The organism is Synechococcus sp. CCY 0621, assembly GCF_019038465.1.
GTDB lineage: Bacteria > Cyanobacteriota > Cyanobacteriia > PCC-6307 > Cyanobiaceae > Cyanobium.
In genome coordinates, this window is sequence record NZ_JAFKRH010000042.1 from 55,865 (window position 1) to 105,719 (window position 49,855).

The window sequence follows — 49,855 nt, forward strand, 5'->3', positions numbered from 1 at the left end:
TGCTCCAGGGGGAGCCGGGCCGCCACCCCCAGGGCGATCCCGCTGCGCTCGCCGGCGTCGAAGCGCTCGATCGCCGCCAGGCCCACCATGGCGGCGTTATCGGTGCAGTAGGCCAACGGCGCGACACGCCAGGAGAGACCGCGGGCGGCGGTGGCCTCCGCCATCAGGCGGCGCAGGCGCCGGTTGGCGGCCACCCCCCCCACCAGCACGATGGTCTGGAGGCCCGCTTCGACGGCGCAACGGCAGCTGCGCTCCACCAGCACCTCGGCCACCACCTGCTCGAAGCTTGCTGCCAGGTCGGCCACCGGCAGGCTGCCCCCCTCTTGGCTGAGGGTCTGCACCTGGCGCAACACGGCCGTCTTGAGGCCGCTGAAACTGAAGTCGTAGGGATGGAAGCCCCCCTGGGGCAGGGAGACCCTCCCCTTAGGAAAGCGGAAGCGGCCCGGATCGCCGTTCATCGCCGCCGCCTCGATCGCCGGCCCACCCGGGTAGCCCAGCCCAAGCAGGCGGGCCACCTTGTCGAAGCATTCCCCGGCGGCATCGTCACGGCTGCGCCCCAGGCGGACGTAGCTCCCCGGAGCCTCGACCCTCACCAGCTCGGTGTGGCCACCACTCACCAGCAGCACCAGGTAAGGCCCCTCCGGCAGCGGCTCACCCAGATGCACCGAGCAGAGGTGGCCCTCCAGGTGATGCACCCCCAGGAACGGCTTGTCATGCAGCCGCGCCAGGGTGCGCGCCGTCACCGACCCCACCAGCAGGGCCCCCGCCAGGCCCGGGGCGACCGTGGCGGCGATGGCATCGAGGTCGGCCATGGCCAGACCGCTCTGCTCCAGCACCTGGGCGATCAGGGCCGGCAGCGCCTCCACATGGCGACGGGAGGCGATCTCCGGCACCACCCCGCCCCAGCGGGCGTGCTCCTCCATCTGGGAGGCCACGGCCCCCGCCAGCACCCGCCGTCCGGACACGATCGCCGCCGCCGACTCGTCACAACTTGTTTCGAGGGCCAGAACCGTGCTCATGCTCCCTGGAGAGCTCCCCTACTGTCCGCACGAGCCATCCTGCCCCGCGGCAGTTCCACCGCGGCCCCTCTCCATGCGCCGTCTTCTCTCCAGTCGTTCCTTCGCCATCAGGGCCTTCGCCCTTGCGGCGTCCGTGTTCCTGCTCTTCGGCTTCGCCCCCTCGGCCCGGGCCGACATCGGCGGACTCACCCCCTGCAGCGAGACTCCCCGGTTCCAGCAGCGCGCCGCCGCAGCCAGCACGGACCAGGCCAAGGCCCGGTTCGCGTATTACGGCCAGTCCCTCTGCGGCACCGATGGCCTGCCCCACCTGATCACTGACGGCCGCTGGAGCCACGCCGGTGACTTCACCATCCCGGGCCTCCTCTTTCTCTACATCGCCGGCACGATCGGCTGGGCCGGCCGTGGCTACCTGATCGCCATCCGCGGCAGCAAAGACGCCACCATGCGTGAGATCCAGATCGATCTGCCCCTGGCGTTCAAAACCACCCTGGCCGCCGCTGTCTGGCCCCTGGCGGCCCTCAAGGAGTTCACCAGCGGAGCCATGGTGGAATCCGACTCCAAAGTGACCGTTTCCCCCCGTTGATTCCAAGAGCCATGAAAAAATTCCTCACCACCGCACCCGTCGTGGCCGCCGTCTGGTTCACCCTGACCGCAGGCATCACCATCGAGGTCTTCCGCTTCTTCCCCGATCTGATCATCCATCCCCTCTGAAGCGTGCAGCAGGGCTGATCAACGTTCCCCGGCGGCCCGTCCAAGGGCCGCTTTTTCATGGTTGCTTCTCCCTGGCTGGGGTGTCAGACGGCGTCGGGGCATCCCAGCAGCAACTCCAGCTCCTGCAAGGCCAGATCAAGGTTGCCGTTGACCAGCACAGCATCGAACTCGGCCTCCGCCTCCAGTTCCTCCCGGGCCCGGGCAAGGCGCCTCTGGATCGCCTCCTCGTCATCGGTGCCCCTACCCCGGATGCGGCGCTCCAGTTCCTCAAAGCTGGGCGGCTTGATCAGCAGCTGGAAGGCCGCCGGAAACGTGCGCCGCACCTGACGGGCCCCCTCCAGTTCGATCTCCAGCAGCACCGGCTGGCCTTGGGCGAGATGCTCTTCCACCGGCCCCCGGGGGGTGCCGTACAGGTGTCCGGCGAAGGCGGCCCATTCCAGAAAGCCGTCCGTGGACACCCTTTGCTCGAAGTCGGGCCGGGTCAGGAAGAAATAGTGCTGGCCATCGATCTCCCCGGCGCGGGGGGCCCGGGTGGTGGCTGACACCGACAGCCAGAGACCCGGATGGCGCTGCAGCAGCCTGGCCACCAGGGTGCCCTTGCCCACCCCGCTCGGGCCGGTGATCACCGTGAGTCGACCGGAGGCGGGGGGGGCAGGCATGGATCGCTGGCGCTGGGGCGCACAGTAGGGGTGGACCGCATTGGAGGCGATGGCCCCATCCCCGCCCATCCAGGCCATGGATGTGACCAGCCTGCGCGCCGTGCTGGTCGAGATGCGCCGCGGCCTGCTGCCCAGCCGCTTCGAGAAGGCCCAGCAGCCCGATGCCCATCGGTTGCAGCTGGGCCTGCGCAGCCTGCAGGGAACCCTGTGGCTGGAACTCAGCTGGCTGGCGGAGGCGCCACGCCTGCTGGCCGTCGAGCCGCCGCTGCGGCTGGGGGATGGCAGCACCCTGGCCCAGCAACTGCAACACGGCCTGCGGGGGCTGGCCCTGGTGAGCCTGGAGCAGCACGGCTGGGAGCGGGTGGTGGACCTGGGCTTCGCCCCCAGACCCGGAGAGCCGATCGCCAGGCAGCTGGTGCTGGAGGTGATGGGGCGCCACAGCAACCTGTTCCTGCTGGATGAGGACGGGCGGGTGATCACCCTGGCCCGCCAGGTCCGCCAGGACCGGTCGCGCCTGCGGCCGATCGGCACCGGCGATGCCTACGTGCCGCCGCCGCCCATGGCCGGCGAACCTCCGCGGCTCCAGGAGGATTTCGCCTCCTGGCAACGGCGCCTCAGCCTGTTGCCCCAGACGGTCGGCCAGGCGCTGATGGGCGCCTACCAGGGGGTCGGCCCAGCCCTGGCCCGCCAGTTGGCAGACGCCTGGCTGCCCTTGCCGGTGCAAACGCTCCAAGTCGCGCAGTGGCAACAGCTCTGGCAGCGGTGGCGCCTCTGGCTGGAGACGGTGGAGCAGGAACGGTTCGCCCTGAGCTGGGGCGGCCCGAGCGACTACCGCTGCTGGGATCCCGGAGCAGCGGCGACCGCGGCCACCCCCTGGGTGATCAACCGGGGACTGGCGGGCTACTACGACGATCGGCTGGGCCATCGGGAGCTGGAACAGCGGCGGGCAAGCCTGCGGCAGCGCCTCCAGACCGCCGCGGCACGGGAGCGCCGCAACGCCGACCAGCAGCAGGCCCTGCTGGCGGCGGTGCCCGGCAGCGAGGCGATGCAGCGCCGGGCCGATGGCCTGCTGAGCCTGCCGGCGCCCTCCAGGGATCAGATCGAGGAGGCCCAGCGCCTCTACCGAGCGGCCCGCAAGCTGCGTCGCTCCGTGGCCGCGATCACCCCCCGGCTGGAGCTGCATCAGCAGCGGCTGGCCGCCATCGACACCAGCCTCACCTTCCTGGAGCAGGCGGAGAACGGGGCCCAGCTCACCGCTGTCGAGGAGGACCTGCCCGCCCTGCTCCCCTGTCGGGACGGCCAGGGGCCCGGGCCCTCCCGGCGCCAGCGGCGGGGACCGGCCGGCAGCGCCCCTGCTCCCCTGGAACTGCGCAGCAGCGGTGGCCTGCGCCTGCAGGTGGGCCGCAACCATCGCCAGAACGAGTGGATCAGCCTGCAGCAGGCCCGGCGCGGCGATCTCTGGTTCCATGCCCAGGAGTGCCCGGGCAGCCATGTGGTGCTGAAGGGCTCAGAGGGCACCCCCAGCGACGAGGACCTGCGGGAGGCGGCCGACCTGGCGGCCCACTTCAGCCGGGGCCGGGCCAACGGCCGGGTGCCGGTGGTGATGGTGCCGACCAGCGACCTGCAGCGCATCGCCGGTGCCGGCCCCGGCACGGTGCGCCACCGCGGCGGCACGGTGCTGTGGGCGGTACCCGATCGGGCCGCTGGCCTGCTGGCGGAGCCCCCTAGGCTGCCGGGATCGGAACAGCCATGAGCGACTCCATCCCCGAGGACAATTTCCCCGGCGAGGTGCAGATGAGCCTGGTGGAGCACCTTGAGGAGCTCCGCCGTCGCGTCCTGCGCAGCCTGCTGGCGGTGGTGGTCGGTGCCGCCGTCTGCCTGGTGGTGGTGCGGCCGCTGGTGAAGCTGCTGGAGGTGCCGGCCGAAGGTATCCGCTTCCTGCAGCTGGCCCCGGGCGAATTCCTGTTTGTGTCCTTGAAGGTGGCTGGCTACGCAGGACTCACCCTGGCCCTGCCCTACGTGCTCTTCGAGACCCTGGCCTTTGTGCTGCCGGGGCTCAGCCGGCGGGAACGTCGGCTGGTGGCCCCCGCCGTCGCCGGCTCCACGGTGCTCTTCGCCGCCGGTCTGGCCTTCGCCTGGTGGGCCCTGGTGCCGGCCGCCCTGCGCTTCCTGGTGTCCTACGGCGCCGATGTGGTGGAGCCGATCTGGTCAATCGAGCGCTACCTCGACTTTGTGCTGCTGCTGATGGTGGCCACGGCCCTGGCCTTCCAGCTGCCGGTGCTGCAGCTGCTGCTGGGCGCACTGGGGCTGATCAACTGGCGCACCATGCTGGGCGCCTGGCGCTGGGTGGTGCTGGCGGCGGCCCTGGCTGGTGCGGTGCTGACGCCCTCCACCGATCCGATCACGATGCTGCTGCTCACCGGGGCGATCACGGCCCTGTACCTGCTGGGGGTGGCGCTGGTGGCCCTGGCCGAGGGGCTGCGGCCCACCCCGTCGCCCTCCACCTGAGGCTCCGGCTCAGAGCATGAACTCGCTGGCGCGCCCCGCCGGCAGCTCGAGGGGCAACGACAGGGCCTTGCCCAGACGGGGCTTGTCCGTGGTGGTCTGGAGCCAGTGGCGCACCTGGGCGGCAACGCCGAGGCCGTTGAGGGAGCCCACCAGCTCCTCAAGGTGCTCATCGAAGGCCTGGGGCGTGAGTGGGAAGGACTGCTGCTCGAGGTAGCCCCACATCACATGCAGATACAGGCGACCACGACGCTGAACCAGCTGCAGGTCGTAGGTGGCCTGCCAGCGCGTTCGCAGCAACTCCAGCAGTTCCTCCCGGCGAAGCGGCTCAGCTGAGGTCATGGCGGCAGGCGCACTCCACAACAGCATGTTGCAGCCGGCCTGCGGCGGGTGCGACTCGGACCCGGGCCGGGAAGGGCAAGGTTCATAATGGGCGCCACGTCAATCGGTCACACCGCGCCGTTCCCTATGACCCAGATTCCTGCGGCCTCCTCGAACGGCGGTGGTGCTGATGTGCCTGGAATGGGCCGCCGGCAGTTCATGAACCTGCTGACCTTCGGCTCCGTCACGGGGGTGGCCCTGGGTGCCCTCTACCCCGTGGTGAACTACTTCATCCCGCCGAAAGCCGCCGGCAGCGGAGGCGGCGTCACCGCCAAGGACGAGCTGGGCAACAGCGTCACCGCCACCGGCTGGCTGGCCACCCATAAGGAAGGTGACCGCAGCCTGGTGCAGGGTCTCAAGGGTGACCCCACCTACCTGCTGGTGGAGGGTGGCGAGGCCATCGGCGACTACGGCATCAACGCCATCTGCACCCACCTGGGCTGTGTGGTGCCCTGGAACAGCGGCGCCAACCGGTTCATCTGCCCCTGCCACGGCAGCCAGTACGACGCCACCGGCAAGGTGGTGCGCGGCCCTGCGCCCCTCTCCCTGGCCCTGGCGCACGTCAGCGTCGAGAACGACAACGTGTTCCTCAGCCCGTGGACCGAAACAGACTTCCGCACCGGCGAGAAGGCCTGGTGGGCGTGATCGGCGCCTGAATCTCCCTCCCCCGCTTCCCTCTCCGACGCCCGCCACCTCCACCCCCATGCGCCGCTTCCTCTCCCCCCTGTTCGGCACCCTCCTCACCCTCTGCCTTTCGGTGGGCGTGCTGCTCCTGGGGGCCAGCCCCAGCTGGGCCTATCCCTTCTGGGCCCAGCAGAACTACGCCTCCCCGCGTGAAGCCACCGGCAAGATCGTCTGCGCCAACTGCCATCTGGCCAAGAAGGCCACCCGGGTGGAAGTGCCCCAGGCGGTCTTCCCCGACACGGTCTTCAAGGCGGTGGTCGAAATCCCGTATGACACCTCGGTGCAGCAGGTGTCCGGCAACGGCAGCCCCGCCGGCCTCAACGTGGGCGCCGTGGTGATGCTCCCCGACGGCTTCACCCTGGCGCCCCAGGACCGGCTCAGCGATGAGCTCAAGGAGGAAACCGCTGGGGTCTACTTCACCCAGTACAGCGACGATCAGCCCAACATCCTTCTGGTGGGACCGATCCCCGGTGACCAGCACCAGGAGATCGTCTTCCCGATCCTGTCCCCCGATCCGGCCACCGATAGCGCCATCCACTTCGGCAAGTACCAGGTGCATGTGGGTGCCAACCGCGGACGCGGCCAGGTGACCCCCCAGGGTGAGAAGACCAACAACACCGTCTACACCGCTCCCGCGGCTGGCACCGTCAGCGCCATCACCACCGGTGACGACGGCAGCACCGTTGTGGAGATCACCGGGGCCAACGGCGCCGTCACCGAAACCGTCCCCGCCGGACCCAGCCTGACCGTGGCCGTCGGCGATGTGGTGGAGGCCGGTGCCCCCATCACCAACGACCCCAACGTCGGCGGCTTCGGCCAGATCGATGCCGAAGTGGTGCTTCAGAACCCGGTGCGCATCTACGGCCTGCTGGCCTTCTTCGCCGCCGTGGCCCTGGCCCAGATCATGCTGGTGCTCAAGAAGCGCCAAGTCGAGAAGGTCCAGGCGGCGGAGGGCTTCTGAGCGCCCTTCTCGGCCTCTTCACCTCCCCGGGACCCCTGCTCTTTCAGCTGGGTCCCGTCTCCGTTCGCTGGTACGGCCTGCTGATCGCCCTGGCGGTGCTGCTGGGGCTGCTGCTGGCCACCCGTCTTGGACGCAGCAGGGGCATCGATCCCGGCCTGATCGCCGATCTCCTGCCCCTGATGGTGCTGGGGGCCTTGGTCGGCGCTCGGACCTATTACGTGGCACTGGAGTGGCGCCAGTTCCACACCAACTGGCTCGATGCCTTGGCCATCTGGCGTGGGGGCATCGCCATCCACGGCGCCCTGATCGGGGGAACTGTGGTCACCCTGCTCTTCTGCCGCTGGCGCCGCCAGCCCTTCTGGCCGTTGCTTGATGTGCTCGTTCCCGCCGTGGCCCTGGGCCAGGCGATCGGTCGCTGGGGCAACTTCTTCAACTCCGAGGCCTTCGGGCTGCCCACCAATCTCCCCTGGGCCCTCACCATTCCGATGGCCAACCGGCCCTCTGAGTTCCTGGAGCAGGCCTCCTTCCACCCCACCTTTCTCTACGAATCCCTCTGGAATCTGGGGGTCTGCGGCCTGCTGCTGGTCCTGTTCCGCCTGGGCAGCCAGGGCCGTCTGCGGCTGCCCGCCGGAGCGCTCAGCTGCGTTTACCTGATGGCCTACAGCAGCGGCCGCTTCTGGATCGAGGGGCTGCGGCTCGATCCCCTCTGTCTGTTCTCCCAGCCGCCCTTCTGCGCCGGTGGTCTGCGCATGGCCCAGCTGATGAGCCTGCTGCTGATCGCCTTGGGGGGAGCGGGGCTGCTCTGGCTCTACCGCTTCCGACGTCCCCTCCCCGACCCCTCCGGCCTGACCGCATGACAGCCACCGTTCAGATCGTCGGAGCCGGCCCCGGCGCCCCGGACCTGCTCACCCTGCGGGCCGCGCGGGCCATCGAATCGGCCCAGGTGCTGGTCTGGACCGACTCCCTGGTGAGCCCCCAGATCGCCGCCCTGGCGCCGCCGGACTGCGAAAGCGTCCGCACCAGCACCCTCACCCTCGAGGAGGTGATGGCCGTGGTGGTCGAGCGGGCCAAGGCGGGACGGCGGGTGGTGCGCCTCCACGACGGCGATCCCTGCCTCTACGGCGCCCTGCAGGAGCAGATCTGCCGGCTGGCCGATGCCGGCCTGGCGGTGGAGGTGGTGCCGGGCCTGAGCGCCTACCAGGCCACTGCCGCCGCCCTGGGGGCAGAACTGACCATTCCCGGCCGGGTCCAGACGATCGTGCTCAGCCGGGCGGGTGGCCGCACCGGCGTGCCGGAGCGCGAATCCCTGGCCCGGCTCGCCGCCCTGCAGGCCTCCCTGTGCCTCTACCTCAGTGCCCGCCACGTGGAGGAGGTGCAGAGCGAGCTGCTGCAGCACTACCCGGCGGACACACCGGTGGCGATCGGTTACCGGGTCAGCTGGCCCGACCAGTGGCTAACGGTGGTACCCCTGGACGCCATGGCCCGCGTCAGCCGGGAGCGGAACCTCATCCGCACCACCCTCTACGTGGTGAGTCCGGCCCTGCGGGCCGCCGATGAGGCCCGATCCTTGCTCTATTCCGCCAGCCACAACCACCTGTTCCGCGGCGGCGCCGAGTGACGGCGACCACGCCCTGCCTGCGCCACTGGCGGGGCTGGGTGGGAGCCGCGGAAGCCGATGCCTGGCTGGAGCGGCTGCAGCAGGAGGTTCCCTGGAAACAGGAGTCCATCAGCGTGTATGGCCGCCGCCACGCCATGCCGCGGCTCACCTGCTGGATGGCGGATCCTGGCTGCGGCTATCGCTATTCCGGGTTGGAGAACACCATCGAACCCTGGACACCCCTGGCCGCCGCCATCCGCCGGCGCATCGGGGCGGCTGCGGCCCAGGAGTTCAATTCCCTGCTGCTGAACTACTACCGCGACGGCCGAGATGCCATGGGCTGGCATGCCGATGACGAGCCTGAGCTCGATCCGGACGCTCCCATCGCCTCCCTCAGCCTGGGGGCCAGCCGCACCCTGCGCTTCCGTCCCCGCCAGCGGGACACGGCTCCAACCCTGGCGGTGGAACTGGGCCATGGCGATCTGCTGTTGATGGACCCACCCACCCAGCGGCACTGGCAGCACGGGCTGCCGCGGCGCCTGAAGGTGGCCTCCCCGCGGCTCAACCTGACCTTCCGGAGGGTGCGGCTGCCGGCCTGATCACTAGCCTGAAGGGACCGCCACGGGGGGCGTCCGCCTCAGGCCTCCTGGCAGCGGCAAGATGGCAACAATGGTTGCACTGTTCGTCTGAGCGGAGTTCCGAGGGCGATGGCCAGTCCCTGTCGTAGCCGACACCGGCGGCTCTTCCCGGTGCTGCTGAGCGTGACCCTGGTGGGAGGCGGCTGTCAGTTCACGGGGGTGAGTGAGGCCGGCCGGGAGCGCTGCCGCAGGCTGGGTGCCGACGCTGGCCATCCCCTGGCGGCAGCCCTGAGCTACGTCCGCTGCCTGCCCAACGCTGATGCCACCCTGGCGGCCGAGAAGGCGGCCGAGAAGGCCGCCACGGCCCGACGGGCGGCCCTGGAGGCCTGCCGCAGGCGGCAGGGGACGATCACCAACTTGATGGCGTCGCTGCGTCAGGCCGAGCAGGAACTGGCCGCGGCGCGCAGCAGCCCGTTCAGCCCCTCGGTGGCTCCACCCCAGCCCCTGGATGCCGGCAAGGAATCCCGCTATCGCCCCGAAGACCAGCGGCTCGACCGGGACCGGTACGAGGCCGCCCTCGCGGCCTGGGAACAGCAGGTGGCCTCCCAGCGGTTCCAGTGGCGCCAGCAGCGCGCCGAGCGCATCGAGGCTGCCCAGGGACGTCTTGACCGGGACGCCCAGGCCCTCAGGCAGCTCAAGCCCGATCTTTTCAACGGTCCCGCCAGCATCGAGTTCGACCCAACGGCACTCAAAAAGGTGAGCGCCGGCTGCGACGGGGCCAGCTGAGGGGATTTGACAGTGTGATCGGCGACCGTGTAGGAGGGTTCAGGCCGTTGGGCCTGGTCGAAACCTCTGCCGTGGAAAGACCTTCTTTCAGGCGATGCCGAGGTGCCGACAGCAACGATGGGCGATTAGCACAGCGGTAGCGCACTTCCTTCACACGGAAGGGGTCACTGGTTCGAATCCAGTATCGCCCATGTCTTCTTTCCAGCCTTTCGGCTTGTAGCGTCCTCCTACGCGAATGGCTGGTCGTCCCCTGGACCGCTCGTCATACTGCTGGCGACGCAGCGCTTCAGGAGTCCCTGCCCTTGTTCGAATCTCCTGCCGCGACCATGGCCGCAGACGACTGGAGCGCACCGATCCCGCAGCTCGTCCAACTGGGCGAAAAGCTCGGCCAGGCCCGCCGCAACCAGGGCCTCAGTCTGGAGGAACTGGCCGACCGGCTACGGCTGGGCAGCGAACAGCTGACGGCCCTTGAGGCCGGGGACCACACCCACCTGCCGGAAGCGGTGTTCGTGGTGGCCCAGGCGAAGCGGGTGGCCGGCGCCCTGGGGATCGACGTAAGCCAGCAGATCAGTGATCTGCAGGGGAGCCGCCTGATGCGTGCCAAGGGCCACCCGGCCCCCGTCGCGCCCCTGCAGCGACGCCCCTCCATCGCCCCCGCCCGCCAGGGCCGCTCCCTCGGCTGGCTGGGGGGGGCCCTGCTGCTGCTGGGCGGCGGCGGCCTTGCGGTGGCCGCGCTGCAGGGCAAGGTCTTTGCCCCGCAGACAGCTCGACCCCCATCACCACCGGCCGCAACCACCAGCCCGGGTGAGGCTTCTGGCCAGGCCGTGGTCGCTGGGGCGCCGTCCCGGCCGGCGGCGGAGGTGCTGGTGCTGCAGAGCAGCCAGCCCAGCTGGCTGGAGGTCCGCAATGCGGCCGGGGTGACCCTGTTCCGCGGCACCTTCACCGGCGAGAAGCGTTTCCCCATGGGACAGGGCCTCAGGGTTCTGGCCGGTCGGCCCGACCTGGTGACGGCCACGGCCGGCAGCCAGGCCCCCCGCTCCCTGGGACGGATCGATCAGGTGGTGTGGCGCAGCTTCATGGCGACGCCTGCCGCACCGTGAGCCTCAGGCCCGTGGCCTCCAGCACCAGATCGGCGCAGGAGCGGAGACTCCATTCCTCCAGGCTCAGATCCTGGGGGGTGTCACCGGGCTGCGGCGCATGCGGCTGCAGGCTGATTGTGAAGCCCCGGGTCTGAGCGGTCCGCTCGGCGTCCGCCGAGACGCTGATCGCCTCGATACCGGGGGCGGGTCTGCGGTCAAGGGCGGCCGCCAGCCGCAGCAACAGGGCCATCGTGAACACGATGTGGCGGTGCTGCCCGGCCTCGATCAGCTGCCACGACTCGTGGCGCTTCTTGGGCAGGCTGCGCCGGTGGTAGCGGGCGATCGCCGCCACCATCAGGTGCTCGGCCTCGGAGTAACCGAGCAGCTCCCCGTGGCGGATCAGATACCAGGTGTGCTTGTGGTAAGCGGCGATGTTGACGTGCTTGCCACAGGCATGGAGCTGGGCCGCTGCCCACAGCAGGGCCCGGCCTTCGCCGTCGTCATCGTGCAGCAGGCCCCGGGTCTGGTCGTAGAGGCTGAGGGCATGGCTGGCCACCCGGTCGGCCCGGCCCGTGTCCACCCCGTAGGTGCGGGCCAGATGCAGGACCGTGCGGCGACGGATCGTGCTCTGGAAGCTGAAGCGATCGACGAGCAGGCCGTTGCGCAGCATCCAGTCGACGATCAGACCTTCCCGCAGGGCCCGCTCACAGACCACCAGCTCCCGGACCTGGAGGATCTCCATGGTGGTCTGGAGGATCAGGGCGCCGGGAACGATGATCTCGGCCCGGCGCTCGTTGATGGCGGTGAGGGCGCGGCGCTGCTCCGGCGTCATCGCCATCAGCCGCTCGACGATCTCATCGAGGCGGGCCCGGCCGAGGCGGTAGCCGTCGAGCTTCAGGGGCGGGTTGGGATCCTGGGCGGAGGCCAGGGCCGCCATCGCCATGGCGGTGCCGCTGGTGGCCACCAGCACGGGCTTCTCCCCCGGCCGCAATTCCCGTTTCACCTCGGCGACGGCCGGATCCATCGCCCCCTGGATGTAGGCCTCGAGAAAGCCGCGGCGGGCCGGCGTCAGGGGGTCCTCCCGGCAGAACTCCCGCTGCAGCCGCACCGCACCGATGCGGGTGCTGGTGAGGGCGCGGGCATCGCGGCCATCGGCAAGCACCAGCTCGGTGGAACCGCCGCCGATATCGAGGATGTAATAGGGCTGGTCGCCGAAGGAAAGACCCGAAAGCACCCCCAGGTAGATGAGTCGGGCCTCCTCCGGCCCGCTGACCAGATCCACCACCAGCCCCAGCTGGTCCTGGAGTCCCTGCAGGAACGAGCGGCCGTTCGGAGCTTCCCGCACGGCACTGGTGGCGGCGGTGACGATCTGCTCCACCCCGTGGCTGGTGGCCAGATCGCGGCAATGGCGCAGGGTCAGGAAGGCACGCTCGATCGCCTCGGGCGTGAGGTCGCCGGAATCCGGATCCCTCTCCCCCAGCCGGGTGGTGGATTTCTCCGCCAGCACCACCGAGAAGCTGCGCAGGACCGGGTCGATCGCCGCGACCAGCAGGTGAATGGAATTGGTGCCGATGTCGATGGCCGCCACCCGCCGTTCCGCGGTACCGGCGGTGTCGGGGATCGGGGGCATGGGGGTCGGCCCGGGCAGCGGCGGCGCCACTTTGCCACCGGCCGCCCCATCGCCAGCGGGCAGGAACGCCGTCGTCAGGAGTTGGATAGGGTGCCGGGAACCAACCGTTACGAGCGGTGAACGTCCCGATGGCCCCAGGCCGTGTCCAGGCCTGGCTGGAGCTGCTGCGCTGGCACAAGCCCAGTGGCAGGCTGATCCTCCTGATTCCCGCCGGCTGGGCCCTGTGGCTGGGTCCCGCCGTGCCACCTCCGGCCCTGCTGGTGGCCTGGATCGTGCTTGGGGGTCTGGCGGTGAGCGGCGCCGGCTGCGTGGCCAACGACCTCTGGGACCGGCGCATCGATCCCCTGGTGGAGCGCACCCGCCACCGGCCCCTGGCCGATGGCCGCCTCGGGGTCGGCACCGCGACCGTCCTGCTGCTCCTCTGCCTGGTGCTGGCCCTGGCGGCCCTGCTGGCCCTGCCCGCCGCCAGCCGGGTGCTGTGCGTGGGGCTGGCCCTGGCCACGTTGCCCCTGGTGCTGCTCTATCCCTCCGCCAAGCGCTGGTTCGCCTATCCCCAGCTGGTGCTGGCCCTGTGCTGGGGTTTCGCCGTGCTGATTCCCTGGGCGGCCGCCCAGGGGGGCCTGCGAGGTGCCCTGGGGGGCTGGCCCCTGCTGCTCACCTGGCTGGCGGCGGTGAGCTGGACCTTCGGCTTCGACACCGTCTACGCCATGAGCGACCGGGACGACGATCGGCGCCTCGGGGTGCGCAGCAGTGCCCTGAGCCTGGGGGCCCAGGCGCCCCTGGCGGTGGCCCTCTGCTACGGGCTCACCTGCGCGGCCCTGGCTCTGGCCGTGCTGCTGCAGGGCCGGGCCGGGCTGCCGTTCTGGCTGCCCTGGGCCGTCGCCAGCCTGGCGATGCAGCAGCAGGCGGCCCGGCTGCGTCGCCCCGACCTGCCCCGCAGCGCCTACGGCCGGCACTTCGCCGCCCAGGTGTGGCTCGGGGGTCTGCTGCTGCTGGCCGTGATCCTCTCCACCAGCACCTGATCCGCCATGAACGCCGGACTGCCGCACCTCCAACCCCCTGCCCTGCAGGCGGGCGACCGGGTACGACTGGTGGCCGCCAGCTCCGCCCTGGGTGATCTCGAGCGGCTGCAGGCGGGCCTGGCGGTGCTGACCAGCTGGGGCCTGGAGCTGGATGACGATCCCACCCGGCTGCCGGCGCGCCGCTGGGGCTACCTGGCGGGCCGGGACGCCGAGCGGGCCGGCGATCTGCGGCCCAGCGGCGACCCGGAGAGCGCACCGGCCCTGCTGGCCTGCGTGCGGGGGGGCTGGGGGTCGGCCCGGCTGCTGGAGCGCCCGCTGGAGACGGCAGGTGGCTGGCTGCTGGGGTTCTCCGATGTGACCTCCCTGCTGTGGCACCGGCTGGCAATGGGCCGCGGGGGCGCCATCCATGGCCCCCTGCTCACCACCCTGGCGGCCGAACCGGCCTGGAGCCAGGAGCGGCTGCGGGCCCTGCTGTTCGGTGAGCCGCTGGGCGACCTGGACGGGGAGAGCTGGGTTGGCGGCCAGGCCGAGGGCCCGCTGCTGGCCGCCAACCTCACGGTGGCGACCCACCTGCTGGGCACGCCGCACCTGCCGGATCTGGACGGGGCGATCCTGGTTCTCGAAGACGTGGGGGAAGCGCCCTACCGCCTCGAGCGGATGCTCACCCACTGGCGCCTCTGCGGTGCCCTGCAACGGCTGGGGGGCATCGGCTTCGGCAGCTTCGAGGGCTGCGACGACCCCGGGGAGGCCGACGGCGACTCGCCCCGGTTCAGCCTGGAGCAGGTGCTGCGGGAGCGGACCGCCGATCTGGGCATCCCGGTGCTGGCCGGCCTGCCGGTGGGCCACGGCCATGTCAATGCCGCCCTGCCCCTGGGGGTGCGCGCCCGGCTCGACGGCGACCATGGCCGGCTGAGCGTTGTCGCTGCCGGGCCTGGGTCCGTCAAGTGCCGGTGAGCTTCTCCTCGTCGATGATGGTGCGACCCACCAGCTGACCATCCTTCAGCAGCTGGCTCAACCGCCAGCGGCGGCGGCCGTCGGGGCTGCAGCTGATGATCTCGTGGATGTCGGGATCACCTGAATCCCGGGCGTGCATCACCAGCAGGCTGCCGGCGGCCGGCTGCTCGCCCGGCAGGTCCATCGCCCAGCCCTGGTAGCGGTCGCTGGCGAACCACACCCGGCCGGAATGGATCTCGCCATGGGCCTCGAAGCGGCGCAGCGGGGCGTCCTCCGGACCATGGAGGTTGCTCTGGTGGTAACGCCAGCGGCCTCCCTCCTGGAACACCCGGATGGTGATCGTGCTTGGGAAGCTCTCGAGCAGCCCTCCCGCGGCGTCGTAACGCCGGAAGCGGCCCCGCCAGACGCCCTGTTGCTCCACCAGGGCGGGCAGATCGTCCCCGATGGGACCCTCCACCCGATCGAACAGCAGCCAGCTGAAGCCGTCGACCTCGCCCCGCACCGAGCCATCGGCCAACCGCAGGCTGCGGTCCCGGTACCAGAGCTGGTCGGGATGGAGGAGCATTTCGAACTCGGCGCAGACCTCGCCGTCCTCAGGATGGCGGTAGCGGCAGGCCCCGGGATCCATGCGGGCGCGGAAGCGGTCGAAGGCCGGCTCCGCCTCGAAGAACAGGTCGCAACCCGGATGGCGGTCGAAGGCCTCCGGTCCCAGGGTCTGGACCTGGGCTGCCGCCAGCACCGGGCGGTCGTAGGTGGGCCCGCCCCGGAAGAACAGCTGCTCGGCCCGGACGCTGCCGCGCTGCGGATCCAGCCCGAGCACCACCACCCGCTGGCGGTGGGCCAGCTGCGGGGCGCTGGCGCGGAACTCCTGCAAGTAGAGCACCAGCGCGCCGAGTTGGGGGGCCTGCAGCCGCTCCACCTCCATGGTGCGCAGCTCGCGGGTGAGCTCGGGCGCCTCCGGACCGCCCCTGGCCACCGTGGCGGCCACCTGGCGCCGGTTGTGGAACGACCCCTGCCAGCGGCAGGCGATCGTCTCGAGCTGGGCAGCGGCGTCCATGGCTGGTCTCAGGTGCCGCGGGACGCCAGCACCGCGCTGGCGATCGTGAGATCGAAGCGGGTGGTGAGCTTGATGTTGGACGGCGGCGCCTCCAGCACCCGCACCGGCAGCCCCAGCCGCTCGTAGAGGGCCGCATCGTCGGTGACGCTCCAGCCCTCACGTTCGGCCCGCCCATGGGCCTGGCGCAACTGGGCCACCCCGAACCCCTGGGGCGTCTGGGCCGCCCAGAGGCCGCTGCGTTCGGGGGTGGCGGTGATCAGGCCCCGGCCATCCACCTGCTTGATGGTGTCGGTGACGGGGGTGGCGGCGATGATGCCGGCCCCTTCGCCCATGGCCTCTGTCAGGGCCGTGGCGCAGCGCTCCAGCAGCTCCGGTTCCGCCAGACAGCGGGCGCCGTCATGGATCAGCACCGCCTCGGCATCGGCCGGCAGGGCCTCCAGGCCACGGCGCACCGAGTCCTGGCGGGTGTCCCCGCCGACGATCCAGGCCACCGGTTCAGCCAGGGAGCGGCCCGGCGCGGCCGCGGCCAGGATCGCTGCGATCGCCGCTTCGTCCTCGGGCCGGCCCATCACCCCGATCCAGCGGATCGCGCCGCAGGCCAGGGCGGCATCGAGGGTCCAGGCCAGGACGGGGCGGCCGGCCAGGGGCAGCAGCAGCTTGTTGGTGGCGGCGCCCATGCGGCGCCCGCTGCCGGCGGCGGCGATCAGCAAATGCACAAGCGATGGGCCGCCCGGGCGGAACACTGGAATCCCCTCCATACAATCAGGCCGCCAGGCCCGCCCGACCCAACGCCCGATGCGCGCACTGTTTCTGATCCCGGGCGATGGCGCCAACCAGTTGCAGGCCCTTCCCGCCGTGGCGGCCACCGCCGAGCAACTCCAGTTCCAGATTCAGGTGGCCTGCCATCCGTCGCTGATGGCGCTCTGGAAACTGTTGCCGGCCGTGGAGAAGGTCATCCCCTTCAACTTCGGCGACGCCACCCTGGCAGACTGGGCCAACCTGCTCGGATGCGTGCGGGAGCCCGATTTTCAGGCCTGCATCAACCTGGCCAGCGGCCGCCAGGTGGATCTGATGCTCTCGATGAGCCACATCCCCAACCGCATGGCCGCCGGGGGCTTCTCCGCCACCGAGACCGTGCAGGTGCCCCAGGGTCTCTGGCCCGCCCAGGCCCTGGAGGCCTACCTGCGGCCGATCGGGGTGAGTCTCGATGCCGCCGCCTTCCGCCTCAGCCTGCCGAAGGCCGCCCTCGATGAAGCGGTCGCCACGCTGCCCGCCGGCGACGGGCCGATGCTGCTCCTGGCCCCCTCCGCCAGCCCGGACGACTGGCCGCCTGCGGCCTGGCAGGAGCTGCCCGGACGCATCACCGCCACCCTCCCTGGCCTGCGCTCCCTGCAGGTGCCGCCGGCCGCTTCGGCCCACCTGCCCGACCGGGCCGCCCTGGTGGCCGCCAGCGACGTGGTGCTGGCCAGCGATGCGGTGACCATCGAGCTGGCCCTGCTCAGCGGCACCCCGGTGGTGGCCCTGGGTCGCAGCTGTGACAGCCTGCCGGCCCGCAGCGGAGTACAAGGGCTGGGTTCCCCCGGCCACCTGCGTGACCTCCCCTCCAGCGACGTGCTCAAGGCCCTTGGCCTTGGCTGAGCGGCGCCCATGAGTCGCCTGTGGTTCGCCCGCAGGAAGCGTCCCCCCACAGCCCGGGCACGCCGTCCCTGGGTCACCCCCCTGATCGCCCTGATCGTGGTGGTCAACGCCAGCGCCATCGGCTATCGGATCACCGAAGGCTGGGACTGGGGCGATTGCTACTGGATGGTGGCCATCACCATCGCCACGATCGGCTATGGCGAGGTTCATCCCCTTTCCAGCGCCGGACGAATCATCACCGTGTTCTCCCTCGCTGGAGGCCTCGTGGTGGTCCAGCTCACCATCCAGAACCTGGTGGGCCTCTCCGAAACCGGCTATTTCCGGCGCCTGCGGGAGCGCCGATTCCGCACCTGGGTCCAAAGCATGAACAACCACGTGATTCTCTGCGGCTACGGCCGCATCGGCCAGGAGATCGCCGACCAGCTGATCCGGGAGAAGGTCCCCCTGCTGGTGGTGGAGATGGACGCGGGCTGCCGCGATGAGGCGGAGGAGCGGGGGCTGCCGGTTCTGTTCGCCGACGCCACCCTCGATGAAACCCTGCTCGAGGCGGGCATCCACCACTGCCGCAGCCTGGTGGCGGCCCTGCCGAGCAACGCGGCCAACCTCTATGTGGTGCTGAGCGCCCGGGGACTGGCCCCCCGCTGCCGCCTGATCGCCCGCTCCGACAGCGCCGAAGCGGGACGCAAGCTGCGCCTCGCCGGAGCCGACCAGGTGGTGAGCCCCTACGTGGCAGGGGGCCGGGTGATGGCCGCCACCGCCCTGAGGCCGCTGGCCGTTGACTTCATGGAGCTGCTGGCTGGCTCCGATTGCGAAGTGGAGGAATTCCAGCTCAGCGACGACAGCTCCAGGCTGGGGGAGCTGCTGGGCCGCAGTCTGGCGGAGATCCAGTTCGGCCGCCGCAGCGGCGCCCAGGTGCTGGCCATCCGCACCCCGGCACCGGCGGTGGTCAATCCCTACTCCTACCGGGGCACCACCTACGGCACGCCGGAGGCCACCCTGGTCACCAACCCCGGCGGCGACATCCGGCTGGAGGCCGGCCAGCTGCTGGTGGTGATGGGCAGCAAGGAACAGCTGCAGCGCTTCGCCGAGGTGCTTGGCCCAGCCCTGGAGAGTTCCGACCAGATGGCCGAGTGAGGCGACAGGCATACGATCGCCTCACCCTGCCTCCGCCGCCATGTCCAGCGCCGCTCCCCTCTCCGGTCAGGTCGCCCTGGTGACCGGTGCCAGCCGGGGGATCGGCCGGGCCATCGCCGAGTCCCTGGCGCTGGCGGGAGCCACGGTGGTGGTGAACTACGCCCGCTCGCCCGAAGCCGCCGAGGAGGTGGTGGCCACGATCAAGGCGGACGGCGGCCAGGCCTGGAGCCACCAGGCGGATGTAGCCGACGAGCAGGCCGTGGAGGCGATGGTGAAGGCGGTGCTGGAGAAGGAAGGGCGTCTGGATGTGCTGGTCAACAACGCCGGCATCACCCGTGACGGCCTGCTGATGCGGATGAAGACCGCCGACTGGCAGAGCGTGATCGACCTCAACCTGACCGGCGTCTTCCTCTGCACCCGCGCCGTCAGCCGCAGCATGCTCAAGGCCCGCAGCGGCCGGATCATCAACATCACCTCGGTGGTGGCCCTGATGGGCAACCCGGGCCAGGCCAACTACAGCGCCGCCAAGGCCGGAGTCATCGGCCTCACCCGCAGCACCGCCGCCGAGTTCGCCAGCCGCGGCCTCACGGTGAACGCGGTGGCCCCCGGCTTCATCGACAGCGACATGACCAAAGATCTCGACAAGGAACCGATCCTGGCGGCCATCCCCCTCGGCCGCATGGGCCAACCGGAGGAGGTCGCCGGTGCGGTGCGTTTCCTGGCGGCCGATCCGGCGGCGGCCTACATCACCGGCCAGGTGCTGCAGGTGGACGGCGGCATGGTGATGCGCTAGCGACGGGTCACCGTGCCGCAACAGGACTTCGCCAGGCCTTGGCCAAGCCTGAACCTGGAGCAGCGCTGACAAGCTTTGCCCGGGCAGACCATCCACTGGTTAAAACATCAATTCGCGCAGTTGCCAAAAACCTTCTCCAGAACCCCTGCAGAGATTCATTGTGGCGGCAACCCCATTGGTGCTGGCAGCTCCAGTGGGAACTGCAGCCATCCGTGAAGGAAGGGGAAATCTAATCCTGGAGTCACCCCTGAATCAGTTTCGGGCTACAGACGGGATGGCTCTGCGCTGAAAACGATGGCTTGTCAGCAACATCATCAGAGCTCCAGCGTAGAATGGAATAAACAAGAACTCTATCGCAAGCTCGCTGAATGCGCTGATTGCCGCATAGTTGTTGAGACCATTATAATGCAAATGTGGGAATAGGATCGAGATCATTGACGCTGCGACAAGAATCCATACAAGAGCGTATTGGCGTGGATTCAAGGTAGCGCGGCGATCCACCATGCTGAGCAGGAGGAACAAACCAGGAAGCATATAGATATGCTTGTAATCATAGGAGATTGTCAATATGTAGCATCCCAGCCACGTCCAGCTGGTGATCAGGAAGAAGGTCTGCGAAAATCGATCGAAAAAGCCATCACCGAGTTCCTGAAAGTGATGCTGTAGAACCAAATGCAATCTCAGCCTAACTGCGAGAACTGCACCGACCACAAGCGCGAGCAGCTTCGAAATGGTCAATCCTCGTATCACCCAGCGCGCAGAACCAACACCAATCTGCTGTATAAGAGAGACGTTAATATAGCCGATCGCTTTCAGCCCGAAGCTATTCATGCCCCCCCTCACCATTCGGCATAGGCGAGGCAAACATCCAAGGCAGTGACAGGGCAAGTCCGACCACGCAACCCAAAAGAACCGCCGCCTTCACCGCTCGACTTACCCTCCAGCCGTGGCTCTTGGCAACCTGCCCAAACGCGAGCCAACCAACAAAGCCGGCCGCTGGATAAAGCTTGAGAGAAACGACAAGCAAGGACAACAAAGCGGAAGGAAGCCATGAGGCATGGTTCTTCATGCAGATGCAGGCCGTTGTGGCAGTGAGCAACAGGAATATTAGACTATCGATATTACCTCGTTCGAGCACAAGTTGCACAGGGAAGCTCACCAGAATTATGGATAACCAAAGCGGCCATGCCCTGGCTGACCGGAGAAAGATTTTGGAGACACCCAGGAGAACGATGACAAACGCAACTCCGCTGAAAACCGCCAACGCTGCGCTCTGTCGAGAAGGAAACTGCAGCCAGCGGAGCAACCAAGTCGCCATTGGCGGATAGCCACTGTCTGGGTAACCACCACCATGCGTGCCGTACCCATAGGTTGCACAGCTTGCAGCAGCAGACTGATAAATAGTCTGAAGTTTAGTTCCACATTCTCCAATCACCGTAATCCATTTCAAGTCTGCGAAAGCAGGTTGCATCCGCATCTCTCTAAGAATCAAAAACGATTCTTTTGGATGATCACCATCTATCGCGTATCCGATCAAGGATGATCCCAGATACCACAGACACCCAACCAAGAGACCATAGGCAGCAATCGAGGGCAGCTTGCTGCAAAGTCTGCTCTGTGGGCTCACTCGGCGTAGCGGCATTGCCGATGTTTGATGAGTTTCTACGATAGCCTTGTGGACCTATTGTGCAAACCGACCGAAATGGTCCATATTTCTTCGTGGTGCCCTGTCTTTCAGTCTGACTGTTCCTGTGAGGGGAGAGAGGCACTAGGTGTGCTTTGCCACCAGATTGAATGGCTCAGTCAGCTCACTGATCACCGGAACCAATCAACATCTGCCCACAAGTGTCAGAGGATACCGGAAGTGGTGCTTCCAGACCAAGCTTCCGCGTCAATCAGCCGCCTACCCACCAGGCACACGAGCCCTGGAAGGCAGCCGCTAAGGCGGTCGCCTGCTGGCGGCTCAAGAAGCATGCGAACGGATGAAGGGGACTGCCAGAGTTGCCGCGTGCAATGAACGGCTAAGCTCAATGGCAAAATGCCCAAACAGCCTGTATAAAGCCAAGACAAACACGGATGTCAACATGCTGCCCCTGCCCGAGAGCCTGCCCGGCTCAAGCGTCCGGAATCATACGGTGGTCTTGACCTACGTGATTACTTCTTCCCAGGTTAACATTATACGCAATAAGCTCGCAGGTCCACAACAGTTGGCTTCGTAAATATACACTCCTCTTCATGACATCGTCTTCGGTAAGTGCTCCAGTTTACTCAAAGTCTTCGGATCAGGTTGCTGAGTTGACTTCAACCGATGAACTCTGGTCCAGCAAGCGCATCCTCATCACCGGTGGCGCTGGATTCATCGGATCCACTCTCGCACTTCGTCTTGCAGACCTCGGGGCTCAGGTAACGGTGATCGACAGCCTGGTTCCTGAATATGGCGGGAACCTCTTCAACCTGAGGGACTGCGAAGATCGCATCCGCATCAACTACTCCGATATTCGCGATACCTTCTCCCTAAAGCCATTACTGACGGACGTCGACATTCTCTTCAATCTTGCAGGGCAGACCAGTCATATGGACTCGATGAGCGAACCACATACCGATCTCAACATCAACTGTGGCGCCCAACTGAATCTTCTCGAAACCTGTCGACGCCTCAACCCCACCATCCGCATCGTGTTTGCCAGCACGCGGCAAATCTATGGCAAGCCCCACTACCTGCCAGTAGACGAAGACCATCCGATTTCCCCAGTCGACATCAATGGCATACACAAATATGCTGCTGAGCAGTATTATGGCCTCTATCACAGTCTTTACGGAATTCGATCCTGCATCCTCCGGCTCACCAATACCATCGGGCCTCGGATGCGCATCAAGGATGCTCGACAGACCTTCGTAGGAATCTGGATCCGCCGCCTCCTGGAGGACGATCCGATTGAGGTCTGGGGCGGCGAACAGCTCAGGGACTTCAATGATGTCGAAGATGTGGTCGACGCCCTGCTCACCGCAGCCTGGAACGAGAGCAGCTACGGGCAGGTCTTCAACCTGGGCAGTGTGCAGAGAATCAGCCTGCGGGAGTTAGCCGAGCTGATGATCAGCCTCCATGGCGCCGGCGACTTGGTGATCAAGGACTATCCAGAGGAGCGCCGCAAGATCGACATCGGTGACTACTACTCCAGCCATGATAAGTTCAGTGCCATTACGGGCTGGAGACCTAGGATCCCTCTCGACCAGACACTGGAGCGCACCCTCGCCTTCTACCAGTCGCATCGGCCTCACTATCTCTGATCGGATCTCCTCCACGCTCCTGTCCATGGACTCAGTTGCAAGCATGACCCTGCGGGAACGCTGTAATTTCCCGCTGTTGGACTGCCGGCACTACCGCCAGGCCATCAATGACGCAGTCGAGAAGGTCGTTGATTCTGGGCAGACGATCCTTTCGGACGGCGTGCGCGGCTTCGAGGAAGACTTCGCCGCATGGCTCGGCGGCGGACTCTCGGCCGAGCACTGCCTGGGTGTGGGCAATGGCACCGATGCCCTAGAGCTGGCGATGCGCTGCGCCGGAGTGGAGCCAGGCGAAGGTGTGATCGTTCCCTCGTTCACCGCCTATGCCACCGTGGCGGCGATCCTGCGAGTCGGAGCTCACCCCATTTTCGTCGACGTTGAACCAGGACGACCGGTGCTTAGTTTGATGGAGGTGGAACGCCGGGTAGCGGAGAAGGAGACATCCCCCAGGATCCGAGCCGTCATTGCGGTGCATCTGTATGGAGAAGCCTGCGATTTGCACTCCCTGCGCGAACTCTGTAACCGCCACTCCCTTGCCCTCATTGAGGATTGCGCGCAGGCCACAGGAACGATGTATGCAGGACACTCGATCGGCACTTGGGGGGATTTCGCCGCCTTCAGTTTTTACCCCACGAAGAATCTGGCCGCCCTAGGCGATGGGGGCATGCTTGTGATCGGCAAGCAGGCGGAGGCATCTCTTCTGGCAAAGGCCCGACGCATGCGGCTCTACGGTTGGAACGATCGGAGAGAAGCCGTGCAATTTGGTGCGAATAGCCGCCTGGATGAGGTGCAGGCATGGATTCTCAGTGGCAAACTCGCGGATTTGGACGAAAAGATCAAAGCCAGAAGAAGACTCGCACAGAAGTATCGAGAACATCTTTCTTCCTGGGTTGGCGAGATGGGCATCACCCTTCCTGAGGAGGGGATGAACTGGTCACACAGCTATCACCTTTACGTGATCACCGTTGACCCAGCGAAGCGGCAGGAGATTCTGGCCAAGGGCGCTTCCGCTGGTATTCCCTATGCGGTTCATTACCCGCTTGCCTGCCACCAACATTCCTACATCGCTCAACAGCCTGGAGGTCTGCAACATCCTCTGCCCCACAGCGAACGCTTGGCCGACAGTGTTCTTTCTCTACCTTTGAACCCCTACCTCACGGACGAAGATGTCCATACGGTGAGCAGGCATCTGCATTCCGTCCTTGCAGACCTGTAAGTTGCGATGACAACACCTCCCCGCATCGCCTTAAGCCTGATCATTCCAATTTACAGGAGCGCCTCCATCATTGAGCGCCTGGTTACGCGCCTTGAGGCGCTTGATTTTGCGCAACCATGGCAGGTCATCTTCGTCGATGATGGTAGTCCGGATCAGAGCTATACCCTGCTCAGGCACAGACTTAGTTCGTCACCTCTAGCAGCCCTGGTCGTACGTCACACCCGCAACTTCGGCGAACATCAAGCGGTCCTCACCGGCTATCGTCATGCCGAGGGAGAGTATTTCATCAACATTGACGATGATCTGCAGAATCCTCCTGAAGAAGCTCTTCGCTTGCTAGAACATGCACGCGCGAATGAACTTGACGTTGTCTACGGCAACTATATCGTCAAGAAGCACAATCTATTCCGCAATGCTGGCAGCAGCTTCGCTAATCTTACCGCCCGCCTGCTGCTTGATCTGCCGGACTCTTACTATCTCTCAAGCTTCCGCTGCGTGAGCCGACTGATCGGCAAGAAAGTCGCAGAGAATCATAGTCCCTATGTCTATATTGATGGCCTGCTTTCCCAATCGACCAATCTGATCGGCAGCCTGGATGTGCGCCATGATTCACGGGATGACGGCACAAGTGGCTACAACCTTCGCCGACTGATTCGACTCTGGCTGGTGATTCTTACCAGCTTTTCGTTAATGCCGCTTCGCTTTGCCACCCTTGTGGGCCTAGGGACCGCTGCACTTGGTGGGCTGAGTATCCTGTACATCCTCGTCAGGGCCGCCTTCGGCGCGGTGGAGGTGGTGGGTTGGCCGTCGGTGATCTCCGCAATTCTCTTCTTCGGCGGCATTCAGTGCCTGCTATTGGGTGTGATGGGGGAGTACATTGGCCGCGTTTATCTTACGGTGTATGGCAAACCACAGGCCCATATCCGCTCGGTGGAATGGTGCGGCAGTCTCGCAGTGCCTCTGAATCGGCAGCCGTCCCGATCCACGGAAGCCTGATGAACCGGGTTCCCCGGATGCGAAAGATCCCCCTTCTTCGCTTCACCGTGGTGCGCTTCGGCATCGTGGCTTTGCTTGGGGAGGGCCTGTACTTTCTTCTCTACGGCCTGTTCCTGACCCTCACTGGCAGCACCTCTTCCACCCTCGCCATCGCCGGGGGCATCTGCATTCTCGTCAACGCCTATTCCCACTCCCGGCTCACCTTCCGGGTGCGGTTCAGCAAGCGACTGCTGCTGGGCTACATGCAGATCCAACTGTTCGGGTTCGGTCTGGCTTTCTTCAGTGGTCTGGCCCTTGAGCAAGCGGGCACCGGCAAGTGGTGGATCGCCCTGGTCACCTATGCACTCTGGAGCACGGCCTCCTTTATTCTTACCAGGGTGTTGTACAGGACCCAAGGCGACCGGCCAACATCAGATCTTGCCAACCATCCTCAAGATACGGTGAACCCCCATGCAGATTGATGAGTACCGGAAGCTTGCCGAAACGGAAGATGGCATGTGGTATTTCCATGCTCTCAATCAGCGCATGCTTCTTCCCTTACATCCTTGGCGAGGCAAACCGGCTCGCGTTCTCGACGCCGGTTGTGGGACGGGCGGGCTGATTCGGACCCTCTCCAACCAAGAACCCCAATGGACCATCACCGGGCTCGACTTTTCGCCGATCGCCTGCTCCCTGGCCCGTGAGAGCACATCAGCCGAGACGGTGGAAGGTTCCATCACGGATCTTCCCTTTCCTGGGGCGAGCTTCGACATCATTACCTGCGCTGATGTCCTCTCCCAGGTACCGGACGGAGCGATGGCTCTGCAGGAATTCGAGCGCGTTCTGAGGCCGGGCGGTGTTGTGGTGATCAACGTGGCCGCCTATGGCTGGATGTGGTCCTACCACGACCAGACTTGCGAAACACACCATCGCTACCGCAGGAGTGAACTGCTGCGCATGGTGCGAGCCTGCGGCCTGCGGCCTCTCCAGGCAAGTTACGCCAATATGTTTATTTTCCCGCTTATCATTGCCCGCAGAAAACTGTTCCCCCCCAGAGACGCTACAAGCGACGTGCAGACCTATTCGCCTGCAGTGGAGAGCTTTTGTGGTGCAATGGCTGGGCTGGAGCATGCCTGGCTCCGCCGGGGTGGATCTTTCCCGACCGGTTGCTCAGTCTTCCTGGCCGCTAGCAAGTCCTGACGAGATGTCGTTCGGGGCCGGGGAGATTGGCAGATGCCGGAGCCCATTTATGCACGCCAGCTCCGTTCAAGCCTTGGCGAAGGGCTGATCAGGATTCCGGTGCCAGGGGCTGGCCGAGGTCTTCCCGCAACTTACGGATGCGCTGCAGCAGGCGCAGGCGGCGGCTGCGGGCCGTGAGGGTGAGGAACAGCCGGATCGGCACATAGACCAGGGCCATCAGCAGGCCGAGGGCGGCGATCAGCAGAAACACCATGCCATCGGCACTGGTACTGGGTGCCAGGGCCGACTCGGTGGCCGCACTGTCGAGGGTCTGCTGCAGCAGGTCTTCCATGCTGTGAAGGTACCTCCTGCGACGGGGGTCCGCAGCCGACCCTGACCGGGACATTCGGCTTTCCCCACCGATGGGCGGATGCCACCGGCGGGGTCGCCGTGGGACGCTGCGACAGCTTCTCTTAACACCCCGTCGATGGCCAAACTGATCCAGTTCGCCGATGCCTCCCGCGAGTCGCTGGAGCGGGGCGTCAATGCCCTGGTCGATGCGGTGAAGGTCACCATCGGGCCGAAGGGCCGGAACGTGGTGCTGGAGAAGAAGTTCGGCGCCCCCGACATCGTCAATGACGGCGTCACCATCGCCAAGGAGATCGAACTTGAGGATCCCTTCGAGAATCTGGGCGCCAAGCTGATCCAACAGGTGGCCTCGAAGACCAAGGACACCGCCGGTGACGGCACCACCACCGCCGCCGTCCTGGCCCAGTCCCTGGTGCATGAGGGCCTGCGCAACGTGGCCGCCGGTGCCAGCCCCGTCGCCCTCCGTCGCGGCATGGAGCAGGCCACGGCCCTGGTGGTGGCCGGGATTGCCGAGCGCTCCCGCGCCGTGGCGGGGGAGGCCATCCGCCAGGTGGCCACGGTGAGCTCCGGTAACGACGAGGAAATCGGCCGCATGATCGCCGAAGCGGTGGAGCGGGTGAGCGCCGATGGCGTGATCACCGTGGAGGAATCGAAATCCCTGGCCACCGAACTGGAGGTGACCGAGGGCATGGCCTTCGATCGCGGCTATTCCTCCCCCTATTTCGTCACCGATCAGGACCGGCGCGAATGCGCCTTCGACAATCCCCTGCTGCTGATCACCGATCGCAAGATCAGCACCGTGGTCGATCTGGTGCCGGTGTTGGAGGCCGTCTCCAGGAGCGGCCGGCCCCTGGTGATCCTGGCCGAGGAGGTGGAGGGCGAGGCCCTGGCCACCCTGGTGGTGAACAAGACCCGGGGCGTGCTCCAGGTGGCCGCGGTGCGGGCGCCGGGCTTCGGGGATCGCCGCAAGGCCATGCTTGAGGACATCGCCATCCTCACCGGCGCCACGGTGATCAGCGAGGACAGGGCCATGACCCTGGACAAGGCCACCCTGGCCGACCTGGGCCATGCCCACCGCATCACGATCAGCAAGGACGAAACGACGATCGTGGCGGCCGACGACCAGCGCGCTGCGGTGACCGACCGGGTGGCCGCGATCAAGCGGGAGCTGGAGGCCACAGATTCCGACTACGACCGCGAGAAGCTCAACGAGCGCATCGCCAAGCTGGCCGGTGGTGTCGCGGTGATCAAGGTGGGCGCCCCCACCGAGACCGAACTCCGCAACCGCAAGCTGCGCATCGAGGATGCGCTCAATGCCACCCGGGCGGCGATCGATGAGGGCATCGTCGGCGGCGGCGGCAGCACCCTGGTCGCGCTCAGCGAGGAACTGGGAGCCCTGGCCAGCCGCTGCGACGGCGACATCCGCACCGGGGTGGAGATCGTGCAGCGGGCCCTGTCGGCGCCGGCCCGCCAGATCGCCACCAACGCGGGCGCCAACGGCGACGTGGTGGTGCAGCAGATGCTCAGCCAGGGCAAGGGCTACAACGCCCTCACCAACACCTACGAAGATCTTCTGGCCGCCGGCATCCTGGACGCCGCCAAGGTGGTGCGTCTGGCCCTGCAGGACGCGGTTTCGATCGCCTCGCTGCTGATCACCACCGAAGCCGTGATCGCTGACAAGCCGGAGCCCGCCGCTCCCCCGGCCGGCGATGGCGGCATGGGTGGCGTGGGCGGTATGGGAGGAATGGGCGGCATGGGCATGCCCGGCATGATGTGAGCCCCCTCGGGGGCCATGGCCGGTTGGGCTGGGGCTCAGCCGGCCATCGCCTTCACGTAGGCGGCGACCTGCAGATCCACGCCGGTGATCGCCGTTCCCACCACAACGGCATCGGCGCCACCGTCCAGGGCACGGGACGCCTGCGGCTGGCTGGCGATCCCCCCTTCGCAGATCAGCGCCACAGCCTCTGGAAGGTCACGCCGCAAAGGCCCCAGCAGGTCCCAGGCCGGGGGCTGCAGCGAGGCGGTGGCCTCGGTGTAGCCATAGAGGGTGGTGCCGACCCATGGGCAACCCAGGGCCGCCGCCCGCAAACCGTTCGCGACGCTGTCCACATCCGCCATCAGCGGAGCGCCCAGTTCCGTGCGGGCGCGCCGGATCAGGTCCTCCAGCGCCTGGCCATCGGGGCGTGGACGCTCGGTGGCATCGATGGCCACCACATCGGCTCCAGCCGCCCAGACGGCACGGATCTCCTCCCAGCCGGGGGTGATGTACACGGCGCTGTCCGGGAATGTGCGCTTCCAGAGCCCCACGATCAGGGCCCCGGGGCAGCGGCGGCGCACCGCGCCGATGTGCTCCGGACTCTCGAGCCGCACCCCGGCGGCCCCCTGGCGCAGGCTGGCCTCCGCCATCGCGGCGATCACGGCCGGATCGCGCATGGGCGAACCCTCCGGTGCCTGCACCGACACGATCAGGCGGCCGTTCAGGGCGGCGCGTTCAGGCAGGGGACGGGACGACAGCATGGACGGCGGTAAAAGGGATGATCAGCTGGCGCGACGATGCTGGGGATCGCCGGACAGCCAGGAGCGCAGCCCGGCCAGGGTGGAGGGCGCCGGGGCCGGGGGTGTGCCCGGGGGAAGAACGCTGAGGCGGGAGGCCTCGGGCAGGGACGTGGCAGCGGACACGGGCTCGGGAACCAGCGCGAGGTGAGCCGTCGCCTCCACGGCAGGCAGCGGCGGCGTCGAGAAGGCCGCTTCCAGGGCCGCAAAGGCATCGTCCACGCCAGGAGCCATCGGATTGGGGCGATCCAACCCAGGGGCCGTGGGGGCAACGGCCGGTCCCTCCAGGTGCTGGCGGAGCCACTCGCCGGCCTCGCTGCCCTGCTGGGCGATCAGGCTGCCGGTGCGGAACTGCTCCAGCGAACCAACCCCGTGGCGGTGGGCCCACTGGCGGATCAGACGGGCCGTGGCGGTGGTATCCCTGCGGTGGATGGCCTCGAGCAGCAGGTTGGAGAGCTCGGGCCGGGTGGGGGGCAGGGACACGGAAGGGGCGTCAGGTGAGCTTGCGATCCAGCATCGGGCGGATCAACAGGAACAGACCCGCCGCCAGGCCCGCCAGGATGGCGAGGCAGGTGGCCGCATTGAGGGACCCGTAGGGCGCCACCAGCACCACGTCGGTGAGGCGGAACGACCCCGCGTAGGCGGCGCGAATCGGTTCAATCGCGAAGGTAAGGGGATTCAGGGCCGCCAGCCAGCCCAACCAGGGGGGCATGAAGGAAATCGGTGCCAACGCAGTGCTGGCGAACAGCAGGGGAAGGTTGGCCACGAAGATCACGGCGATCAGTTCGATGTGGCCCGGCAGGGCGAAGGCCAGGCCGAGGCTGAGGGCGGTGACAGCGAAGACGAGCAGCAGCAGGGTGACCAGCACGAGCAGCAGCCCCGCCCCACCGGGCCAGCCATAGCCCAACAGGGCGGCGGTGGCCATGATCGCCAGGCTCTGCACCAGGCTCAGGCTGGTGATGTAGAGCACCGAGGCGAAGACGATCGAACTGCGGGAGCGCAGCGGCGCCACCAGCAGCCGGTTGAGGAAGCCGAACTCGCGGTCAAACATCACCGGCAGGCCGGCATTGAGGGCGGCACTGAAGGCGGTGAACACGATCACCCCGGCCCCCAGGAAGCGGCCGTAGCTGATGCCCCCGGGCAGCAGGCCCTCGGGGGCGTTGGCGAACAGGGCCCCGAACAGCACCAGCCAGATCAGGGGCTGAAGCACCCCCGCCACGAGGGTGGACGGACGCCGGGCCAGCTGGACGAACAGGCGACGGGTGAGGGCGAGGGTCTCCTGGGAGATCTCGGCGAAGGCCGAGGGCTCCGTGCTGGCGGAGGGGATGGGGGCGAGGGAGGGGCTGGCGCTGGTCATGGGGATTCGGGGGTGCGGGTCATCGCATCGACTGCTTGCGTTCCTCCTTGAGGTCCCGGCGACCCGCCACGGAAAGTTCCGCGTCGCTCAGGGTGCGGCCGGTGGCCTGAAGGTAGACGTCATCCAGGCTGGGGCGGCTCTGGGCCAGGGCGAACACCGGCAGCTGGGCCTCGGCCAGCTGGTGCCGCAGGGTTTCCACCACGCCGCTGTCCTCCACCACGAGGTTGAGGGAATAGCCCTGGGCGCGGTTGACCACCACCTGGCGGACGCCGCGGCAGGCCTGGAGAAGGTCGCGCACCCGGCTCGCCTCCTGTTCATCACTGAATTCCCGCACCCGCAGCGTCACCCGGTCGCCACCGAGGGCCCCTTTGAGGGCCGCGGGCGTGCCTTCGGCGATCACCCGGCCGCCGTCGATGATGGCCAGGCGGTCGGCCAGGGCATCCACCTCCTCGAGGTAGTGGCTGCTGAGCAGCACCGTGGTGCCCTGATCGCGCAGCTGCTGAAGCACCTGCCAGATGGTGGCGCGACTCTCGATGTCGAGGCCCACCGTGGGTTCATCGAGCACCAGCACCCTGGGCCGGTGCAGCAGCCCGGCGGCCAGGTCGAGGCGTCGGCGCATGCCGCCGGAGTAGCTGCCGCAGCGGCGGTCAATCCAGGCCTCCATGGCGAGGAGCTCAATCAGCTCGGCCGTGCGGGCGAGGCGGTCGGCGGCTGGCATGTGATGGAGATCCGCCTGGAGGTGCAGCAGCTCCCTGCCGCTGAGGATCTTGTCGATGGCCACATCCTGGGCGACATAGCCAAGCAAACGCCGGACCTTGCGGGGTTCGGCCAGGGCATCCACCCCGGCCACCTGGACCTGGCCGGCATCGGGAGCCAGGAGGGTGCAAAGGATGCGGAGGGCCGTGGTCTTGCCGGCGCCGTTGGGCCCAAGCAGTCCGTAGAGGGAGCCTGCCGGCACACTCAAGGAGAGGTCGTCCAGGGCCTGCACCGGCTCAACCTTGCGGCCGCCGAAACGCTTGCTGAGGTGCTGGAGCTCGATCAAGCCGGGATCAATCGCGAAGGGCCGGAAGCGAGGTCAATCTAGGCAGCTGCCGCGGGGGCCAGATGGAGCGCGGCGGCCACCAGGGCGCCCGGGGCCCCGGCGGTGGCCAGGGGGGTACGCGCCAGCACCAGCAGCAGGCAGATGCCGAAGAGGTAGAAGATCGACCAGCGGAACATGCTCCGGGCCCGGCGGGGATCTCTGGGATCCTCGAGCAGGCTGGCGCTGAGCTGGAGCAGCCTGGCGTTGAAGGGCAGCACCAACAGGCCGTACAGCCAACCGCCGCTGGGCAGGGCCACCACACCGGCCAAGCTCATCGCCACCGTGACCCAGCTGTAGCGGCGGATCGCCCCGGCCGTGACCTCCAGGCCCTTCACCACGGGCAGCATCGGGATGCCGACGGAGCGGTAATCCTCGTGCAGGAGCAGGGCCAGGGCCCAGAAATGGGCCGGTGTCCAGACCATCACCAGGCTGAACAGCCACCAGCTGCTCCAGCCCAGGTGGCCGGTGGCGGCGGCCGCTCCCACCAGGGGGGGAATGGCGCCGGCGATGCCGCCGATGACGATGTTCTGGGTGGTGCGGGGTTTGAGCAGGGCCGTGTAAAGCAGCACGTAGCTGCACAGCCCCAGCAGGGCCAGGGAGGCGGCCAGGGCGTTCACCCCCAGGACGAGCACCAGCACAGAAGCGACCGTGAGTCCGACGGCCAGGGCAAAGGCCTGGCGTTGCGCCAGCCGGCCCGACGGCAGCGCACGGCGACTGGTCCGCTGCATGCGGCCATCGAGTTCCTGCTCCCAGAGGCAGTTGAGAACGCCGGCCGCCGCCGAGGCCATCGAGCCACCCACCAGGGTGCAAGCCAGCCGCACCGGATCGAGGGGCCAGGCGGCTGTGAGGGCCATGCCTCCCACCGTGGTGGCGAGCAGCAGCGGGATCAGCCGCGGCTTGGCCACTTCAAGCCAGGCCGGCAACTTAACCGAGGGTCGGATCGCTGCCGGCGCCGGGGATGAAGCGATGGCCGACACGGCACTGACACTAACCATGGGCCACCTCAAGAGGGGTAGGAACGGAAGGGGACAGGAACGACAATCCCCAGAGGCCACCCAGCACTCCCACCAGCAGGGCAGCGGTGAGCTGGTGGGCCACGGTGACGGCCGGGACGGCCAGCTGGAGTCGCAGGGTGAGCACCCCGAGCACCACCTGGACCACCACCAGGCCGGCGGCGGCGAAGGCCAGACCCCTCGGCCGGCCGTGGCCGGCTGGGAGAGCCAGGGAGGCAGCAGCCAGGAGCAGCACCGCGACGGCCGCCGGGTAGGCCCCCTGGCGGTGCAGGAACAACCAGCGGCAACCTTCCCCGGCCTGGACACAGAGATCAGCGGCCCAGCGGCTGGCCATCGCCCCACCCAGCAGGCATTGGGCAGCGACGAGCGTGGCGGCCAGCACCGGCAGGGGGCTCCACCAGCTCGGCAGGGACCTGGACGCGGCAGCGGCAGCCTCCGGCTCAGGGCGCTCCAGCCCCTGATGCATGGCGCTCAGCAGCAGCACCAGGGTGAGGGCGGTGGCCAGATGCAGGGTGACGGTGGGCGGGGCCAGCTGGCTGAGCACGGTGAGGGCCCCCAGTCCCCCTTGCACCGCCACAAGGGCCAGGGCCAGGCCGGAGGTCCAGGGTAGCCAGCCCGGGAAGCGGATCCGGAAGCGCAGGCTGAGGGTGAACAACAGCAGCAGGGCAACCCCCACCAGGAAGGCGTCGAGCCGGTGGAACCACTCCAGGAAGACCTGCAGGTTCCACTGGCGACCCGGCCAGAGCACCCCGTAACAGAGGGGCCAGTCTGGGCAGGCCAGGCCCGCTTCCATCACCCGGGTGGCACCGCCGATCGCCACCAGGGCCACCAGGGCGACAACGAGGTGGGCCGTGAGCAGGGGCACCAGGCGCAGGGGCCAGCTGGCCCCCTCTGAGGACCGTGGCCGGGACAGGATTTGCGCGGACGGCGCCACGGCCATGAAGCAGGTGCTCTTTGGGCACCCAAGTTAGCGGCCATTCAAAGATGTGCGAATCAGCACATCGTGCGAACTGAATGTGAAATTTCTCCGAAATTGCTTCTCTGGCTACAACGAACGCACGGCCCGCGAACGGCCTTCCATAAGCTGTTGAGCTCAGGAGCGCTCCACCCTCCCGAGCGCCGTCCCGCCGCCGCCACCGTGCCGATTCCCTCCTCCCTGGTCACCCTGCTGGTGGGCATGGCGCTCGTCCTGTCCGGCCTCTGGGTCGGCTACAACGTCAACCTGCTCCCGCTCGCCGCCAGCGCCAACGCGCCTGTCTACGACTCCCTGTTCCGGGTCCTGTTCATCATCGGCACGATCCTGTTCCTGGGCATCGTCGGCCTGGTGGTGTTCAGCCTGGTGCGTTTCCGCCGTCGGGCCGGCGACCAGACGGACGGTCTGGCGATCGAAGGCAACCTGCCGCTCGAACTGGTCTGGACGGCGATCCCGGCAATCGTGGTTCTGTTCGTGGGTCTTTACAGCTACGACATCTACCAACGGATGGGCGGCATGAGCAGCCTCAACGACCATTCCGCCATGCATCAAATGCCCGCGATGGAAACCATGGAGGCTTCGGTGACTGGCGCCGAAGGTGCCCCAGACCCTGCAGCCCGGGTCTGGGGGGGCATCGGCACCGGGGCCGGGGAAACCAATGTGCTGCCGGTGGAGGTGACGGCCATGCAGTTCGCCTTCATCTTCCACTACCCGGAAGGGGACATCACCAGCGGCGAGCTCCACGTGCCCAATGGCCGCCCGGTGGAACTGCGCATGAAGGCCAACGACGTGATCCACGCCTTCTGGGTGCCCCAGTTCCGGATCAAGCAGGACGTGATCCCCGGCCAGCCCACCGTGCTCACCTTCACCCCCACCAAGGCGGGCAGCTACCCGATCATCTGCGCCGAGCTCTGTGGTCCGTACCACGGCGGCATGCGCTCCACCGTGGTGGTGCACGAACCGGATGCCTACGACACCTGGCTGCTGAAGAACAGCCCCGTGAAGGCCACGGTCGCCAGCGCCCCGAGCACCCCCACCGCCTGATCGTTCGCTCTCCAGATTTTTCCCTCCGCCCGATCGTTCCAGCCCCGATGACCGTCGCTTCCCCCAACGACTTCCAGGACAGTCTCCAGCCCCAGGGCTGGCTGCGCTATTTCAGCTTCAGCCTCGACCACAAGGTGATCGGCATCCAGTATCTGGTGACCGGCTTCCTCTTTTATTTCATCGGCGGTGCCTTGGCGGGGGTGATCCGGGCCGAGCTGGCTAGCCCGATCTCCGATTTCGTGAGCCGCGAAACCTACAACGAAGTTCTCACGCTGCACGGCACCGTGATGATCTTCCTGTGGATCGTGCCGGTGGTGAATGGCGGCTTCGGCAATTATCTGATTCCCTTCTATGTGGGTGCCAGGGACATGGCCTTTCCCAGGCTCAATGCCGTGGCCTTCTGGATGATTCCGCCGGCCGGAATTCTGCTGATCGGCAGCTATTTCATCACCGGGGCCGCCCAGTCCGGCTGGACCGCCTACCCACCGCTGAGCCTCACCACCCCCGCCCTGGGGCAGGTTGTCTGGATCGTGAGTGTCCTGCTGCTGGGGGGCAGCTCCATCTTCGGCGGCATCAATTTCATCGCCACCGTTCTCAAGCTGCGGCGGCCGGGGCTGAAGCTGATGCAGCTGCCGATGTACTGCTGGGCGATGCTCGGCACCAGCATCCTGGTGGTCCTCTCCACCCCCGTGCTGGCCGGCACCCTGCTGCTGCTCAGCTTCGACATCGTGGCCCACACAGGCTTCTTCAACCCCGCCCTGGGTGGAAATGTGGTGGTCTACCAGCACCTCTTCTGGTTCTATTCCCACCCGGCGGTCTACATCATGGTGCTGCCGGCCTTCGGCCTGGTGAGCGAAATCCTGCCCATCCACTCCCGCAAGCCCCTGTTCGGCTACACCACGATGGTGTACTCCATCCTGGCCATCGTCGTGCTGGGTCTGGTGGTCTGGGCGCACCACATGTTCACCAGCGGCACGCCCCCATGGATGCGCCTGTTCTTCACGATCGCCACCTCGTTCATCGCCGTGCCGACCGGCATCAAGTTCTTCAACTGGTTGGCCACTCTCTGGGGCGGCAAGCTGGCCCTGAACAGCGCCATGCTCTTTTCCTGCGCCTTCATCGTCAATTTCGTGTTCGGTGGGATCACCGGAGTTGCCCTGGCCCAGGTTCCCTTCGACATCCACGTCCACGACACCTATTTCGTGGTCGGCCACTTCCATTACATCGTCTATGGCGGCACGGTGTTCGTGATTTTCGCCTCCATCTACCACTGGTATCCGAAGTTCACCGGACGGATGCTCAACGAGGATCTGGGTCGCCTGCACTTTCTGCTCACCTTCGTGGGCTTCAACCTCTGCTTCGCACCCCAGCACTGGCTGGGCCTGAACGGCATGCCCCGCCGGGTCGCGGAGTACGACCCCAGCTTCACCACCCTCAACCAGATCAGCAGTGTGGGGGCCTTGCTGATGGCCATCAGCAGCCTGCCCTTCCTCTACAACGTCCTGGTAAGCGCCTTCAAGGGCCAGGTGGCCGGCGACAACCCCTGGAACGCCCTCACCCCTGAGTGGCTCACCTCTTCACCGCCGCCGGTGGAGAACTGGATCGGTGCAGCGCCGCTGGTGGAACACCCCTACGGTTACGGCGTTGACGAAGACGCCCTGAGTGTGGAGGCCGCCACAGGCAGGGACCTCTGGAGCGGCACCGGTCGCCGCTGATCACCCCACCCCCATTTCCCATCCAGCCTCCCTCGTCCGTCGTGCCATGACCAGCCTCGCCACCAGCACCAGTGCCACCGAAGCGGTCACCGCCGAGCCCCATGAGGGCCATGCAGATCTGAGGCTTTTCGGCCTGGCCACCTTCCTGGTGGCTGACGGCATGACCTTTGCCGGCTTCTTCGCCGCCTACCTCACCTTCCGGGCGGTCAATCCCCTGCCGGCGGGATCCACGTATGAGCTGGAACTGCTGCTGCCGTCGATCAACACCATGCTGCTGCTGGTGAGCAGTTACACCTTCCACCGCTCCGGCCGCAATCTGCTGCTGGGCCAGATGGGCCCCTGCCGCGCCTGGCTGCTGCTCACCGCGGGCCTAGGAGCCGCCTTCCTGGCCGGGCAGATGGTGGAGTACTTCACCCTGCCCTTCGGCCTCACCGACAACCTCTTCGCCAGCACCTTCTATGCCCTGACGGGCTTTCACGGGCTGCACGTCACCCTCGGGGTGATCTGCATCCTTCTGGTCTGGTTCCAGACCCGCCAGGGCGGTCGCGTCACCAGTGCCGCCCCCTTCGGACTGGAGGCCGCCGAGCTCTACTGGCATTTCGTCGACGGTATCTGGGTGGTCCTTTACGGGATTCTTTACCTGCTCTGATTCCCTGACTGTTGCCTGTTCAGCACAACAATCGGCACAATCAATTGAGAAGTCTGCGTCTGACCGGCTGATGGGTGCCCAGAAAGGACCAGCCAATGAGGACAACTCAGGCGGAACCGTGATGCTGGAGGGCCAGGCCCTGCTGGACAAGGCCCGCTCGCTCAGCAACCGGCCGGAGGACCAGATCGCCCGGGCCTGCGGTTATGTCGGGCCGAGCGGCAGGGTGCTCAAAAAGAACTTTTACCGGGCCCTGGTGGCAGCCAAGGGCTACACCCTGCCCTCGGGTGGGGCCGGCGGCAGCGGTGCCAGTGGGCTTAGCAAGGGACGTCAGGCCGAATTCCGCACCCGTGTACACGGCAATGGCAACCTGCTCATCGGTCAGGCCTACACGCGGCGCATGGGCCTGGAACCGGGTCAGGAGTTCAGGATCGAGATCCACAAGGAAACCGGTTCGATCTGGCTGCTGCCCCTCGATGGTGCCGGCAACGCCCTCCCCTGAACCGGACGCCGTGGGCCGTCAGTCCGCTTCCGGGTGAAAGCTGGCGCTGAAGCGCAGCAGGTCGATGCCGCTGAACAGGAAACTGATCCCCACCAGGGTTCCCACCACCCAGAGCAGGCTCCAGAACTTGAGTGTGAGGATGACCAGCCCCAGGGCAAGCGTCACCAGGCCGTTCACCAGACCCCAGCGCCAGCCGCTGATCTGACGATGGGAGGTGGCGACCAGCACCTCCACCACCCCCTCCACCACGAACACCACGCCGATGGCCAGGGCAAGTCCGGCCATCGGAATCGCCGCCGCCGCCGGACCGGAGGCCATCTGCTGGATCATCCACACCCCCAGGATCAGGAACAGGGTGGAGGTCACCAGGCGCCAGAAGGTGATGGCCTTGCTCAGCCCCGGAGAGCGCAGCAGGGAGCTGATCCAGCCCACCAGGCCTCCTACCAGGAAGGCGATGGCCACCATGGCGGTGACCCACTTGGAGGCCAGCACGGGGAACACGAGGGCCAGCACCCCCAGCACCAGGAGCATCACCCCCTCCGCCAGGGTGAAGGCGCGCAGGGCCGACCCCATGGCCTGGCGGGAGGAGGGAACCTCGGGAGTCAGCATCTGTGCCGTTGGCGCTGTCGTCAGCGTGACAAAAGAGCCAGCCGCTGACCATGGGTGTTGATGACTCGCAGCATCCGGGGGTCAGGGTCCGCCGCCGGTCCGCTAACCCCAGCCGTGCTCGGCCAGCCAGGCGGAGGAGAGCGTCGCCTCCGGCGCGGCCGTTCCAGCTGGCCGCAGCAGCCGTTCGGTGTACTTGGCGAGCAGATCGGCCTCCAGGTTGACCCTCTCACCCACCCGGCGCCGCGCCAGGGTGGTGGCGCTCCAGGTGGTGGGAATCACGGCGATCCAGAAGCGGCTGCCGTCGGCCACGCAGCCGGCCACCGTCAGGCTGATGCCATCCAGCGCCACGCTCGCCTTCTCGCACACATAGCGGCCGTAGGCGGGATCCTGCCAGGCCACCTCCAGCCGCCAGGAATCCGGCTGCCGCTGGATGGCAGTGATCTCCCCGAGGCCATCGACGTGACCGCTGACCAGGTGGCCGCCGAGGCGGTCGACCAGGCGCAGGGCCGGCTCCAGGTTCACCCAGCCGCCGCCTGCGGCCCGCTCGGCCAGGGTGCTGCGGCCCAGGGTCTCCTCGCTGACATCGGCCCGGAAGCCATCGGCGAACAGCTCGGCCACCGTCAGGCAGACCCCGTCGACGGCCACGCTGTCCCCCAGGGCCAGGGGGCCGAGGTCGGTGCGCACCCGTACACCGGCCGGACTCCGTTCCAGCCTGCCGATGGTCTGCACCAGTCCGGTGAACATTCCCTGAGACGGCGGCACTGGCCATAATCGTTTCACGGGAACCATCACGTGCGAGGAGCGGGCCCGACCATGGTTGAAATGCGTGTCGCCGGGATCGCCCTGGATGCGGCCAGCCGAAGCCCGATCGTCCTGCTGCGGGACCCTGCCGGCCGCAGGCAGGTGCCGATCTGGATCGACCAGGCCCAGGCGCAGAACATCCTCTCGGGCCTGAACAGGGAACGGCCGCCCCGGCCCCTGAGTCACGACCTGATGGCCAGCCTGCTGGAGGCCGGCGGCCTGCAACTGGAGCGGGTGATCATCCATGCGATCGAGGACAACACCTTCCGGGCCGTGCTCAAGCTTCAGCACGGCAGCGAAGGTTGCATCGAGCTGGACGCCAGGCCCAGCGATGCCATCGCCCTGGCCCTGCGCACCGACAGCGGCATCTGGATGCTGGAGGAGGTGGTGGCCGATGCCTCGATCCCCGTCGACGCGGAGGCGGATGCCGAAGACCAGGAGGATTTCCGCCGCTTCCTCGACCGCACCAGCCCAGCCGATCTGATCCGCCACATCGGCCGAACGGTCGCCGAGCCCGATCTCGGCCCGGGGGAAGCCCCAGAGGCCCCCGAGGGTGACGGCCCTGGCGCCTGATCCCCAGGCCCCGCTCCTGCCGGCGGCACGGCGACCGTTTGGCCGCGGCAGGCCGGTGTCGACGTTCACCCTCGGCACGATGCGGGCCCTGGACTCCCCGGAGGCCACCGACGCCGTGCTGGTGGCGGCCCTGGCGGCCGGGATCAACCACATCGAAACCGCCCCCGCCTATGGCCCGGCCGAGGCCTTCCTCGGACGGGCCCTGCATCGGCTGGGGGAGCGGGATCCGGCCGGCCTCTCCGCCCTGGTGCTCACCAGCAAGCTGCTGCCGGGTCCGGGCCTCAATGAGGGCCGCAGCCAGCTGCGGGCCTGTCTGCAACGGCTGGGGATCGAACGGCTCGACAACCTGGCGGTGCACGGCCTCAACCGGCCGGAGCATCTGGAGTGGGCCCTGTCAGGACCAGGCGCCGAGCTGCTGGCCTGGGCCACAGGCGAGGGGCTGGTGGGCCAGGTGGGCTTCAGCAGCCACGGCGAAACGGCCCTGATCGAAGCGGCCCTGGGCAGCGGCCGCTTCAGCTTCTGCAGCCTGCACCTGCATCTGTTCGATCAGGAACGGCTGCCCCTGGCCCGCCAGGCCCTGGCGGCAGGCCTCGGCGTGATGGCCATTTCCCCGGCCGACAAGGGCGGCCGTCTCTATGCCCCCCCCGACGAGCTGATGGCCGACTGCGCCCCCTTCGCGCCGCTGGAGCTCGCCTACCTCTTCCTGCTGGCCGAAGGGATCAGCACCCTCACCCTGGGGGCCGCCCGGCCGGAGGACCTGGCCTGGGCGGTTCGCCTGGGCGCCGCCGCCGCTGTCCCCAGCGCCACCGAACGCCAGGCGCTCGCGGCGGCGCTGGCACGCCTGGAGGCGGCCGGGAGTGAACGCCTCGGAGCCGACCGCTGCGGCCAGTGCCGCCAGTGCCTGCCCTGCCCCAACGCCGTTCCGATCCCCGCCCTGCTGCGGCTGCGCAACCTGGCGGTGGGCCATGGCATGGAGCCGTTTGCGAGCGAGCGCTACAACCTCATCGGCCGGGCCGGCCACTGGTGGGAGCAGGTGGATGCCTCGGCCTGCGGCCGCTGCGGCGCCTGCCTGCCCCGCTGCCCGCTCCAGCTGGCGATCCCCGATCTGCTGGCCGACACCCACCGGCGGCTGGCCGCCGCGCCACGCCGCCGCCTTTGGGGCTGAACTCTGATGCCCCCTTCAAGCGCCAGGGGCAGGGGCGGCGCCATCCCACAGCTGCTGCAGCCTGCGGCGCTCGCCGGCCGCCATCGGCACCAGGCTGAAGCAGCGCTCCAGCACCGGCTGGGGGGGCAACAGCAGGGCAGCGACCGCCGCCGGGAAATCGGCCAGGGCCCGCTGCAGCTGGTCCCTGGGCAGGGGCGGCACCCAGCCCCCCGCCAGCAGGGCCGGCAGCAGGGGGGGCTCCAGGGCCTCCCCCAGCCACTCCAGGGGCGGTTCCGGATGGGGACCGGCCGGACGCAGCAGCAGATTCCAGCTCAAGGGAGAGCCGCTCTCGGGCAGCAGCACCTGCAGCCGGGGATCGCGGCGCAGCAAGCCCACCACTCTCTGGCGGGGCAGCACGGCGGCATCGGCTTCGCCGGTGAGCAGCAGGCTCAGGCCATCCCGTTCGTCGTAGGCCAGGGCTGAGCGCCGCAGTCGCCGCAGCCGTTCCGGGTCCTCCCCCACCAAGGCGATCGTCACCCGGGGGGAGGAGGGCAGCACCAGGCGGCCAGCCAGGCTGGGGTCAAGCAGCAGATCCCAGCCCTCGGACCGGCGCCGGGCCAGGTCGGGCCGGCTGCGCAGCACCAGCACCCAGGGGCCGTAGGACCAGGGGAAGGCCAGGGGGCCGCCACCGGATGGACCATGGAGCCGGGCCAGAGGGGCCGCCATCGGCTCGAGCCGCTCGACCAGGGCCGGGGTGCCGATGGGCTGCAAGTTGTCGAGCCTGAGCTCGCCGGCCCAGCCATCGCTGAGCTGCACCAGGCCCGTCAGGGGAGCGGCCGCCCGCGCCAGCACCCGGGCGGGATCCTCCAGAAGCTGGCTGCGCCAGGGTTTGGGCAGGCGGCGGACCCAGGCGGCGGGCAGATCGCCCCGGCTGCCCAGAAGCAGGGGCTCCTGGCGGTCGCAACCGGCCAGCAGGGTAAGCGCGGAGGCGGCACCGAGACGCAGCAGGGTGCGGCGGCTGAGGCCCGGGGATGGAGGTGGCAGGAAGGGGGCGCCCATTCAGCGGACCGTAGGCGGCGGCCCCAGCAGCGTGGCGCAGGCCTGGTCGCAGAGGTGGGCCAGGGCAGGGCTCGAGCGGCCGCTGAGCTGCCACAGCAGGGCCAGCCCCCCCGCCCCCACCCCCTCCTTGACGTAGCCCCGCTCGTAGGCCGCCAGGGCCGGATGGCAGGGATCGGTGAAGCGCAGGTCGGCCGCGAAGGCCAGGGGCTCCACCCCCCAGCGCTCACCGATGCGGCGCAGCAGCAGGGCCAGATCGCTGCCCGCCTCGTCCGCCACCCAGGCGGTGGTACCCAGGGCGGTGCCGGCGGCGATCGCGGGGCGCAGGGAAGGGGGTGCCAGGGCCAGGGCCAGGGCCAGCACCGCCGCCATCTGGCTGCCGCCCGCCAGCAGCACGGGCCGGCCATCAGCGGCGGCGGCCAGCACCATGGCGGCAGCCAGGGGCTGCATCGGATCCCCGAGGGCAGCGGCCACCCGTGCCCCAGCGGCCCCATCCCCTGCCACGGCGCCCTCCAGGCCCGCTGCCCGCAGCCCCCGTTCCACCAGCGCCCCCTTGCGGCCATGGTCGGGGTGGCGCAGGCTGCCGCTCACCAGCCCGTGGGCCGCTACCCCCAGCCCCACCAGCACGGCAAGGGCGGTGCTGGTGCCCCCGGGAACGCATTCCGCCAGCAGCAGGGGGCGCCCGGGGGAGAGGCGCTCGCCCCAGCGGCGGCCCAGGGCCAGCAGGGCCTCCAGCCGCCCCGGATCGAGGGCCTGGCCGCCGCTGAGGCAGCGGGCCGGGCCGCCCCCGGCCAGCCCCGGCAGCCGCAGGTGGGCCACCGACGGGGCCACCGGGCAGCCCAGGTCGGCCACCTGGGGATCCAGGGCCAACTCCCGCAGCACCACATGGCTGATCAGGGCGGGAGACACCCCGGCGGGCAGGGGCGGCAGGGCATGGGGACGCTCCCCGGCGGGGCCGAGCACCAGCAGTTCGGCATCAGCCGCCGCCGTGCGGAGACGGGAACTGGGGGTGGCTCCGGCGGCGGAGATACCGGGAACGGCGGCGGTGTCGGTGGCCGCCAGCAGCACCAGCACCTCGCTGTGGCACCAGCCCTGCCGCCAGGGTCCGCACCAGCGGTCGGCGGCAACCGCGGAACCGCAGATCCGCCGCAGCTGGCTCAAAGGGGGTCGAGGGCCACCAGTCCGCGCAGGGCGGGCGGCGGTTCGCTGATCGGCAGGTCGAGCCTTGGGAAGATCCAGTAGGCCACGGCATGCAGGGCCAACACCACGATCAGGTTCTGCAGCAGCACCAGCAGCAGGGCCGCGACCTGCACCTGGGCCAGGTCGAAGCCCCCGGCCAGGCCCACCACCCCCGCCAGGCGGTCGAGCAGGTTGGCGGCGGCGGTGGTGATCACCACCCAGAGGTTCTCGCCGACCAGCACCGAGAGCACCGCCACACGCACCAGGAAGCCGCCGGAGCCGATCAGGGCGCCCACCCCCAGGGTGAGCCACCAGCTGCTGCGGCGCCGCCAGCCCCAGCCCAGCCAGAGGGAGAGCAGGCCATAGGGGAACAGCACCAGGGGGCCGCGGATCGGCCCCATCAGCGCCACCAGCAGCAGGGCCGTCACCACCACCCCCTCCAGGGCGCAGCGCCAGCCGTGGCGCAGCTGCAGCAGGGCCAGGGGCAGGGGCAAGGCAAGGCGGAACAGGGGACTGCCCACCGGCAGGTAGTAGAGCGCCACCCACAACAGGGCGGTGGAGGCCGCCAGGTAGGCGGTGTCCATCAGCTGGCGCGCCTGGCGAGGGCTCAGCTGCCGCCGGGAGGGAGGGGTCATCGGCTCAGCGCGGCGCCGGCGCCGGTCGGGAGGCGGGGGCCGCACCGCTGCTGGCGGGGGCCGTGCTGCCGTTGGCGGGGGTCTCCGTGGCCGGCGTGCCGGCCGCTGGCATGCGCTCGATCGTTTCCACCTCGAATGGCACCCCGGCGGCCCGCAGCGCCTTGGTGACCACCTCGGCCGGGGCGGAGGGATCCGCCAGGGGCAGGCGGATGGTGACGCGGTAGGGGGCGGGCCGGACGGCCGGCGCCGCGGGGGTCACCGGGGTGGCCGGGGTGGCCGTGGCCGCAGGGCGTGCGGGGGGTTCCGCAGGGCGGGCCGGGTCAGCCGGGGACGGCGCTGGGGTGGCGGGGGTGGCTGTCCTGGGCGCGGTGATCGGGGGTGAAGCCGGGGCCGGGGCACGGGAAAAGCTGCGCGACAGGGCATCACCGAAGGCCGTACCACCGCAGGCCGAGAGCAGCAGGGGCAGCGTCAGCAGGGTTCCCGCCAGCGGAAGGGAGGGGCGGGGTGGTGCCATCAGCTGCCCGCGGGTTTGATCACCCGCACGGCGCTGGCCCGCAGCCGTCCAGATTTGGTGGTGGCGGGGGGTTTCTTGGCGGCGGCTGGCTTGGGGGTCGCCTTTTTGGCGGCCGTTGCCTTGGTGGCGGGCTTGGCGGCAGCTCTGGTGGCGCTGCGGGCCTTGGCTGCGCCCTTGCTGGTGGCAGCCTTGGCGGCCAGCAGCTCCACCGCCTGCTCCAGGGAAATGGTGTCGGCGGTGGTGCCCTCAGGCAGGGAGGCGTTCACCTTGCCCTGCTTGACGTACAGCCCGTAGGGACCGTCGAACAGCTGGATCGACTCCTCCGAGCCCTCCGGCGCCCCCAGATCCTTGAGGGCCGTGCGACCGCCTCGGCCCTTCTTGGGCATGGCCAGCAGCTCCAGGGCCCGGCTGAGGCCCACCGCCAGCACGTCGTCCTCGGCCTTGAGGGAGCGGTAGTCCTTCTCCCCCTTGCCCTTGTCGTGGACCACGTAGGGGCCGAAGCGTCCAAGCCCGGCCTGCACCTTGCCCCCCTCCGGGTGCTCACCCAGGTGGCGGGGCAGCCGCAGCAGCCCCAGGGCGTCCTCCAGGCTGAGGTCCTCGGGCTTGACGCCCTTGGGCAGGGAGGCCCGTTTGGGCTTGGGCACCTCCTCGCTCACCTGGCCGCGCTGCACATAGGGGCCGTATTGGCCGAACAGCAGGTACACCTGCTCGCCGCTCTCGGGGTCCTCCCCGAGCGATTCGGGGCCTTCGGCCTTCTGGCGCAGCAGCAGCTCGGCCTTCTCGGCATCGAGATCGGCCGGCGTGATCTCCTGGGGCAGGGTGGCTTTGAGCAGCTCCTCGCTGCCGTCCTCCGCCACCCGCTTGGTCTCGAGGTAGGCACCGAAACGGCCGATGCGCACCACGCAGGGCAGACCCTCCAGCACCACCGTGCGCGAAATGCCGGGGTCGATGTCGCCCTCCCGTTGCTGCACCTGGGTCTCCAGGCCCTTCTCCCCCTTGTAGAAGCCCTCCAGGTAAGGCAGCCAGGACACCTTGCCGGTGGAGATCTCGTCGAGGGTGTGCTCCATCTTCGAGGTGAAGGCCGTGTCCACCAGGTCGGGGAAGTGCTCCTCCAGCAGGGCCGTCACCGCGAAGGCCGTGAAGCTGGGGGTGAGGGAGTTGTTCTGCAGGGTGGCGTAACCCCGGTCGACGATGGTGCCGATGATGCTGGCGTAGGTGGAGGGCCGACCGATGCCCTCCTTCTCCAGGGTCTTGACCAGGGCGGCCTCGCTGTAGCGGGCGGGGGGCTGGGTCTGGTGGCCGAGGGCCTCCACCGTCCGGCAGACGGGGGCATCACCGACGGCGAGCGACGGCAGCAGCACCTCCTGGCCCTCCAGGGCCGCGTCAGGGTCGTCGCTGCCCTCCACATAGGCGCGGAAGAAACCGGCGAAGTCGATGCGCTTGCCGCTGGCCCGGAAAGTGGCGCCCGCCGCTTCAATGTCGACGGCCAGCAGGGTGAGCCGGGCGTCGGCCATCTGGCTGGCCACGGTGCGCTTCCAGATCAGCTCGTAGAGCGCCAGATCGCGGCCATCAAGGCCGGAATCCTTGGGCGTGCGGAAGCTCTCGCCGGCGGGCCGGATCGCCTCGTGGGCCTCCTGGGCATTGCGGGCCTTGGTGCTGAACTGGCGTGGCTCCGGGCTGAGAAATTCCTTGCCGTACATCGCGCCGACGCAGTTGCGCGCCGCCGTCAGGGCCTGGTCGGAGAGGTGCACCGAGTCGGTGCGCATGTAGGTGATGAAACCCCGCTCGTAAAGAGCCTGGGCCGTGCGCATGGTGTCGCGGGCCGAGAGCCGCAGCTTGCGGTTGGACTCCTGCTGCAGGGTGCTGGTGGTGAAGGGGGGCACGGGCCGCCGCACCGTGGGCTTCTCCTCCACCGCCGACACCCGCCAGGGGGAGCTTTCCACGGCGGCCTTGAGCGCGCCGGCCTCAGCTTCACTGAGCAGCTTCACCTTGCTGCCCGGCTTGAGGCCGCCGGTGGTCTCGTCGAAATCGGAGCCGCCGGCGATGCGCTCGGACCCCAGGTGGGTCAGCTTGGCTTCAAATGGCACAGCGGCCTGCGCGAGGCCGGCCTTGAGATCCCAGTAACTGCCGCTGCGGAAGGCGCGGCGGGCCCGCTCACGCTGCACCAGCAGCCGCACCGCCACCGACTGCACCCGTCCGGCGGACAGGCCCCAGGCCACTTTCTTCCACAGCAGGGGCGACAGGGTGTAGCCCACCAGGCGATCGAGGATGCGGCGGGTCTCCTGGGCATGGACCAGCTCCATGTCAAGGTCGCGGGTCTGGTCGAGGGCGCGACCGATGGCCTCCTTGGTGATCTCGTGGAACACCATCCGCTTCACCGGCACCTTCGGCCCCAGGAGCTGAAGCAGGTGCCAGCTGATGCTCTCGCCTTCCCGGTCTTCGTCCGTGGCCAGCAGCAGCTGGTCGGCATCCTTGAGGGCGTCCTTGAGCTCCTTCACCACCTTTTTCTTGTCCTTGGGCACCACGTAGAGGGGCTCAAAGGCGTTGGCGGTGTTGACGCCGAGGTTGGCCCACTTCTCTCCCTTGTGGGCCGCAGGAATCTCGCTGGCGTTGTTGGGTAGATCGCGCACATGGCCCATCGACGCCTCCACACGGAAGGTCTTGGGCAGGAACGCCCGGATGGTGCGGGCCTTGGTGGGGCTCTCGACGATGACCAGGGTGTGGGCCACGGGAAGGCGCGATACCGCTTCCTTCTTTATCGCATCGGCGGACCCGGCGGGTATCGGGGCACCAGACCGCCCCCCCAGATGGCGGCTACAGTCCGCCACATCGCGTGCCTCCCCGAACCCTGTGGCAGACCTGTTTCTGGCAGCAGCGAGCTCCGTCACCACGGCCGCTTCCGCCGCCGAAGCCATTGCTTCCGGTCTGGGCACCGGTGCGCTGGCCCTGCAGCTGAATGCCGGGGCGATCGCTCCGGAAGTGGCCGTCCTGCTCACCCTGGTGGTGTGCCTCGTGGTCGACCTGGCCGGTGAGAAAGCCGCCAGCCGCTGGGTGCCGCCGATCTGTTACGGCGGCCTGGGGGCCTCCCTGGTGCTGCTGGCCCTGCAGTGGGACAGCCCCCTGGAGCCCTCCTTCCTCGGTTCTTTCCTGGCCGACAACCTGGCGATCGCCTTCCGGGCGGTGGTGGCCGCCTCCACCTTGATCTCCCTGCTGCTGAGCTGGCGCTACGTGGAGCGCAGCGGCACGCCGATGGGCGAATACGCCGCGATCCTGCTGGCCGCCACCCTCGGGGCCATGTTCCTGTGCGGCTCCACCGACCTGGTGAGCATCTTCATTTCCCTGGAAACCCTCTCGGTAGCGAGCTATCTGCTGGCGGGATACATGAAGCGGGATGCCCGCAGTTCCGAGGCGGCCCTGAAGTACCTGCTGGTGGGATCGGCCGCCGCCGCGGTGTTCCTCTACGGCGCCTCCCTGCTCTACGGCCTCAGCGGCGGTGCCACCAGCCTGGCCACCATCGGCGTGGCCCTGCAGACCAGCGCCTCACCGATCACGGCTCTGGCCCTGGTGTTCGTGCTGGCCACGGTGGCGTTCAAGATCGCGGCGGTTCCTTTCCACCAGTGGACCCCCGACGTCTATGAGGGTTCCCCCACGCCGGTGGTTGCTTTTCTGTCGGTGGGCTCCAAGGCCGCCGGTTTCGCCCTGGCGGTGCGGCTCCTGGTGGGCTGTTTCGAGAGCTTCGATGCCCAGTGGAAGTTCCTGTTCACCGTGCTGGCGGTGCTGAGCATGGTGCTGGGCAACGTGGTGGCCCTGGCCCAGACCTCGATGAAGCGGATGCTTGCTTACAGCTCCATCGGTCAGGCCGGCTTCGTGATGATCGGCCTGGTGTGCGGCACAGAGGACGGCTTCTCGGCAATGGTGCTGTACATGGCGGCCTATCTGTTCATGAACCTGGGCGCCTTCGCCTGCATCATCCTGTTCTCTCTGCGCACCGGCAGCGACCGCATTGCTGACTACGCGGGCCTTTACCAGAAGGATCCCCTGATCACCCTGGGGCTGAGTCTGTGCCTGCTCTCCCTTGGTGGCATCCCACCGATGCTGGGCTTCTTCGGCAAGATCTACCTCTTCTTCGCCGGCTGGGCCGACCATCAATACCTGCTGGTGGTGGTGGGTCTGGTCACCTCCGTGGTGTCGATCTACTACTACATCTCGGTGATCAAGATGATGGTGGTCAAAGAACCCCAGGAGGCCTCCGATGTGGTGAAGGCCTACCCCGCCATCACCTGGAATCTGGCCGGCATGCAGCCCCTGCGGGCGGCCCTGGTGGGCTGCGTGGTGATCACCGCCGTAGGCGGCGTTCTCTCCAGCCCCCTGTTCGACTGGGCCAGCTCCACCGTGGCCGGCACCCCGATCCTGCAGCAGGCCATCGCCGCCGCGGCCATCGCTCCACTGGGCTGAGTTCCTAGCCTAGTGGCCATGGATCTCCCCAACCCACCGGTGGCCGAGCTGGTCCACGTCTCCAAGGTCTATGGCACTGGTGACACCGAAGTCAGAGCCCTCGACGACCTCTCCCTGACCGTGCAGCAGGGCGACTACCTGGCGGTGATGGGGGCCAGCGGCTCCGGCAAGAGCACGGCGATGAACATCCTCGGCTGCCTCGACCGGCCCAGCTCCGGCAGCTACCGGCTCAACGGCACCGATGTGGAAAGCCTCGATGACGACGCGCTGGCCGACCTGCGCAACCAGCAGCTGGGGTTTGTGTTCCAGCAGTTCCATCTGCTGCCCCAGCTGAGTGCCATCGACAACGTGATGCTGCCGATGATCTATGCCCGCATCCCCAAGGAGGAGCGGCGCCGGCGAGCCCTGGCCGCCCTGGATCGGGTGGGCCTTTCCCACCGGCTGGAGAACAAGCCCAACCAGCTCTCCGGCGGCCAGCAGCAGCGGGTGGCCCTGGCCCGGGCGATCATCAACGATCCGGCCATGCTCCTGGCCGACGAGCCCACCGGCGCCCTTGATTCCCACACCACGGAGGAGGTGCTCAGCCTCTTCGGTGATCTCAATGCCCAGGGCATCACGATCCTGCTGGTGACGCACGAAAGCGAGGTGGGCGCCAGGGCCGATCGGGTGGTGCACTTCCGCGACGGCCGCATCAGCGGCTGAGCACACCGCTCAACGCAACGGCGGCGACAGGCCAGAGCTCAGCCGCGTGAAGGGCGTCCCGCCGGCAGGGGCAGCCTTTCACCGGGCAGGGGCAGGGGCGAGCGGGGCCGCTCCAGGGTGGCGATCAGCTGGCCCATCAGCAGGGCCACCGCGTCGGTGGCACCACGGCCATCCGGGCCGGCCAGGCCGGCGAGCAGGCTGCCGCCGGGGTCGAGATCGCCCGGATCGGTGGCGACCCAGCCGCCATCCTGGGGCAGGCGCAGCTCAAAATGCAGGTGGGGACCGGTGCTCAGGCCCGTACTGCCAACCCGACCGATCACCTCACCCTGGCGCACCATCTCGCCGTCCTTGACGTAGAGCTCGGACAGGTGGCCGTACAGGGTGCGGCGACGGGGGCGGTCATGCTCGATCTCCACCGCCAGGCCATAGCCGCCGGCCAGACCGCTGCTGACGACGCGACCGGAGAGGGCCGCCACCACCGGGGTGCCCTCGGGGGCCGCCAGATCGCGGCCCGCGTGCATCAACCAGCTGCCAATCACCGGATGCAGGCGCCAGCCGAAGCTGCTGGTGGTGACCGCTGAGCCGATCAGGGGGAAGAGCAGTCGCTGGTTGCCGTTGCCGCCGATCGGGGCAGGCCGGGGGGTGACCCGGAACACGTCGGTGAGCCGGAAGCTGCCGCCGGCGCCGGTGAGCAAGGCGCTGACAGGGACGGTGATCGGCGGCAGGGGGGAGGCGTCGAGGCCGAAACCGCCGAAGCCGATGCCGCTGCCCCCAGCCGCCAGGTCCCCGTCTCCCAATCCGTCGGAGAGGCCATCCTTGCGGCCACGGCCGATGATGATCACGCCGCTGTTGCATTCCTGGACCGAGAGTGCCCCGGCACGGCAGGCCTTGCTGCGGGTGGCCGCCTCCTGGGGCGAGAGCAGGGCGCCGCGCACCCGCACCCGCTCGCCAGGGGTGACCACCCCTTCGCGAACCAGGGCATCAAGGGAGGCATCGAAGCGGCGGACCGGCTCGGGGCGCCGCTCCTCCATGCCGGGACGGATGGTGGCAGGAGGAGCCTCACCGCCGACCGGCGGTGGCGGCGCCAGGGG

Annotated in this window: 53 protein-coding genes and 1 tRNA gene (1 of these 54 only partly in view); 31 read left to right on the top strand and 23 right to left on the bottom strand. The window is 68.2% G+C overall.

The features are described 5' to 3' along the window. A protein-coding gene (tsaD, locus tag KUG43_RS14270) for a tRNA (adenosine(37)-N6)-threonylcarbamoyltransferase complex transferase subunit TsaD (RefSeq protein WP_216910121.1) crosses the window boundary here: on the bottom strand, positions 1-1,019 show its 5' portion. The gene continues 37 nt to the left of window position 1, outside the view; the window shows 1,019 of its 1,056 coding nt (coding positions 1-1,019); its start codon is at positions 1,017-1,019; its stop codon lies beyond the left edge, outside the window. Between the two features lie 73 nt (positions 1,020-1,092). Between tsaD and KUG43_RS14275 the strand changes: the two genes are divergently transcribed. Continuing rightward, positions 1,093-1,602 (top strand): Photosystem I reaction center subunit III, encoded by a 510-nt coding sequence (locus KUG43_RS14275; protein WP_286194814.1) that lies wholly within the window; start codon positions 1,093-1,095, stop codon positions 1,600-1,602. 11 nt (positions 1,603-1,613) lie between these two features. Beyond that, the gene (psaJ, locus tag KUG43_RS14280; protein WP_015110760.1) at positions 1,614-1,730 is read left to right on the top strand and encodes a photosystem I reaction center subunit IX; all 117 of its coding nucleotides are present in this window, start codon (positions 1,614-1,616) and stop codon (positions 1,728-1,730) included. Positions 1,731-1,813: 83 nt separating this feature from the next. On the opposite strand, the gene gmk is transcribed toward psaJ, so the two are convergent. Next, entirely contained in the window at positions 1,814-2,389 is a 576-nt protein-coding gene (gene gmk / locus KUG43_RS14285; RefSeq protein ID WP_216910123.1) for a guanylate kinase, read from the bottom strand. Between the two features lie 49 nt (positions 2,390-2,438). On the opposite strand from gmk, the gene KUG43_RS14290 reads away from it, so the two are divergent. Beyond that, positions 2,439-4,142 (top strand): Rqc2 family fibronectin-binding protein, encoded by a 1,704-nt coding sequence (locus KUG43_RS14290; RefSeq protein ID WP_216910125.1) that lies wholly within the window; start codon positions 2,439-2,441, stop codon positions 4,140-4,142. Next, the gene (gene tatC / locus KUG43_RS14295) at positions 4,139-4,897 is read left to right on the top strand and encodes a twin-arginine translocase subunit TatC (protein ID WP_216910127.1); all 759 of its coding nucleotides are present in this window, start codon (positions 4,139-4,141) and stop codon (positions 4,895-4,897) included. Before KUG43_RS14290 ends, tatC begins: the two co-directional genes overlap by 4 nt. A 9-nt stretch (positions 4,898-4,906) precedes the next feature. Here tatC and KUG43_RS14300 read toward each other — a convergent pair whose 3' ends face one another. Continuing rightward, positions 4,907-5,236: a DUF3067 family protein gene (locus KUG43_RS14300; protein WP_286194815.1), complete on the bottom strand. Its 330-nt coding sequence runs from the start codon at positions 5,234-5,236 to the stop codon at positions 4,907-4,909. A gap of 126 nt (positions 5,237-5,362) precedes the next feature. On the opposite strand from KUG43_RS14300, the gene petC reads away from it, so the two are divergent. The 8 genes from petC to KUG43_RS14340 all read left to right on the top strand — a co-directional run bounded on the left by petC (position 5,363) and on the right by KUG43_RS14340 (position 10,981). Next, positions 5,363-5,920 (top strand): cytochrome b6-f complex iron-sulfur subunit, encoded by a 558-nt coding sequence (gene petC, locus KUG43_RS14305; protein WP_216910132.1) that lies wholly within the window; start codon positions 5,363-5,365, stop codon positions 5,918-5,920. A gap of 58 nt (positions 5,921-5,978) precedes the next feature. After that, positions 5,979-6,920 carry a cytochrome f gene (petA, locus tag KUG43_RS14310; RefSeq protein WP_216910134.1) on the top strand — a complete coding sequence of 314 codons (942 nt, stop codon included), beginning with the start codon at positions 5,979-5,981 and terminating at the stop codon, positions 6,918-6,920. 35 nt (positions 6,921-6,955) lie between these two features. Further along, positions 6,956-7,777, top strand: coding sequence for a prolipoprotein diacylglyceryl transferase (gene lgt / locus KUG43_RS14315; protein ID WP_286194831.1), 822 nt, complete (start codon positions 6,956-6,958; stop codon positions 7,775-7,777). Then, entirely contained in the window at positions 7,774-8,538 is a 765-nt protein-coding gene (gene cobM, locus KUG43_RS14320; protein ID WP_216910136.1) for a precorrin-4 C(11)-methyltransferase, read from the top strand. The genes lgt and cobM overlap by 4 nt, the downstream gene beginning before the upstream one ends. Beyond that, positions 8,535-9,116 carry an alpha-ketoglutarate-dependent dioxygenase AlkB family protein gene (locus KUG43_RS14325; protein WP_216910138.1) on the top strand — a complete coding sequence of 194 codons (582 nt, stop codon included), beginning with the start codon at positions 8,535-8,537 and terminating at the stop codon, positions 9,114-9,116. Before cobM ends, KUG43_RS14325 begins: the two co-directional genes overlap by 4 nt. Before the next feature lie 150 nt (positions 9,117-9,266). After that, positions 9,267-9,881 carry a hypothetical protein gene (locus KUG43_RS14330; protein ID WP_216910140.1) on the top strand — a complete coding sequence of 205 codons (615 nt, stop codon included), beginning with the start codon at positions 9,267-9,269 and terminating at the stop codon, positions 9,879-9,881. A 119-nt stretch (positions 9,882-10,000) separates the two neighbouring features. After that, positions 10,001-10,072, top strand: a tRNA-Val gene (locus KUG43_RS14335). 135 nt (positions 10,073-10,207) lie between these two features. Continuing rightward, a complete protein-coding gene (locus tag KUG43_RS14340; RefSeq protein ID WP_216910142.1) occupies positions 10,208-10,981 on the top strand; it encodes a helix-turn-helix domain-containing protein in 774 nt (257 codons plus the stop codon). Here the strand turns inward: KUG43_RS14340 and KUG43_RS14345 are convergent. Then, entirely contained in the window at positions 10,956-12,590 is a 1,635-nt protein-coding gene (locus tag KUG43_RS14345) for a Ppx/GppA phosphatase family protein (protein WP_216910144.1), read from the bottom strand. The genes KUG43_RS14340 and KUG43_RS14345 overlap by 26 nt on opposite strands. Positions 12,591-12,718: 128 nt before the next feature. Here KUG43_RS14345 and KUG43_RS14350 point away from each other — a divergent pair, with 128 nt between their 5' ends. Together KUG43_RS14350 and KUG43_RS14355 are read left to right on the top strand one after the other, a co-directional pair. Next, positions 12,719-13,612 (top strand): 4-hydroxybenzoate polyprenyltransferase, encoded by an 894-nt coding sequence (locus tag KUG43_RS14350; protein WP_216910146.1) that lies wholly within the window; start codon positions 12,719-12,721, stop codon positions 13,610-13,612. Between the two features lie 6 nt (positions 13,613-13,618). Continuing rightward, the gene (locus tag KUG43_RS14355) at positions 13,619-14,566 is read left to right on the top strand and encodes a S66 peptidase family protein (protein WP_216910148.1); all 948 of its coding nucleotides are present in this window, start codon (positions 13,619-13,621) and stop codon (positions 14,564-14,566) included. On the opposite strand, the gene KUG43_RS14360 is transcribed toward KUG43_RS14355, so the two are convergent. Continuing rightward, complete coding sequence (locus KUG43_RS14360; RefSeq protein WP_216910150.1) at positions 14,553-15,623, bottom strand: CpcT/CpeT family chromophore lyase; 1,071 nt, start codon at positions 15,621-15,623, stop codon at positions 14,553-14,555. The genes KUG43_RS14355 and KUG43_RS14360 overlap by 14 nt on opposite strands. Before the next feature lie 8 nt (positions 15,624-15,631). After that, positions 15,632-16,381 carry a 2-C-methyl-D-erythritol 4-phosphate cytidylyltransferase gene (gene ispD / locus KUG43_RS14365; RefSeq protein ID WP_286194817.1) on the bottom strand — a complete coding sequence of 250 codons (750 nt, stop codon included), beginning with the start codon at positions 16,379-16,381 and terminating at the stop codon, positions 15,632-15,634. Between the two features lie 37 nt (positions 16,382-16,418). Here ispD and KUG43_RS14370 point away from each other — a divergent pair, with 37 nt between their 5' ends. Genes KUG43_RS14370 through fabG form a run of 3 tightly spaced genes read left to right on the top strand, consistent with a single transcriptional unit; the run spans position 16,419 to position 19,188 of the window. Continuing rightward, positions 16,419-17,261 (top strand): glycosyltransferase family 9 protein, encoded by an 843-nt coding sequence (locus KUG43_RS14370; protein ID WP_216910152.1) that lies wholly within the window; start codon positions 16,419-16,421, stop codon positions 17,259-17,261. Between the two features lie 9 nt (positions 17,262-17,270). After that, positions 17,271-18,395, top strand: coding sequence for a potassium channel family protein (locus KUG43_RS14375; RefSeq protein ID WP_216910154.1), 1,125 nt, complete (start codon positions 17,271-17,273; stop codon positions 18,393-18,395). 40 nt (positions 18,396-18,435) lie between these two features. After that, positions 18,436-19,188, top strand: coding sequence for a 3-oxoacyl-[acyl-carrier-protein] reductase (gene fabG / locus KUG43_RS14380; protein WP_216910156.1), 753 nt, complete (start codon positions 18,436-18,438; stop codon positions 19,186-19,188). Positions 19,189-19,440: 252 nt separating this feature from the next. Here the strand turns inward: fabG and KUG43_RS14385 are convergent, their stop codons facing one another. Both KUG43_RS14385 and KUG43_RS14390 read right to left on the bottom strand, forming a co-directional pair. Then, positions 19,441-20,019 (bottom strand): hypothetical protein, encoded by a 579-nt coding sequence (locus KUG43_RS14385; protein WP_216910158.1) that lies wholly within the window; start codon positions 20,017-20,019, stop codon positions 19,441-19,443. Beyond that, positions 20,012-20,725 carry a hypothetical protein gene (locus KUG43_RS14390; protein ID WP_216910160.1) on the bottom strand — a complete coding sequence of 238 codons (714 nt, stop codon included), beginning with the start codon at positions 20,723-20,725 and terminating at the stop codon, positions 20,012-20,014. The genes KUG43_RS14385 and KUG43_RS14390 overlap by 8 nt, the downstream gene beginning before the upstream one ends. A 758-nt stretch (positions 20,726-21,483) precedes the next feature. Between KUG43_RS14390 and KUG43_RS14395 the strand changes: the two genes are divergently transcribed. Genes KUG43_RS14395 through KUG43_RS14415 form a run of 5 tightly spaced genes read left to right on the top strand, consistent with a single transcriptional unit; the run spans position 21,484 to position 25,864 of the window. Then, positions 21,484-22,476, top strand: a complete 993-nt coding sequence (locus KUG43_RS14395; protein WP_286194818.1) for an NAD-dependent epimerase/dehydratase family protein — start codon at positions 21,484-21,486, stop codon at positions 22,474-22,476. Positions 22,477-22,519: 43 nt separating this feature from the next. Next, positions 22,520-23,689 (top strand): DegT/DnrJ/EryC1/StrS family aminotransferase, encoded by a 1,170-nt coding sequence (locus tag KUG43_RS14400; RefSeq protein ID WP_216910164.1) that lies wholly within the window; start codon positions 22,520-22,522, stop codon positions 23,687-23,689. A 6-nt stretch (positions 23,690-23,695) separates the two neighbouring features. Beyond that, complete coding sequence (locus KUG43_RS14405; protein ID WP_216910166.1) at positions 23,696-24,685, top strand: glycosyltransferase; 990 nt, start codon at positions 23,696-23,698, stop codon at positions 24,683-24,685. Between the two features lie 47 nt (positions 24,686-24,732). After that, positions 24,733-25,146, top strand: coding sequence for a hypothetical protein (locus KUG43_RS14410; protein WP_216910168.1), 414 nt, complete (start codon positions 24,733-24,735; stop codon positions 25,144-25,146). After that, positions 25,136-25,864, top strand: coding sequence for a class I SAM-dependent methyltransferase (locus KUG43_RS14415; protein WP_216910170.1), 729 nt, complete (start codon positions 25,136-25,138; stop codon positions 25,862-25,864). Before KUG43_RS14410 ends, KUG43_RS14415 begins: the two co-directional genes overlap by 11 nt. An 88-nt stretch (positions 25,865-25,952) precedes the next feature. Here KUG43_RS14415 and KUG43_RS14420 read toward each other — a convergent pair whose 3' ends face one another. Then, positions 25,953-26,195, bottom strand: coding sequence for a hypothetical protein (locus KUG43_RS14420; RefSeq protein ID WP_216910237.1), 243 nt, complete (start codon positions 26,193-26,195; stop codon positions 25,953-25,955). A 135-nt stretch (positions 26,196-26,330) separates the two neighbouring features. Between KUG43_RS14420 and groL the strand changes: the two genes are divergently transcribed. Then, complete coding sequence (gene groL, locus KUG43_RS14425) at positions 26,331-27,989, top strand: chaperonin GroEL (RefSeq protein WP_216910172.1); 1,659 nt, start codon at positions 26,331-26,333, stop codon at positions 27,987-27,989. Between the two features lie 35 nt (positions 27,990-28,024). Here groL and KUG43_RS14430 read toward each other — a convergent pair whose 3' ends face one another. Genes KUG43_RS14430 through KUG43_RS14455 form a run of 6 tightly spaced genes read right to left on the bottom strand, consistent with a single transcriptional unit; the run spans position 28,025 to position 33,156 of the window. Further along, positions 28,025-28,729, bottom strand: coding sequence for an N-acetylmannosamine-6-phosphate 2-epimerase (locus tag KUG43_RS14430; protein WP_216910174.1), 705 nt, complete (start codon positions 28,727-28,729; stop codon positions 28,025-28,027). Positions 28,730-28,750: 21 nt separating this feature from the next. Further along, the gene (locus KUG43_RS14435) at positions 28,751-29,248 is read right to left on the bottom strand and encodes a hypothetical protein (protein ID WP_216910177.1); all 498 of its coding nucleotides are present in this window, start codon (positions 29,246-29,248) and stop codon (positions 28,751-28,753) included. A gap of 10 nt (positions 29,249-29,258) precedes the next feature. After that, positions 29,259-30,122 (bottom strand): ABC transporter permease, encoded by an 864-nt coding sequence (locus KUG43_RS14440; protein ID WP_216910179.1) that lies wholly within the window; start codon positions 30,120-30,122, stop codon positions 29,259-29,261. 19 nt (positions 30,123-30,141) lie between these two features. Beyond that, positions 30,142-31,164: an ABC transporter ATP-binding protein gene (locus KUG43_RS14445; protein ID WP_216910181.1), complete on the bottom strand. Its 1,023-nt coding sequence runs from the start codon at positions 31,162-31,164 to the stop codon at positions 30,142-30,144. Positions 31,165-31,202: 38 nt separating this feature from the next. Continuing rightward, complete coding sequence (locus KUG43_RS14450; protein WP_216910183.1) at positions 31,203-32,198, bottom strand: heme o synthase; 996 nt, start codon at positions 32,196-32,198, stop codon at positions 31,203-31,205. Beyond that, positions 32,191-33,156, bottom strand: a complete 966-nt coding sequence (locus tag KUG43_RS14455) for a COX15/CtaA family protein (protein WP_216910185.1) — start codon at positions 33,154-33,156, stop codon at positions 32,191-32,193. The genes KUG43_RS14450 and KUG43_RS14455 overlap by 8 nt, the downstream gene beginning before the upstream one ends. 198 nt (positions 33,157-33,354) lie before the next feature. On the opposite strand from KUG43_RS14455, the gene KUG43_RS14460 reads away from it, so the two are divergent. From KUG43_RS14460 to KUG43_RS14475, 4 genes are all read left to right on the top strand, one after another. Beyond that, the gene (locus KUG43_RS14460; RefSeq protein WP_216910229.1) at positions 33,355-34,233 is read left to right on the top strand and encodes a cytochrome c oxidase subunit II; all 879 of its coding nucleotides are present in this window, start codon (positions 33,355-33,357) and stop codon (positions 34,231-34,233) included. A gap of 47 nt (positions 34,234-34,280) precedes the next feature. Then, positions 34,281-35,948: a cytochrome c oxidase subunit I gene (gene ctaD / locus KUG43_RS14465; RefSeq protein ID WP_216910187.1), complete on the top strand. Its 1,668-nt coding sequence runs from the start codon at positions 34,281-34,283 to the stop codon at positions 35,946-35,948. Between the two features lie 46 nt (positions 35,949-35,994). Beyond that, the gene (locus KUG43_RS14470) at positions 35,995-36,597 is read left to right on the top strand and encodes a cytochrome c oxidase subunit 3 (RefSeq protein ID WP_216910189.1); all 603 of its coding nucleotides are present in this window, start codon (positions 35,995-35,997) and stop codon (positions 36,595-36,597) included. Positions 36,598-36,718: 121 nt separating this feature from the next. After that, complete coding sequence (locus tag KUG43_RS14475) at positions 36,719-37,096, top strand: AbrB family transcriptional regulator (RefSeq protein WP_216910231.1); 378 nt, start codon at positions 36,719-36,721, stop codon at positions 37,094-37,096. 18 nt (positions 37,097-37,114) lie between these two features. Here KUG43_RS14475 and KUG43_RS14480 read toward each other — a convergent pair whose 3' ends face one another. Then, complete coding sequence (locus tag KUG43_RS14480; RefSeq protein ID WP_216910190.1) at positions 37,115-37,705, bottom strand: DUF308 domain-containing protein; 591 nt, start codon at positions 37,703-37,705, stop codon at positions 37,115-37,117. Positions 37,706-37,807: 102 nt separating this feature from the next. Then, positions 37,808-38,449 (bottom strand): riboflavin synthase, encoded by a 642-nt coding sequence (locus KUG43_RS14485; RefSeq protein WP_216910192.1) that lies wholly within the window; start codon positions 38,447-38,449, stop codon positions 37,808-37,810. A gap of 69 nt (positions 38,450-38,518) precedes the next feature. On the opposite strand from KUG43_RS14485, the gene KUG43_RS14490 reads away from it, so the two are divergent. Then, positions 38,519-39,079: a bifunctional nuclease family protein gene (locus KUG43_RS14490; RefSeq protein ID WP_216910194.1), complete on the top strand. Its 561-nt coding sequence runs from the start codon at positions 38,519-38,521 to the stop codon at positions 39,077-39,079. 16 nt (positions 39,080-39,095) lie between these two features. After that, a complete protein-coding gene (locus tag KUG43_RS14495; RefSeq protein WP_502988620.1) occupies positions 39,096-40,244 on the top strand; it encodes an aldo/keto reductase in 1,149 nt (382 codons plus the stop codon). A 15-nt stretch (positions 40,245-40,259) separates the two neighbouring features. Here KUG43_RS14495 and KUG43_RS14500 read toward each other — a convergent pair whose 3' ends face one another. From KUG43_RS14500 to topA, 5 genes are read right to left on the bottom strand one after another with little or no spacing between them, the layout of a single operon-like run. Next, positions 40,260-41,282, bottom strand: coding sequence for a type 2 periplasmic-binding domain-containing protein (locus KUG43_RS14500; protein ID WP_216910196.1), 1,023 nt, complete (start codon positions 41,280-41,282; stop codon positions 40,260-40,262). Beyond that, positions 41,283-42,440 carry a nicotinate-nucleotide--dimethylbenzimidazole phosphoribosyltransferase gene (locus tag KUG43_RS14505; protein WP_216910198.1) on the bottom strand — a complete coding sequence of 386 codons (1,158 nt, stop codon included), beginning with the start codon at positions 42,438-42,440 and terminating at the stop codon, positions 41,283-41,285. After that, on the bottom strand, positions 42,437-43,093 hold the full coding sequence (locus KUG43_RS14510; RefSeq protein WP_216910200.1) for a DUF2232 domain-containing protein: 657 nt from the start codon (positions 43,091-43,093) through the stop codon (positions 42,437-42,439). Before KUG43_RS14510 ends, KUG43_RS14505 begins: the two co-directional genes overlap by 4 nt. Positions 43,094-43,097: 4 nt before the next feature. Next, positions 43,098-43,607: a hypothetical protein gene (locus tag KUG43_RS14515; RefSeq protein ID WP_216910202.1), complete on the bottom strand. Its 510-nt coding sequence runs from the start codon at positions 43,605-43,607 to the stop codon at positions 43,098-43,100. Continuing rightward, positions 43,607-46,336: a type I DNA topoisomerase gene (topA, locus tag KUG43_RS14520; RefSeq protein ID WP_216910204.1), complete on the bottom strand. Its 2,730-nt coding sequence runs from the start codon at positions 46,334-46,336 to the stop codon at positions 43,607-43,609. Before topA ends, KUG43_RS14515 begins: the two co-directional genes overlap by 1 nt. A gap of 184 nt (positions 46,337-46,520) precedes the next feature. Here topA and KUG43_RS14525 point away from each other — a divergent pair, with 184 nt between their 5' ends. Further along, positions 46,521-48,062, top strand: a complete 1,542-nt coding sequence (locus KUG43_RS14525; RefSeq protein ID WP_216910235.1) for an NAD(P)H-quinone oxidoreductase subunit N — start codon at positions 46,521-46,523, stop codon at positions 48,060-48,062. A gap of 18 nt (positions 48,063-48,080) precedes the next feature. Continuing rightward, complete coding sequence (locus tag KUG43_RS14530; RefSeq protein ID WP_216910206.1) at positions 48,081-48,764, top strand: ABC transporter ATP-binding protein; 684 nt, start codon at positions 48,081-48,083, stop codon at positions 48,762-48,764. A 38-nt stretch (positions 48,765-48,802) separates the two neighbouring features. Here the strand turns inward: KUG43_RS14530 and KUG43_RS14535 are convergent. Next, positions 48,803-49,855, bottom strand: a 1,053-nt coding sequence (locus KUG43_RS14535; protein ID WP_216910209.1) for a M23 family metallopeptidase, incomplete at its 5' end; no start/stop codon positions are given.

Bases quoted from the DNA above. Each gene is read 5' to 3' on its own strand.
- KUG43_RS14455 (WP_216910185.1), bottom strand. From the start codon at position 33,156: ATGGCCGTGGCGCCGTCCGCGCAAATCCTGTCCCGGCCACGGTCCTCA.
- KUG43_RS14340 (WP_216910142.1), top strand. From the start codon at position 10,208: ATGGCCGCAGACGACTGGAGCGCACCGATCCCGCAGCTCGTCCAACTG.
- fabG (WP_216910156.1), top strand. From the start codon at position 18,436: ATGTCCAGCGCCGCTCCCCTCTCCGGTCAGGTCGCCCTGGTGACCGGT.
- KUG43_RS14450 (WP_216910183.1), bottom strand. From the start codon at position 32,198: ATGGTTAGTGTCAGTGCCGTGTCGGCCATCGCTTCATCCCCGGCGCCG.
- KUG43_RS14300 (WP_286194815.1), bottom strand. From the start codon at position 5,236: ATGACCTCAGCTGAGCCGCTTCGCCGGGAGGAACTGCTGGAGTTGCTG.
- KUG43_RS14405 (WP_216910166.1), top strand. From the start codon at position 23,696: ATGACAACACCTCCCCGCATCGCCTTAAGCCTGATCATTCCAATTTAC.
- KUG43_RS14475 (WP_216910231.1), top strand. From the start codon at position 36,719: ATGCTGGAGGGCCAGGCCCTGCTGGACAAGGCCCGCTCGCTCAGCAAC.
- KUG43_RS14355 (WP_216910148.1), top strand. From the start codon at position 13,619: ATGAACGCCGGACTGCCGCACCTCCAACCCCCTGCCCTGCAGGCGGGC.
- KUG43_RS14510 (WP_216910200.1), bottom strand. From the start codon at position 43,093: ATGACCCCTCCCTCCCGGCGGCAGCTGAGCCCTCGCCAGGCGCGCCAG.
- tatC (WP_216910127.1), top strand. From the start codon at position 4,139: ATGAGCGACTCCATCCCCGAGGACAATTTCCCCGGCGAGGTGCAGATG.
- KUG43_RS14515 (WP_216910202.1), bottom strand. From the start codon at position 43,607: ATGGCACCACCCCGCCCCTCCCTTCCGCTGGCGGGAACCCTGCTGACG.
- ispD (WP_286194817.1), bottom strand. From the start codon at position 16,381: ATGGAGGGGATTCCAGTGTTCCGCCCGGGCGGCCCATCGCTTGTGCAT.
- KUG43_RS14490 (WP_216910194.1), top strand. From the start codon at position 38,519: ATGGTTGAAATGCGTGTCGCCGGGATCGCCCTGGATGCGGCCAGCCGA.
- KUG43_RS14500 (WP_216910196.1), bottom strand. From the start codon at position 41,282: ATGGGCGCCCCCTTCCTGCCACCTCCATCCCCGGGCCTCAGCCGCCGC.
- cobM (WP_216910136.1), top strand. From the start codon at position 7,774: ATGACAGCCACCGTTCAGATCGTCGGAGCCGGCCCCGGCGCCCCGGAC.
- KUG43_RS14400 (WP_216910164.1), top strand. From the start codon at position 22,520: ATGACCCTGCGGGAACGCTGTAATTTCCCGCTGTTGGACTGCCGGCAC.
- KUG43_RS14485 (WP_216910192.1), bottom strand. From the start codon at position 38,449: ATGTTCACCGGACTGGTGCAGACCATCGGCAGGCTGGAACGGAGTCCG.
- petC (WP_216910132.1), top strand. From the start codon at position 5,363: ATGACCCAGATTCCTGCGGCCTCCTCGAACGGCGGTGGTGCTGATGTG.
- KUG43_RS14415 (WP_216910170.1), top strand. From the start codon at position 25,136: ATGCAGATTGATGAGTACCGGAAGCTTGCCGAAACGGAAGATGGCATG.
- KUG43_RS14290 (WP_216910125.1), top strand. From the start codon at position 2,439: ATGGCCCCATCCCCGCCCATCCAGGCCATGGATGTGACCAGCCTGCGC.
- KUG43_RS14375 (WP_216910154.1), top strand. From the start codon at position 17,271: ATGAGTCGCCTGTGGTTCGCCCGCAGGAAGCGTCCCCCCACAGCCCGG.
- groL (WP_216910172.1), top strand. From the start codon at position 26,331: ATGGCCAAACTGATCCAGTTCGCCGATGCCTCCCGCGAGTCGCTGGAG.
- KUG43_RS14275 (WP_286194814.1), top strand. From the start codon at position 1,093: ATGCGCCGTCTTCTCTCCAGTCGTTCCTTCGCCATCAGGGCCTTCGCC.
- KUG43_RS14480 (WP_216910190.1), bottom strand. From the start codon at position 37,705: ATGCTGACTCCCGAGGTTCCCTCCTCCCGCCAGGCCATGGGGTCGGCC.
- petA (WP_216910134.1), top strand. From the start codon at position 5,979: ATGCGCCGCTTCCTCTCCCCCCTGTTCGGCACCCTCCTCACCCTCTGC.
- KUG43_RS14430 (WP_216910174.1), bottom strand. From the start codon at position 28,729: ATGCTGTCGTCCCGTCCCCTGCCTGAACGCGCCGCCCTGAACGGCCGC.
- KUG43_RS14350 (WP_216910146.1), top strand. From the start codon at position 12,719: ATGGCCCCAGGCCGTGTCCAGGCCTGGCTGGAGCTGCTGCGCTGGCAC.
- gmk (WP_216910123.1), bottom strand. From the start codon at position 2,389: ATGCCTGCCCCCCCCGCCTCCGGTCGACTCACGGTGATCACCGGCCCG.
- KUG43_RS14370 (WP_216910152.1), top strand. From the start codon at position 16,419: ATGCGCGCACTGTTTCTGATCCCGGGCGATGGCGCCAACCAGTTGCAG.
- KUG43_RS14530 (WP_216910206.1), top strand. From the start codon at position 48,081: ATGGATCTCCCCAACCCACCGGTGGCCGAGCTGGTCCACGTCTCCAAG.
- ctaD (WP_216910187.1), top strand. From the start codon at position 34,281: ATGACCGTCGCTTCCCCCAACGACTTCCAGGACAGTCTCCAGCCCCAG.
- KUG43_RS14385 (WP_216910158.1), bottom strand. From the start codon at position 20,019: ATGAATAGCTTCGGGCTGAAAGCGATCGGCTATATTAACGTCTCTCTT.
- KUG43_RS14345 (WP_216910144.1), bottom strand. From the start codon at position 12,590: ATGCCCCCGATCCCCGACACCGCCGGTACCGCGGAACGGCGGGTGGCG.
- psaJ (WP_015110760.1), top strand. From the start codon at position 1,614: ATGAAAAAATTCCTCACCACCGCACCCGTCGTGGCCGCCGTCTGGTTC.
- KUG43_RS14440 (WP_216910179.1), bottom strand. From the start codon at position 30,122: ATGACCAGCGCCAGCCCCTCCCTCGCCCCCATCCCCTCCGCCAGCACG.
- KUG43_RS14420 (WP_216910237.1), bottom strand. From the start codon at position 26,195: ATGGAAGACCTGCTGCAGCAGACCCTCGACAGTGCGGCCACCGAGTCG.
- KUG43_RS14470 (WP_216910189.1), top strand. From the start codon at position 35,995: ATGACCAGCCTCGCCACCAGCACCAGTGCCACCGAAGCGGTCACCGCC.
- KUG43_RS14360 (WP_216910150.1), bottom strand. From the start codon at position 15,623: ATGGACGCCGCTGCCCAGCTCGAGACGATCGCCTGCCGCTGGCAGGGG.